This window comes from Bacillus sp. FSL L8-0199 (assembly GCF_038005705.1).
GTDB classification, from domain to species: Bacteria; Bacillota; Bacilli; order Bacillales; family Bacillaceae_G; genus Bacillus_A; species Bacillus_A cereus.
The window spans coordinates 109,744-167,414 of sequence record NZ_JBBOTS010000005.1 but is presented as its reverse complement, the minus strand read 5'-3'; the positions used below and the strand labels follow the sequence as shown (position 1 = coordinate 167,414).

Sequence of the window (57,671 nt, the reverse complement as noted above, 5' to 3'; positions counted from 1 at the left end):
TTCAGTTACCATTATTGAATGGTTTTTGTACTTACGTCCAAAGATGGAGATATTGTATGCACCATATAAATATGAAATCTTATTAACTGCCTTCCAACTTTTCTTTAATTCCTCATCATTATTAATAGCATTATCTTTATCCTTTGATAGTGCTTGCAACTTTAAGAGCATTGGATTTTTATAATCACCCATCCTTATAGCTTCCATTGCACGTTTAGCACTTTCTAGCACTCCACTTTCATTGACACTAAGAGCCCATTCTTTAAGCTTTTCCAAGTAAACAGACCATCCTGTAATCTCATTCTTTTTATCAAATTCCGCAATGGTTTCATTCGGATTTTTATAATCAGGTATCAATTGTTCTGAAGAGGATAATTTTCTCCATAGCTGCATGTTTTGTGCTTCATCTTTGTTGACGATAAAATTCTCACTTACATAGTTTTCTTGCCGTAGTAATATTTTAATTTTGGACACATCAACTGATGGAAACTGAAATGTCATAAGATTTACTGACTTTTTGTTTCGTTGCATGGGGTTGATATGATTCGGAGAAATTAACTCGTACATTTTTCCATTCATATCTTCTGTTTCATAACCATAGATGCTAACAATCTCTAATGGGTATGCACAAAATGGTTCAAAATGAATATCCGAGACAGTAGTAACGCCATTCAAAGTTATCTCTAACTCACATAACGCTCCGTCCTTAGGGACTTCTTCATAGTCATTTTTCCATAAGTCATTAATATTTTGTTTAATTGGTTGATCTACTAAAATACTTTCTGCCCAATATGTATTTAGTGAGCCATCTATAGCTTGGTCAATTGTATGATTCGGATTTTCACTAGGATACCCTGTTCTATTTAGAACATTTATATGAGCAAGTTTACGGCCATAGTTTGTTCTTAGCTGGTCAATGGTTTCTACTCCAGCTAACTGCAAAGCATCACCAACATTTTCAGCAAGAAATGTTGAGTCTAAATATTTATCAAAACGGTCTTTTCTTAGACTTTGTAATACTGTTTCATTGGTTTCTATATACTCTGGTGCCTTAAATTGCTCATGGATTCCATCAACGAAGCCATCAGTATTTTTCATAATTAACTTGTAGCGATTTACTTTTGTCTGTAATGCATAGACGTTTTTTCGGATACTTGCTAATAATGACTTAGATAACAATTTGTTATCAGCAATAAGCCTATCGATGGTTGAAGAAGCTTCAAATAATGTAGCTAAGTCAAATGCGATTTCGTCCATATTTGCGTTATATGCTTTTGAATTTGTTTGCTTAGACTGTGTCCTTGCCTTGAAAGTAGGACCATTACTTTTTCCATCAAGCTCTGATAATAACTTTTCAAGTTCAGCCTGTAATTCATAATTTGTTTTGATCTTACCTTCTTTTTGCTGAAGCTCTAATAACTCAATTAGTTTTTTTCGTTGAGTAGTAGGCATAGTAATTAAAAAATCATCTAGAAACTTACTCATATACTACATCCCTTCTTTAGTTTATAAAGTAAACAAGACAGCCGAAGCTGTCTATTTACTCACAATACCTTGCTTCCCGTCAAATGGAACATAGGCTTTTTTTGTTTCGTCCCATTTCTCTACGACAAAGTGACTTAAATAAGGATGATCAGCATAAGAAAAAGTAACATTAGCCATTCCATCTTTTACTTGTACTTGCAGTCCCTTAGGGGTAATGCCTTCCTTAACTACATCTTGATGATTTCTCATAATTGAGAAGTCTGCTGTCCAGTTGGCACCTTTCATTGACTGCATATCTTCTTGAACAGATTTTACGCCGTCCTCTAAATCGAATAAAATCTGTGTGATTTTACTATTTTTTTGAACCATTTGCTGCAAGAAGATATACAAGAAGTCTTCAGGTATATCTTTGAATTGCATTTTGACTGGAAAATATAATACCCAATCTGTATGAGCTACTGCACTTAAAGATACAACACCTTTTTCTGTAATTGTACCTGTAACAAAACGGTTGTACTCATCACGGGCTGGCATTCCACTTGAAGTTAACACACTAACATCACCATCAATAAACTTCACACCATTTGGCTGAATCACAGTAAAGCTCTCAGCTTCTATATCTACATTATATTTATGTGGAACAAATAACTCTTTATTGATTCTCTCCACGTTAGCAAGTGCCATTTCTTGAAGTTGTCTTAATCTATAATCTAACTTTAAGCCCTCTTCAATATTTACATCGACAGAGGCTACAGCATTATTTAGCTCTTCAAAGAATACTCCTTTTGTTAGCTCACCACCACCGCTATTTCCAGTGTTATTTCCAGTATTTGAAGCGATTTTATAAATCTCTTCTTTTAATTGTCTTAATGTGTCTTCTAATCGCTTACCTCGGCCGGCAGTACTTTCAAAACAAGCTGTTGATATTTCAGTTAGTGCTTCATCTGCACGAATAAGAGCAGTTAAAGCATTATTAGATGTGGTGTCAAACTTAGATGACAGGTTTAAGATTTTGTATTTTTCTCTCTCCCAGTCACTCAGACTTTGATTCATCTCACCGATTTTTTCCTCCAGCAAGTTCACAAATGCGATTAAATCTTTGGAATTATGTATAGGCATTTCTAATACCTCCCTTTCATTATCTTATCATGAAATGCATTACATCAACTACTAAATTTCATGAATTTCTGTTGTATCTTCTAACAACGATGGCGATACATTCAATTTTACATAATCAATTAGAATAGATCCTTTTCTTACTTCTTTTGATTTGTTTAATATAATACTCATTTTATGCACATTGGCTTGTAATTTTATAGATTGTTTATAAACCATCCATTGAGATTGGTTAATTGATACCAATGGAATCTCTTCTTTTTTGCCATTATCATATATTATTTCTATTCTACCTAAGCTGCGTTTTGTGGCTGTTTGCTCTTTTATTGCTTTAATCTCTAAACCATATTGTTTTGAAGATATTAAATGCCCAGGTAAAGTAATTCCGTATTCAGCTTCACCGCTTACTCGTAGTGCATAGTTATCGCCAGTTCCTAAGAATGTATTGATAACTTCATAGTCACCTTTGCTTATAGAGCTATCATAATAACCAATATGCTGATTATATAGAAACTCATGATTTGGAAGAATATTAAAGTTATCTTCCTGTTCGCTTTCATTATAAAACTCAATAATAGGAAGTGTTCCATACGACTTATGCTTTGCGACAGCTTGCTGTATTTCAGACTCACTAAATCCATTTGGATTATCATTTGACCTTAAAATACTTCTTGGCAGTCTGATAATGATAACACCATTCTCTTGATAAGCTTCTCCATCAAAGTAACCAATGTCCCAATGATATAGTGATTCTTTATTTACTTGTTTAATAATTTCCCTTGATAAGGATTCGTCTAGTCCCCCGCCTTTTGTTCTTGTATCAAGAATAGTTATGTTGTCTTTTGATGTGCTATTAGACTGTAGCATTACTTTTCCTAATCGAAGCAAGGTTGGATTATATTTTCGATCTTTTGGATTAAACCAAAACTCTTCATCTGTATGGAAAAGGACCTTCTTACGAACTGATCCTGTTACAAGTTTGCCATGTAAACTAGGGTTAGTTAAATCAACTAATCTAACTGCAGAAGGGCATATATACACATGAATTTGTTTCACTAGCAATTCTAGATTACTAGTTCCTTCTTTTTTTACTTTAAACGGCTCTGTATCACTTTCAATAGGAATCCATCTATGGAAACCATTTTCAGCTACTGTGTGACGATGTCCTGGTGTTGGGTTTAAATCTAAATGGAAGAATGATTCATTCTTTTCAAAGCCTCGATATGTATACCATTCTTCTTTGTATGCGTATTTTATATATACCTCATCTTGCTCTCCTATGCGATCTAATAAATAAATAATTCCCTTCATTGCGTCTACATCAGCTACTCGGAGATTTCGTTTATGATTCCCTCTAATTGAATAGACTTCTAGATAACTAGTTTTTTTGGGTGAGCTTAATAGAATTGGAGTATATCTTGTTTGTATGGAATACTCATTTAATATCATTGGCCGTTCTTTATCCACTAGTATAGTGGCATTATTGTAGAATTCTTGATTCGTATATTCTGGAAGACTATACTCCAAATCCACCTCTACGATATCATTTGGCGATTTTACCATTCCCAATAGCTGCGGATACGCAATGTATATTTCAGGCGGTCTTTCTATTGAATTTAACTCATGATAAGGTAATCGCAACCGCTTCAAAAATCTTCCGCTTTTCACTCGAACATACCAGTTTTCTTGTTCTATATTTTGTTGTTCAATTCTAGGTTTTTCAATCTCAATTTTCCTCTGCTCTTCTACTTTGATAGCGAATAAAGGAACTGCTGATAATTGTTGAAAAGTTGTCCAAGCTACTACATCCACATGAATAGAAGGATTTAGCTTCCCTTTATCAGTTAATATGCTTTTTAACCGAAGACGATTAACACCTATCTGATCTTGAAACTGATCCACCGGTAATCGAATAAATCCATTTTTAGTACATCTAAATCTGTAATTAACTCGATACTCTGCATTCTCTACAGAAGCAGTTCCATCGGCTGATATTCCGTTTACTTTCCCACGTTCAATTCGCAAACAGATTTCATCTAGTGGAATATCTTTAGGTATTTCAAGAAATTGATAAACGCCTATGTCACCAAATATCTCTACAATGCTTTTCAAGCCATCTGATTTTAATATCTCATTATCCTCTAATGTATAAGGCGTCCCTATTACTCGTATGGGAGGAACTTTTGGTATAACCTTTAATTTGTTTGGCTGCTCTAGCTGGATAGAAACATTCTCTCCAGTTAATAAAACTGGTTCATTCCATGTGAAGTCTTTTACAGTTGATGGTATCTGCTCAGTAGGAAGCACACTTGGAACAGTGGAAATTGTATAATGTCCATCTGCATGATACTCTATAAAGCCTGTTCCTTTTATTGTTAGACCATTTTGTTTAGTTGTCCATTTGGATCTGACTACATTACCTGTAATGGGGTCATTAGAACGCCCATACACGAAGTGTGTCCTAGGGTCTATGCTAATAGTAAATTCACCATCTGATTTCCCGTAATATGTGAAGACTTCATAAGTCGCATCACCTAATTGTTTAGCCTTACTTTTAATTGATGCAGCCATCAAGTCTTCCACTGCATAATTAGAAAGCTTTTTGTCCTTCGTATCTGTTAATAAGATATCTTTTTTCTCTGTGCAAATTGTATCTACAATCACGTCAGCCATTTTAAAGTCGTACCATAGTGTATTTCTTTGAGAAGCAGAAAAAATACCATATGAGCCTTTTTGATGCGTACTATCTTTCGCTTGGCAAACTAATTGTCCTAGTTCGTCTGATTCAGGATTATCAGAAATGAAAATACGGAACCAATCACCAGTTACAACTACGGTTAATTTATAATCTTTTCCATGCTCCCAGCCCTTACTAACATATGATTCAGACGTATTTGTTATATCTTTAAATGAACAGTTCGTTTTATCGGTAGGATATCTACTTCCACTATTCCATGAATCTTGATTCGGAGATGGTGGTAAAGCACTTGGCAAAGCTTTTAGAATTCGTTTATGATTTCTTCCAAATCCACTACTTAAATAAGCTTCCCTACTATTGGTTGTATTCCACGTATTATTATTAACCGGACTAAAGGTTTTCATAGTAAAGCCATATTCGTTAAGAATAACACGATCACATGGTTGTATTTTGCCAGCAACATCCTTGCCGTGCTCTTTTGTATAAGTTTTTTCTGTTGTTGATTTTTCATCTTTCTCCCAAACAAACATGTAATAATTTTGTGCATCTTGTACACGGAACATAAGTCCAATACAATCATCATCAATGGAATCATCCATTTTCACTTTTACAGAAAATTGATAATCTGTTTTCTCCATCAGATTAATTGTTTTACCATTAATCATTTCATTTCTTTGATAGAATCCACAAACATCATTTTGATTTTCTAAATACTGAATTACATTCTTTTTCATAGATGCAATATAAGAATACTGCCACTTACTTAAATCATTAGAAATCCCTATCGTAGACCATTTGTTTTTATCTAGCACATCTAATACTTTAGTTTCTCTTTCTTTTTTAAAGGCAACATCTGCACATACTTGCCAGTTTGTTTTATAATCCATTTTCTTTTCAGTGAAGCCTTGTCCGTTCGCTTCCCATGTAAATCCCCATTTTGTTTTTTGGCGCTCTGGGATAATGGTACAGCGATGAAGGATTGGTTCATCTTTAATCTTCACATTATCTTGAAGGGCATTCTTCCAGGGCTTCACATTCAATTGCTTTACTTTTGCTTCTGCAGCATGCGACATAACCTCATTGATCTGACTTTCAACTTCATTATTATCTACAATGGTTGTTATGTTATATAGAAGATTCCCTTGTCCGTCTTCTATGAAGTATTTTGCATCCATTGGAACACTTGGCGTACCCATTGGTAAAGATAACTCAATCATATCTTTTGCATTTATTTTCCCACCATCTAAAGACAATCCAATATTCTTCCATTCGCCAGTGTATTCTTCTTTTTCATTTGCAAGCAATGCATCGTAATTCATTACCCAATCTGTGATATGCCCAACACTTACTTGCATTTCTTTTCCATCGTCATTTTTATATTTTGCAACAATTCGATGTGAAAATATTTTAGGTGTTCTAGGATCGGATTCAGACCTTTGAGCAACAATCACCTTATGACCTTCCCCATTACTATGGGGGACTACCGCAAAGATTTCTTTATCTGGATTATCTACAGATGCTTGGCGAACCTCTTCTTCAGTTTTTTGGTCAAATGCACTTATGCCATTGATAATTCGTAGTTTCCCACCTTCAAGCATTTGTCTAGATAGCTTATCCACTTGAATCTCATTATTTTTATCTGTATAAAACTCTATGCTTTTTTCTACAGCTTGTATACTTGAATCTTTTACGATCTTATCTATGTGATTATAGCGAATTTTAATGGTATTATTCTTGTCTGTATTCTTATGAAGATAGACTTGTATACTATAAATTCTTGGATTTTCTTTATGTGGTATTACATAGATATCATACTTGTAAGAATCATCTAACAGATTTCCGTTCTCATCTGTTAATTCTATTTGCTGCCCTGTATATTTTTCTTTTTTAAATACACCATTTTCATTTGCAATGGCAGTTTTACTATCATAATGAAAATCTATTTCGAACTTATAATAAAGAGCACTTTCAGTTTTATACTCATTCTTTTTGAACTTCCGAGTAACATTAATCTTATTGCTTGGAAAGACTCCTTTAGGTGGCCGAGGTTTTATTTCGTCCTCATTAACAATATCAACGTACTCCAATTCCCCTGCTTCATTTGCAACTACAATTGATTCTAATTGATCTTTTGTGATTACATTATCGGCTGTATATGAAGTATCAATTAATGATAAATTCTCTTCAATCTGTACCTTTGGCACATGAATATAAGCTAGATTAACATCGCCTTCTGGCACTTCTTTTCCTAAGCGCATAGAATAGGTATTATTAGAGAGCTTGCTCTTATAGTCATGCAAATCTAACCCCTGTTTTTCTCTTTCAAGAGACATGAAAGAACCTCCTTTTATATGAGAAAAAGCCAAAGGGGAATTTATCCCCCAATGACTTTTATATATACATAGCTTGCTGCTTGCTCAAAGCCCATATCATATGAGACTTTAATCATAATTTCACCATGCTTTTCTTTTAATCCACTTAATATGAACTCAGCTTGTCCAAAATCATTTGTTATGACCTCTTTTTTACGTGCATTTCCATGCGTATCTCTATATTCAATATTTATTTTTTTATCTTTCATAACAGGATTCCAACTAGAATCTCTTAGTGTCATTTTAATAGTCGCATAGTCGTCTACACCTGATAAGATAGCCAATTTAGGAGCAACTACATCGATATAGAATCTTTCTTTTTTATTTTCTGCATAATAGTTTAATAACAACTCTTTTTGCAGATCATTACATTCTATACGGTATATACTAATCAAGCCTTTTGGTGGAGCTGGTGTATCGTAAATGTATACCTCACCTGCTTCATTCGTAATAAACTCCGCATCTATTGGCTTATCGTCTCGATAAATTTTCACTATTTTATTCGGGCAAGGGTTATTGTATTTATCTAAAATACTAACAGTTACAAGAACCTTTTCCTTCCCTGAATTAGAGATTGTCTTATCTGATAAGTGAGCTTGTATTACTTTTGCATCTTGCTCTCCTGTTTCAGATAGATATAAGAATCCAGTGTGGTTATGAGTTAACAAAGGATTTAAAATAATTTCTTTCGCACGATAGAAAGGTGTCTCTTTTGCTGACTCATAAATGACTTTCATATTTTTCATCTTATTTTCTTCATAGTTATTGTGTAAAATAATTTGAGCTGAATCGGTTTCTAGGTTTGCATTTATATCAAGAATGTAGCTATATAATAAAATGTAACGCACTTCTATTATATCAGTTACATTAATTTCTTTCATAAATTCAATAGCTGAAACTTCCTCATGAAAAATCAAATCATTCGCTTCAATAAGACTTCCATTTAGATAAACCTTTAACGTTTCTTTATCAATGCCTTTGTAGTTTAAATAATATTTTGCATATCCATTTCCATGAAAGACCTCTTTATTTTCTAACGTTAAATTCCAGTTATCATCATAAAATGTTACCTTCCTCAAAGTATTACCTTGATTATCCTGCACGATGATTGGACAACCTTGCTGTGGTCTTGGTTGAATCACAATACTATTGTTTTTATCAGGAGTTACTATATATTCTTTTTTCTCTGCATATAAGTAATGCTCCCTTTCTTGATGATAATAATATCCATTGTGCACAAGCGGATGCCAAGGCAGCGGTCTAGCTTTTTTCACTTGAGCAAATAGTTTATATCCAAGATAAGGTGTTAAGTATTTAGGATGAATACGTTCAAAGTCTTTACCCGGCCTAGACCAGTGCAAACGAATAACAGCTTGCCCTACATTATCAAAGAAATTCGCCCTAATTGGATACCATTTACCACCTTCCATATATACAGAAGCTTCATAAGAAGGGAAGAAGTCTTCAGCTGAAGTAATATGCCATTCATTGATAAGCAACTTATCAGCAATCCATAATCTAAAACCGTCGTTTACTTGCGCTTTAAAACGATAATATCCTGTTTGCGGTGCATAAATATATCCATTCCAACTTACAGTAAATCCGTCATTTGGATCTGACTCTGTTGGTGGCTGAAGAACCGGAACCGTTGGTTCATTCTTAGAAGGATATTTATTTTGATTTGGATCAGGTATAGGTGGATTCTGTCCCCTTACTGTTGCAAATAATCTTGATTGACCATATGCAGTCATCTTTGGTTTTTCAGATGGCTTCCACTGCGCAATTCTACACATTAAGTTAACCCATATTTTCATTTCATTATCACTCAATTGTTGTCTAAAACGCCCATCACAATAATAAGTGCTATCTCCAGCTTCTGAGTAATATACGTTATCAATATAGCTTAACCATGGTCGATTTTCATGGGCAAATTTATAGATAGGTATCCCATTCAAACATTGGTTCCAGTGACTCACACTTACGTCAATTGTTCCTGTAAGTGGGTATGGATAATTGAATGACGGATCAATCAAAGTAATCTTATCACCACGTGTATATGGTTCATAATTAGCTTTTTTAAATCCAAACTCTTCAAGTAGTTTGACTGTATTTTTAATGTTACCAGATATCGTATCATGACTAAATATGATTACTTTATTAGATGATGCTTTAAACTTACGAACAAAATCAATCATGTCATCTGAGAAATCTGTCCCTGCATTACAATCCGCAGGAGTAAATGTAAGCACATCAAAATCCTCGACCTTATATTTATTCCAGTTTTGGTACACATCTTGCACTATCTCGATGTTTTTTGATATATCAAAGTAGCCATACCTTTTAACAGCTTCTTGAATAGATGTATGGCCGAGAGGATTTGCTTCCAGAACAGATGGAGACAATTCTAGAACTCTAATTTTTTGAAACTCCTTAAAGTAAACTTCGTAATCACTCGCATCATTTCTTATATAGTATTCTGTTGATACGACAAAACGTGGCTCTAATTTGACTGACTGACAGAAGTTCAAATATTCCTTCTCGAATTTTTCTTTCATGACTTCTTCATCTAATTCAATTTCATAGAAAGCTTCTTCTCCCTCAATTACTTTGCGCTTTTTTGTAAACTGAAGGTGTTTTCTAAATCCTGGTCTTTCTTTTGGTGTCACTCTCTTATAAGTCTGCAACCAAAAATCCCAGAAATACGTATCCGGATTTGAATAAGTAATCGGCCCCCATGCGCCTGATTTGTAGGTGTTATCTTTATCAATAACTTCCAGCTTCAATTTACCATCAACATAAACTTGAAACTTATTTCCGATTACACTAACTTTTACATCATGTGTATAAAACTTACGATTAGGAATGGTCTTATTATCTGAACCATCTGGGTCCCACCATTCTGGATCATGAGCCAATCGTACTTTACTGAAATTCAAGTGCCCTTTTCCTACTTGGTCAGGATTTTTACAAGTTAGTTTATAAATAGCCATACCATTTATCCCCGCTCCGCCTGCGTCCCATTCAAAGGAATAGCCTGAGCATGTTTCAGGATTAAAACGAAATACACAGCCATAAAGGTCATCATCCCACAATGTTCTAGATTCTACTTTAAATGAAAAAGCATAATCTTTTAATTCCACATGTTTTGGGTTATACCAACCAGAATAGTATCCTTGGTTAATTAAATTAATTACTTTATCATATCCAGCTTCAGGTGGGCCATGCCAGTCACCAGGTCCATCTATATGATTTCCCTTTGTATCAAATACTTTATCAGGATGCTGATCCCATTGTTTCCATTCACCTGTAAAGTTTGATATATCAACCGCATTTCCAACTGGATACACGACTTCCATGTCTACATCCACATCAAATTGAATATCTTCAGGCAAGAACATAGACATAGCGCTAAAGGACTCATCTGCATGAAGCTTCTTAGGTGAACGATATCCCCAGTTAAAGCATAAAGAACCTTCATAGAATGGATCATTGTAATTTGGGTTTTCTTTCTTCATTGGAATATCTTCTTGAAAATCTAATTGAGTGTACTTTTTCTCCCCTAAATAATTGCGCTTAGTAGGATCATGAAGCTCATCTATGTGATATGACTGGAAATGAACCCAATCATATAGATTTAATATATCTTTATTAATCGTAAGAGTATGGTCTTTTATTTCATACTTTTTACTATCTAATAGAATTCCATTCAAATAGATTTCCTTATAACTACCCAGCTCATTAATTTGAAATACATTATGTATAGACCCTGTTGCATATTTGATATTAATCGTACCGGGACGTATTCCGCTGCCGTGTAGTATTACAACATCATCTTCTAATGTCCATCCATTATTCTTATCTTGTGAGATAAGGGTATTACCTACTTTTACATGAAGTATTTTAAATGCCCCACTTGCTTGAACTGGAATTTCGATTTTATCCATATATGATTTAATTTCATAGGATTGTGTCCATTCTTGATAATCACCTTGCACTTGCCATTTTTGTTCATAGGTTTGTGAAGTTAATGGGAATCTGTAATACGAACCAAATAAGCCATCTTCTTTCCCTTTCTTCTCTTCAATCCAAACCTTTATAAACTCATTATTACTTGTTACTTCAATTCGCTCTATGAATGTATTATCAGGGTCATAATCCTTTGCGACATTAGAATCATATGGATTCAGTTCTAATGGATTTTCTACAACAGTGATATCACTCATATTAGCTTGTAACGTTTCTTTCGATTCCACCCAATTAGAGTACCAATCTGTATACCAGTTGTATGCATCCGTATGATTTGAGAAGAAATCTACCTTTGTTCCTTTTGGATTCAACTTATATTTCACCCTAGGATTATTAGGAAACTCTTTGTCGTATATGTCAATAAACGGACCTTTTAATGTCTCCATATCTAAATTATCAGGGAAGAATACAACTTCTGTAGAGACATTCACCATATCAGCTTTTCCTGATCCATCTCCAAAGAACGGGCGCTTTCCGTTTACTTTTCCATATCCAATATACTTACCGGAAGACCAAGGAACCCAGCGTGGATTCTCCTTACAATGGATAACAATATTATCATTCTCATTGGAGGTTAATACAATTGGCATGCCAGATTTCCCCTCTTGTGCAAGAGATTCTGGTCGTTTATCTGCTGATTCTGTTGTTAATGTTGGATTGCTTTCATACCACATTACAACATCAGCGCTATTGGAAAACGCATCAAGTAAGAAGTGAATAACTTCAAAAGTATCAGGCATCCTGTCTTCTTTATCAGTAGGATGATAGAAATGTTCAGGACATGGTGGTATATGTGAAATTAAATCTTTATCACTTGTTATAATGCCAGAGTTTTTTATATCTGCTGGGAAAATAGCTTTATACCATTCTGTTGTTTTTGCAATGACTTTTGTTCCTACTGGAATCCTATCGAAATCATCTCTGTTTGCCCATTTCACTTTATCGTACTTAGGGTTTATTGTAGCTTCAATTGGTGTCATTTTATAATATGTCCACTTGTTTGGCTTAAAGGATGCTAGTGGATTAAATGTTACCCATCCGTTATACGCAAACACTTTTTCTTCAAAAGTCTTCTTCAACTTTTCAATCGGGAACGTACAGCTCCACATGACTAATCTGATTCCATCGAAATCAAAATCATCCCAACATTCATCAATAATTTCATCAGGTGGTTTAACTACCGGATCATCAATTCTACATCCGCCATCCGATTCTTCAGGCTCCACATCTGGCGGAACAGGTTTAGGTTTCTTAACTGGCTTAACTAATTCATATTTCTCTTTCTTGTTAATGTAGTCCTCTCGATTAAAGAATTCATTATAATCATCTCTAAATACTTTTTTAATGTCATCGAACACTACTAGAGCTGTATTGAAATCTCTATGATCAGGAGTTACTTCTACTATTCCACATCGCACGTAACATTTTGCATATTTTTTACCTGCATCAGGTGGATTGTTATTTCGTGCTATAATTTGTCCAGTTTTCCCTGTAATGATTAACGTCCCTGTTTTAGGGTCTACTACCTGTCCACTTATATCATCCATAATAAATCCGGGTAGGTTCATCTTTTCGCTAACATAATCCTGTGCATTATTTGCAAGAATTTGATCGCCTATCCCATTGAACTCAAAGTATTCACTATAGTTCTGAGGGAATCTACCACTATAATCTTTCCATGTAGTGTAGTCTTTAGCATGTACTGTGATTGGTCCATTCCTGCCCGCAACATCTATTGTTCCATTTTCAGCAACACGGGTATAACCATGTATATAAAAGATATCTACTTCTCCATAGCCGACATGAGCTGCGTCACATTTTCGCCTGAATCCAACATCATTATCTACATACCATGCTGCTACATCTGCTATCCTTTTATTTGGCTCATCAGTTGTATTCCATCCAGATTCAGGAATACGTCCCTCAATAATCTTATATTCTGTAACTTTAACACCATGGAATTCAACAGCTTGTGACACGTTAAGCATCCCAAAACTACCGTGTCCCCATTCAGTATTAAAATCATAGCATTTTACATAAGATGCTCCTCTGTTTTGCCTAACAAATATTTGCACATTACTACCATTGGTTTTAATTTTAATACCATGCATATTAAACATAGTCCAACCAAATCCGTTGCTTAAATCATCTATCCATACTCTTCGCATAACACCGTTTGTTACCTTATAGATGCGCTTGTGCTGTTTCCCCCATCCCATGTTATCACAATAATGGGACCAGCTATTGTTTCCTTTAATAACAGACCTATCTATATAGGTATCTTTATCGTTGAAAATATCAATACCATCTAAGTCATTTGCAGCACGAGAAGACTTATGTATACGTTCTTCTGCTTCCCAAAGCATCATATAAAAGTTCTTAGGATCTTTAGCTTGGAAGATTAGTCCAACAACATCATCATCCCAACAAGGGGCACTATAAAAATTCCCTGTACTCCAGTCATATCTTAATGTTTGTCCGAAAATGCCTGCTCCATCATTCTTAATACATTTAAAATCAAATTCTGTTTCATATGCATTCCATGACATCATGTTTCTTGAAATGACACCTGAGAAAAATGGACGGTTTAGACCATCTAATACATAACTCCCATCACCAGATAGATGCCAAGTTGTTTGATTGTCATTATATCCAATATAAATACCTTTATCAGACGTAAATAAGTCTTTTACATCTCCATAGTCTTCGAGTTTATACATACCTTTCCAATCAACTGCATATTCAGCTGTTCGTTTATCTCGAATCCCTGTATGACCTTTCCAGTTAAAGGAGTACTGCATGTTTAATCGCCACACTTCGGCTTCAAAGCAGGCCTTAGCTTCCCAAAGTCTTTTTACTGGTAGCTCTTTTGTTTCTTCTATTTCATAAGCAAGAGTCTTTTCAGGATGTGCATTCACTTCAAACTGATAGGGCTTTTCATTATATTTTTCTAACAGTCTTCCGTCATAGCTAATTCCATATTCAAAAGGAATTTCTGGGTAAATCATTGTCTCGTGTTTTTTCTTTCCACGTAAACGGGCAGCGTATTGAAAATCTTCTACAACATCTTCTTTCTGAGGGCTTTTTGTAAATAGATCATCATTATCTCCAATACCTGAATGTATGGCATTTCTTTTATGTTTTGCTTTTGACACTCCTAAACCCCCTTTATATATTAGAGTCCAACTGGTAATCTTTCCATATATCGATGTTAGAATCCCAGATGTTTGGTATGTATCCTAATCCTGTTAACTGCTTATCAATTGTGTCCCAATAGCCTTCATCCCATTTGAAATGGTCCCACATAACTGGAGCAACTGTGTTAATATACTCAACCCAATTTAATAAGGTTGGTGTCGCTTGCCCATCTGATTCAAATAATATCTTGTGAAATTCTTCATCATTTTTATCATATAACTGATACTTTTTAATTCCATAGATAAAACTTATCTCGTGTTCTTTTCCAGTATTCAAAGCGAAAATTCTTATGTTTGAGTATTCATCCATATGAAATTGCTTTGACTGAAGCGGTTGATTATCTATACGTAACGTACGAGTATCTATATGTTTGCCGGATTTATTTTTTAACAAGAAATCTTTAGAATCATCTTTCCATATTAATTTCTTATTGGAGCGATCTTTTCTTTGTATAAGATTTAACTCTCTTGCAATTCCATTTGTTAACCCTATATCATGTGAACCCGCTGGATACCTAAATACATCTAAGATTCTTTCCTTAAAGTCTGCATTTTTTTCTAGATGCATCCTTTGAACACCTAGTAGTAAGCCGAATTCATCAAAGGTATTCCAAATATGATAGTCAATAGGTGTTATAACAATTTCTGTACTATTATCACCCTGAGTGACTTGTAAAAGAATATCGCCATATTTTTGTACCGTATATAGATTCATTTCCCTGTAGTCGATGATGCCACCTTGATTTCTATCATTATAGAAAAACTCTTTTAAGGTTTCGAGAACAGGAATTTCGATATGATTATTCTTTGTTACTAGTTTTATATTATCACTTGGTTTGATGTTAGGAATCTTATATAACTGGACCCAATCTAACGTGTGTATATCGGCCGTACTGATATATTTTTGTTCTTGAACCCAATCTAAATAATCTTTTATATCCTCTAATTCCATTCCGAAAAAATTCAAGAACTGCTGTCCGGTACTTTCAGAATCTTGTCGGATTTTACTCCATAAAGGGTATTCATCAGCAAGCCTTTGTGTAAATGTAGAGTACCAGTAATGATTCACAAAAACACAATATGATCCAGTTGATTGTAATGAGACATTGATTGTTTTGCTTTCCTTATCAATGTTGTGTTTTATAGTGTGCCATTCTTTTTTCTTTTCATCATACTTGCAAACCTTACAGTATCTAACCTGTGCTCTTGTAAGACGGTTTGCATATTTTATTTTCATATTAATAGATTGAAGAGTAGTTTCAGAGCTTAAATGAAACTGTAAATAAGTTGGTTGATAGTCGCTATACATAGGTTGATTGATAGCAAGGTCACTATAATTATATTCTCTATTATATTTTTGCACCCAACTTAAAGGCTCTGTACTTTCAATCCAGACATCTTCATGTTGAATTGTATACATAAAGAATATCCTCCTTTACTGAAAGGCATTACAGACCTTAAACATAAGAACAGTATAACATAAAAAAAGGACACACCATATACAGGCATATCCTTTTTTCTATTAAAGAGTATTATCGTAAGACGTGATAACGTAATAGTATTTTGTACTATTTTCAACAGTTGAATCTTCAAATGTTGTTTCAGTTATACCAGCTGTACCGATTTTTGTATATTCTGTTCCATCTTTTGTAGAACGATAAACATTATAACCTGCAAGGTTTTCGTTAAGCTCTGCATCAGATTCATTTTTGATAGACTGCCAATCAAGTCGGATTTTACCATCAAATCCTGTTGCAGTAAGGCCTGTTGGAACAGAAGGAATTGTTTTCACTTCTAATTCAGCTGATTTTTCACCTTCTTGTGGTAATGCTTCATCATCAAATGCAGCAACAGCATAAATGTAAGTTGCTCCATCTTTCATACCAGTATCAGTATATGTAGTTGTTGAAGCATTAACAGAACCAACTAATGCAAAAGCTCCACCTGATGTTTTCTTTCTAAAGATACGATAACCTTGTAAATCATCAATTACAGTATCATCAGCATTCTTTGTAACAGCAGACCAAGTTAGATTTACTTTACCTTGGTTTACGGTATAAGCTAATCCTGTTACTTTACCTGGAGCAACACTATCACCAGCTGTAGCAAAGGCTTGTACAGAATATAAGGATTCTAAAGCACTCATTACTTCCACCCCTTATTTATATTTTATATATGTTAAGCCGCTTGTTTGCAGCTAAACAGCTTTGTTAAGTATGGTGATGCAGCCAATTGCCCAGGCGTTACATCGCCATCTTCACAATTCGGAACAAGATCAATACCAATATCGTTATAAATGTTATCAACAATTTCAGAACACACAACTTTATTTGCTTCTTCAAAAACTGTTGAAGTCCGAAATACCTTTTGCAATGCAAATGAAATGATATGTCTCCAATCATAACCCTTATTAAGTTTTGCTCTTCGAATTGATTGTTTAATAATCTTTGTTCTTTGCTCGCTAGTAAGCCCCTTTGTATAACGATAAATATCATATACTTCATGTTTCATTGGACGTATAGCTAAGTCTTTATTAATATCAATTTCTAGTATTAGATCATCTGCTATTATCATTCCGACATGTGTATAGTCTGAACTTGTAACCCATCTTATTAATCTAGAAATAATAGGTGTATTGCCTTTCACTAAAACAATATCTCCTGTTTGTAGCTTCACAGAATAACCTCCCTCCTGCGATTCTAATAAATTATATACTGATTAAACTCTACATACAAAATGCATAGGAAGCCGTTGTCAGACAGTTCCCATGATATTTTGCTTCCTAGCTATATGTTCTTTTCTGTTTTCTAATATTTCTTTCGCTTTTGCTTCTGCATATCCCATATAATCAAATAACCAATCAGATTTAGCTAAAGATGTGTCTGTAATTTGATGCATCTTTGCAATATGCTCTAAATTCTCTTCAATTTCTTTATCATCTGCTGAAAGACTCAACCCATTTACTTTCTTGTTCATGATTCTCATAAAGCCAAACAATACAAACTCTAGCGTGGATGATCCAATATTAGGATTTATTTTATCTGAAGCCATATTGAATAAAATCTGATTTACTTTCAATTGTTCTTCTTCAGATAGATTCTTGAAGTTGTTTGCATTAATTTCTCCTGACAGAATCTTAGATTCTAGTGTTTCCTCTTTTTTTACATCATCTGATACAAATGAAATACGTTCTCTAGCCATATTTAATCTCTCCTTTATTTTATACCCATGTTAGTGAATAATTTTGTAAAACTACATTTGGTGGTAACTCTATTTTTAATTTTAGATTACTCCCTTTCGGATGGATTTTATCATCAAAAAGGAATAGCTCTTCTGGAATAATCCTAACCCATGTATCCCCATTATCACGAGAAATGTAGTATTTAGCTGATTCAACATTAAAGTTATCACTGCCCATTGTCACTTCATAAATATTAGGATATCCACTCCATAAGAGTTTTGTGCAGTATATCCTATAATATAAAAAGTTCTCATTATTCACAAAAGAAAATTCTTTCTTTTCATTCTCATTAAATTTTTCGTTTAATACAGTATGTAAATTCTCATAAACTTCTCCATCATTGCTTCCTTGAAATATCCAACTCTGTGGATGCGCTACACTTGCGCTCCCCCCCACAAAAATAGAATACTTGTTGATATTGGTTTTATTTTCAAATTTATATCCAACCCAACAAGGAGGCCCACCTACGCTATTTCCACCCCAAGAACTGTTAAGGTTTTTATCAAATACAAAATAAGCTAATCTTGAACCTGTGTCAGAGATACCTTGCGGATTACTGGCGAATGCTTCACCATAAGGTGTTGTATTTGAAGTCATAGCCGGGATTAGATTGTCAGATATCCCCTTGTTTTTTTGTAAATCAGTAATCAACATGACCTGAGAAGGCGTATTATTTAATGTTTCAGTTATTGTTTCAATAACACTTTCTTCAATTGTTGTAAGTGTTCCGTTCTGAGCATCATGCACATAACCTGTACTCTTTTCAACATCAATACCACTTAAATCTAAAAGATCATCGAAAATCATATTCTGCATATTATATTTTGTTGTTTTAGCAATGCTATTTAATTTAGCATGTGCCTTCATAATGTTTACAGCATCATGAATAATGAGTTGATTTGCTCGTAATGATAACCCCTCTAAATATTTTTCCAAGTTATCAATACGCTCTTTTACATTTATAAAATTACCTTCTACACCAGCAGATAATGTTTGATTACGTAAGCTAGATTCTGCATCTTTGGTTTTATTCGCAATACCATAACTAATAGTATCCATTTTGCACCATCCTTTCTATAACCATGAGTATGAAATTGCATGAAGCTCTTTTCCATTTTTTAGAACGACCTTAACAAGCAATTCTTTGCCCTCTGGAAGTTTATCTAAACTAACAAGCTTATTTTTTTCAATTCTCATCCATGATTCATTATTACGAGATACATAATATTCTAAACTATCTTCTGCGTTATCTTCAGTAACTGAGGATAATAGAAACAATGTAGGAACAGCCTCTACAGGCTCAACAGTTGTAATCAGTATAGCTGCCTGTGCCTTGTCCTTTGGCGTTACTTTATGATTTTGCTGATCATGAAGAATATTCTTTGAGTTTATCAAATCAATACCGGAGCTATCACCAAAATCATCTATAATCATATCTTTCATGTTATAGCGCTTTTTATCTAAAAGAGAATTTACTCTTAAATTATGCTTATTGAGATTTATATGGATACTTGTTTCTAAGTCTGATACACGATTAGGCAATGGACGGATTTTGTATTTAATTTTAATAGAATCAATAGTTGGAAGAACTTCTCCATTTTTAAACTGCACTTTTAATGTCAGCTTCTTTCCATTCCTTGATTTAATATTCTTCCCATCCAATTCAATAAAATCAGAATCACTATTAGTCTTAGTTGAAACTTTAATATTTCCTGTCCCTACAACTTCAATACCAGACAGTTCTAGGAAGTCATCTCCTAAATCCACCTCATTAGAAATCCACTCTCCTTGTTCAGCGTATACTAATGAACCGCCAACCATTTTTAGCTCTCCAATTTCTAAAGATTTATCTCCATTTGTAGCCAAAACACTTAGCTGATAATATTGGTATGCATTTTGATTCTGGAACGAGAATCGTTTTGGCACTCCACCTAGCCAGTCAGTAACTCCAATACGTGCATCTAGCTCCACGTATTGCCCTCCTTCGTTTTTACCAAATAACTTAAAGTCTTTTGGTGACCGTGATACTTCTAGTCCATTGTCATTAACTACAGGATATATTTCATATGACGAGATTGCAATTGGAGTATCAAACTTATACATCAGCCATGTTCCTACTACGAAGGTTTCTACAAACCATCTGTCTTCCCAAGAATTCGTGGTACCATTGAATGCTCGATATGCAGGCCCATTTGAAAGCGATTCTGCACTTGCACTTACTACTCCACTTGGAGTTGTATTACTTGTCATAACTGGGATCAAATTAACGTTAGACTCTCCGCCGCTTTCTGCTTTATTTAATGCAAGTACACCTGTATCTGCATTTAGGCCAATAAAAGTTCCTTTTGCAAAATCCTCTTTTGTGTTAATGAAAATTTCTTTATCTATCAATCCTTGCCGCTTCTTTTCTAATTCATCTAGACGAGCTTTAACATTAGCAAAAGTTCCTTTTACATCTTTGTCTCCATTTTTGTAGTCACCTACACCTAGACGCTTATTCAGTGTATCTAGATTCTTCCTTCCTTGCATTGCTTTAGAATAACTTACAATATCCATTGTTTCACTCCTTTCTTTTTGTTAAGCCCAAGCATAAGAGATTGCTGTTAAGGTTGCTGAATCTGTTGGCAAATTAATGCGGATTTTAAGTTGCTTACCAGATTGTTTTGAGACATCTATTACATCCCCTGATTGAAAGGCATTCCAAGTACTTCCGTTATCTAAAGAATATTGGAATGTACATTCTTGATGATCTGCTGTTATAACAAGTGTTTTGCGATATGCAGGTAACTCTTCTGTATCCGTCTCTATCATACCAGTTCCACGATATAATTTATCTTCTGAATTATAGAGATAATGCTGTGAAATGTTTGCTGTAAATTGTTTTTCGGTTTCTGTATAAGCTAATATCTTAGAATTACTCGGGAGTGCTTTCCACTGTTCTTCTGTAATGCTATTTAATGAAAACATACCATGGTCTTTAAACATTTCGTATGTAACTGGTGCTGTGCCTACATCTTCCCATGTGCTATTAATTTTTTTGATTATATTTTCAGATTGAATGAGAAACATTTGGATATTAGGTATTTTCACGTCATTATATAATCCGACTGGATCATTTGATACATCTGCGAATTTAGAATCAATATTATTAATCTTGAACCCTGTTATTCCAAGTTCAGTAAATCTAACTTCACCACGTCCTGACCCAATACTAATTCCCCCATTATCTTTAAAGTAATAGCGAATACCATTACAAAATATCCAACAGTCAATAGGACCATAAATCATTCTAACTTTGTCCTCATTGTTGTTTTCTACTCGTTTCCATTGATTTGTATCTGTATCACGGTATTCGACATAGGTAATAAAATCCTCCTTCCCAAGACCCTCATCAGGCAATCCATATGGTTTAATTTTTGTAATAAGAACAGGAAAATCAAACTCAATTCCCATCCAAGCAGAAGTTGCTTCTTTTGCAAACCAATAAGAACGATCAGAATTACTTTTGTTCCCATCATTTAATGAAGACGGATTATAACTGCTGCTTGTACCCCATGGTGGTGATGCTTTTGCTATGCCTATTGTTTGCAAGTTATCATCATATATTTCCTTGTCATTAAAATCAATACGTGGCATCTATTTCACCTCTACTGTCTTTATATTTGTTATCGATGCAAGACTTAGTTCAGATACCTTTCCTGATCCTAATTCTACTGTATTAGAAAACGCAACTTCTTGCCGTGTTTCTCCCGCACCTGAGGAAGAAATAATTTTCATATTATCAGATTCACATGTATCTATTACCATGTCATGCATTTTATATTTTTCTGATTTAAGTAATGCATTACTTTTAAAGTTGAGTTTCGCCATATTAATTGCATTGATTCGTTCTAGCTCTTTTAAACGTCCTTCAATTGTTAAGCTATTTGTTTCAATTTTGATGCTGTGTAATTTTGGTGAGTTGCTTACAACTGGCACTGTCTCATATGCTAATTTATCAATTAATAACGTATCTGTAACTGCATTTAAATCTAAATAATATGCTAATCGTAACTTCATTTCAGATAAAAAGGGCTTCCATGCTACTTGTGTAATACCATTAAAGGTAGCAATATCCATCCCTTTTGACTTTACATCATCTAGGTCATTTATATCAACAGAACTCCAAGAGACTCCATTAAATGCTTTCCATGTTGTGCCACTGTCATTAGACGCAATAATCTTGAGGACACTTTCATTTTGTACAGTACCCGTTAATGTAAAAGACTTAATAGGCTTCTCAAATATCATGTCTGTTTCTTGCATAATCAATTGTCGCTTTGGTATAGCAGTTACATTTACGGATGCACTATTAATGCTTGTATCTTTCGTGAGAACTAGTATTTTAATATTATCTGATTCTAATTGATTCCATGCTGATTCAGGAATTACACTCAAATCTGTCATACCATGTTGCTTAAATTCATCTACTGTAGGCATGTTATTCCTCCGTTCTATATAGTTTGCCAGTTACCATTCTGGTATGTTTTTATTATATCACCATCTTGCACTAAGAAGAGATTTGGATTATCTTCACTTTCAATTGGCAATTGTCCGATGGCATTTGCCTTCCATAAATTAAAACCAGCGGCAGGGGCAGTTCTAATAGATATGCCCGCAGATTGAGAGTAACTTATCACACTAGTCCAATAGGGAGAGATTATTATATTTCCTGATTCTCTTTTATATGGACTATTAATGCCGACATTATCAACTCTATAGCTATCTAGTGATCCTGCAAAACTAAGTACAACATTTGATTGTTTGCTCTCAAATGTAAAATAATTATTAAGTCCCTGTCTTGCAGATGACAAAATAATTGGTTTTGCTCCACGTATAACATGTGCAGTTCCATTAAGATAAGGAACATCACCACGCCCTAATCCCCTAAATCTTAGAATCCCTGAACCTTGCATCTTTTTTAAATACAAATCAATATTAATATTAAGTTGATATTTTAAAAAACCATCTATATTAACTGTTCTTTGAGGGTTATTGTTATCCAACCATAGAAACACTACAATTTGATCTCCGTCTTCATATGCCACCTCAAAGTCAATCCAGTTATTTTCTCGTTTTCCACTCCAACTATACGGGCTCACTGATTGTACTATTTTCGCCCCCACTATTTCTCCCCCTTTCTAAATACCTATCCATGTTCCTTTTGTATAAGTCTTCATGATTTCTCCATCTTGAATAAGTAATAATTGTTTTCGCACAGTAAAGGCAGCACTCTCCTGATATGCAGATGCAGCTGTATTAGTATCTACTGCTCTTACTCTTATTTTCGCATTTGTAATATTTAATCCATCTGGAAGTTTATATTCAACTGATACATCTGTTGTCTTTGAAGCAATAGGCATCCAAGAAGAATCGTTGTAGAAATCTACATCATATGTGATGGCATCCCCTTCTGGATCCGTAGATGCATCCCATGATACTGTGATGGTTTCACCTGTTAGGTATACACTATTTGTGCTTGCTGTTATCCTTAGATTAGTTGGTACTGTTGGCGGCATACTTCCTAATTCAACAAGTTGAATTGTTACATATCCATGTCCGGTATTTCCTATTCTTCCATATGTATTTTCCCCAGACACATAAGAGCCACCACCGCCACCTCCATATCTATCATTGTAACCACATGCACCTCCGGAGTAACCACCGCCACCACCGCCAGAATAGTGACCATTACCTCCGCCACCACCAAATCCACCGTCAGCACCTTTTGCATAAGTTACAGCATATCCACCAGTTCCACCGAGAGCAAAGCTTCTTCCTCCCTGTGCATAGGTGTTTGAGCCATTAGGTGTATCCCAACTTACAATTTTTTGTGTTGCATATTCAATAGATTGTCCGTCACTATAAAAGCCACCACCTGCTCCAGCTGGATACGTACCAGAAGGAATAGATTTACCACCTTGTCCCGATGAACCTCCATATGGAGTGGAAGAACTGGTAGATGATGTTCCGGATGGTCCTGTATTTGCATTTGTTCCGTATGCTCTTGAAGCATTTTCAGCTGATGATCCTCCACCACCGCCACCGACAATTAGAGGGATAGCTGAAGAAAGTATATCTCCTTTGGCGACAAAACTACCACCGCCACCACCACCGCCATTAGTATAAGCTCCTCCTTGCTGTCCAACTAGGACGTGAATAACCTCCCCTTTTCTTAATTCTACAGTACCATACACAATTGCTCCGCTACCTGGTGAGGCTGTATAGCTTGTTCCCCTCCCCCCTTGTGCACCTGCTGCTGTAATTTTATATTTTCCGTTCATAGGGACTATCCACTTCATGATTGTCCCTGAACGACCAGTAGACGTTGGATTGAAATGAAGAGTATCATTTAATGCTAGTGCTTCTGGATATTTAGTTACACCAGAATATGAAGTATTAACTGTATGTGTTGTCATATCTCTTTCTCCTTTTAAATAGACTTCCAGTTTCCATTTTGGTATGTCTTAATTGTATTATTATCTTGAACTAGGATGAATTGCTTCTGAATACAAAATACATTACTTATTAAGAAATCTGATTTTGCACCTTTACTATCAATGGCTGATATTCTTATTTGTGCATTATCTGTATTAATAATTGGTAGCATAAAATCATAAAATGATTGTGACAAGTCAGATAAAATAGTTTGCCAGTCTGTTCCATTGTAAAATTCTACTGTATATATAATTGTATCTCTATCCTCATCAGTAGAAGGAGTCCATGACAAATGAATGATTTCGCTTGAAAGGTTCTTACTATTTGTCTCGGGTTGTATTAAAAAAGACTCTGGCTTGGTTGGAGGATTATTATCATCTTCAATTGTAATAGTGACATAGCCGGTATATACACTAGTATTTCCACCACGAATATTAGACTGATTTTCTCCTGCATTAAAAGAACCTCCGCCATGTCCTTGTTGCTTTACTGAGACATTATCATATCGACCTCCATTGCCTCCAGTATATCCGCCACCTCCACCACCAGAACCATTATTTCTTCCGCCAGAGCCACCTCCACCAAATCCGCCCACACTAGCGTATTTTTGATCTGTGCTATTAGTAGTATTTACAGGATCTCCACCAAAAGGTGTTTCACCTTTAAGTCTTATCCCACCTCTTGATGTACTGAGGATTTTACCTGAATCTGTATCTCCACTGAAAGACCAACTTGCACCACCACCACCATAATGAGAAGGAGAGTTACCATTGTAGCCTATTCCACTATAACCAGGCATATCCCCTTTATTCGTGCTGTCACCTGGCTCTGGCGAAAAAGCTATGTTGTTCGTAGAAGCACCACCGCCACCTCCTGCAACAATCATTGGAGAATCTGCATCTTTTATGCTAACAACAGAGGCGCCGCCACCTCCAGCTGCAAAAGCACCAGTTCCGCCATCTGTTCCTTTCTGCCCAACAATAATACGGAGAACTTGTCCTGCATTTAAGTGGAAACTACCTTTAATCCTTGCACCAAATCCACCCATTGGTGTAGTCGTACCCGGATTCGTCCCACCCCTTCCTCCACCTGCTTCAATGTCATACATACCTGTTAGTGGAACTGTCCAATATTGAACTCCATTAGAACTTGATACTTTTCCTTCTAAATTTGTCCCTTTATATGCAGCTTCTATTTGATCCTGCGTAGGTCCTCTATTTCCGTAAGCACCTGCTGTTGTAAATGAATATATTTTAAGTGTCATAGTAATTGCCACGCTCCATTTTTATAACTCTTATTTATCTCTCCATCTTTAACTATATAAATTTGCTTTGCTACAGTAAAAACATTACTCATTGTGTATTGAGATGCATTACTTTCACCATCTATTGCTCTTATTCTGAATTGCGCCTTATCTGTATCGCAAGATGGAAGCATACAGATATGATTAGTGTCTATAATCTTTGATGCAATATTTATCCATGTAGAACCGTTATAGAAATCTATTTCATATGTAATAGCATTTCCTTCTGGGTCAGTTGATGCCATCCACTCTAAAGCAATAGATTCTCCTGAAAGATTTACACTGTCAGTTACTGGCTGTTTTACAAATAATTCTGGTTTTGTAGGAGGATTATTAGGATCTTTTGCTTCTAATATTGTAAGTATAACTTGTCCATGTCCTTCTCGAATGCCTGTCTTATAGGAATGTGAATCCAGTAAAGGCGACACATAAGAAGAGCCACCACCCCCTTCACCGGAATGTCCCTGGCCATGATCCTGTGTGCTACAACCGCCACCGCCGCCATAGTAACCACCACCGCCACCACCACCGCCGTAAGCGTTATACCAGTGTGAACCATTACCACCAACACCTAGAGCTCCATCTTGTGCTCCACGATATCCTCCTCCCATTCCTCCTGAAGTTTGTGTTCCCCCTTTTCCTCCTCGACCTGGAGAACCTGTAACACCACCAGCTATACCATTATATCCACCATGACTTTGACCATTAAGTCCACTAACAGCACCACCAGCACCACCACCTACAATAATACGATTTGATAGTCCGCTTCCCCCAACCCTAACATCGGATGCACCACCGCCGGCACCTGCATTTCCTGATTTATAGGAAGAAGAATCTCGACCACCACCACCGCCACCATTCCAACCCCCTTGAGCCCTAGATGAAGAAGAGGGATTACTACTTCCATCTTCTCCTTTTCCTCCAACATATACGTTAAATGTTGTATTTGCTGGAACGGTATATACGCCAGTTGCTAATCCTCCTTTAGCAGCTGTATTTGTTCCAGAGCCATTTTTCCCGCCAGCCGCCCCATATGCCATAATATTAACTTTCTTAATTTCAGAGCGAGAAAAAGATTGAACATCTCCTGTGTAATTGAATATAATAGCGTCATTTTCATTAAGAACACCAGGGATATTTGGATATTCATATGTTCGTGTTACTTTGTAATCAAAACGAATTTCAGGAAAATTATTCCCAGTTGAAATGCCAAACATTCTTTTCGTATCTTGCAATACCGATAAGTGTTCATTTGACTCCTCACTAAATGGAGTCGTATCGCCCCATACTCCATAGTCTGTATTACCGGATTTAGCAGTAATCGTAGTTATATTTAATCTATAGGTTCTTCCAGAATACATTGCTACATCTTTGAAGCTTTTCCATATTTGATTCCCGACTGTTAAATTGCTGTTACTTGTATTAATCTCGCTGTCTTCAATATCACAAACTATTTGTTTTTTTGACTCATCACGAATCCTAAGACGATATTGAATACTTCCTGAATCACCATTATAAGTTTGGATATAAATTTTATTCATAATAATATTAACAATAGGTTTGATTAATATATCAGAGGAGGGCCCCCAGTTAGCATCATTTCTTTTTATCAGTAATGAAGACATTTATTTTCTCCTTTCATATAAAAAAGGCGACCATTCAAAGAATGAATCGCCTATACTACTTCTATTTTTGTAATGGACTTATACTTCGTTCGGTCAACTGGTATTTCAAATAATACTCCATCTGTGTAATTATCATTTTTAATACCATCTATTTTATAGACAGTATTTACTTTTACGTCAGAACCTACAGACGATAAGAATTCATTTAATACTAGTTTTGTTTCTGGATTTGTCTGGTCGAATTCAAATACCTTCTTATCCCCAACTTGTGCACCGCCACTAATTGTTGCACGGAACTTCAAAAATCTTTTTTGTGGAAGACTATTTGGATCAAGGAATGTATATGGAGAAAATGTAATACCATCATCAGAAGCGCTCACTTCTATTTTGGTATAAGCTAAGTTATCATTATATGAACTTCCTAGCTTTTTAATTGGTGTTGGTGGAGTTGGAACTACACCATTGTTATAAAATTTTGCCGCTTTTAATACTGTCGGCATATCAAGTGTCGTATAAAAGATACCAATTATAGTTCCACCGTAAGTTATGTTATCCCAATAGTCCATAACGTTTCTTGCAATTAACTCTGTGTCCTTGTATAAGTCATTGGAAACTGTTAGATATATAGATCCACTTCCTAATTTTTTGACTGACTTTACACCATACGAAATTCTACTAAAATTAGAATTTGGTGATGTACTCCCATATAAAGTCCCACTAGCATCAATATACATATATCCTTTGCTGCTGCCATTTGCACCAGCTACAGCAACATCTTGCACAACTCCTATATCAACAAAACCTGCATTAGGACTTGAACCCCAACTTGTATATGTTGAAAAATACCCTCGTCCATCTAACGATTTATATGCAATTTGATTATTTGCGGATACAGCATAATCCACATTTGATGCTATCTGTCTTTTATAAGGACCAGTTGTATCTACTATCCAAAGTGTATTGTCATTTTTAACATAGACCAACTTGCTTTCCTCAGATGAATCCGCCTGTTTTACATTTGTATCTATAAGGATTGGCGTTTTACTTGCTCTCCAAATATATAAATTATCATACATATCAATATATCCATCACAGGCATTGTTATAATCCTCATTACTAATGACAGCACTCTTTACATTTGAAGCAGCTTTTGTCCATTGGTTCTGTGGAAATGTATGCGAAGTATCACTGGAGGAATTACCAGCAATTACATACATATCATTGTTTACATCTACATACCCAAAGAAAAAAGACATATGATTACCCCTTTCTTATTTAATTTTCATTTCAATGTTTGTTATTTTTTGCATACCACTTCCTAAGTCTATTGCTTCAGACTCCCATACTCCTGACCCCACAAATGCTTGTGGTCCAATTTGACGAAGTTGAATGCTACCGTCTTTGAACTCTGCATCATTAAATTGACCCTTATTTAAATCTACTTCATATATTTCTTTTGCTTGTAGGTTTGATGCTTGTGCTTCTATCCAATCTAGCCTTTCATCAACAGAGTTAAATCGACCTTCTGCTCCTTTTCCTACCACCATTTCATTGAGCTGCTTAATATCCTGAAAGACTTTGCTTGCTTTGCTGAAAGAAATAATCTCCATCTTATTCCCTCCTATAGTACAATCACTGTAATAGATGTACCAACAGATTCATTTTTACTTGTATCTACTGCTTTAAGTGTAAATGTATGTTCTCCATTTGAAATGCCATTCAATACAATGGATGCACGTTTTGTGGTATCTAGTGGTGTCTTAATATTATCGATATAAACATTAATCTTATCTAAGTCAGCATCTACAGGATTCACCCACTCCAGATTTACAACTCCTTGAGATGGAGAACTGCTAACTAACCCTTTTATATCTGCAGGTGCCGTTACGTCTACCTCTGTTCTAGTTTTAATACCTGTGATATTTCCTTTAGGATCATAAGAGTAAGTTTTTGTTACAGTAACTTTCTGTCCTTTATTATTTGCAAATGTTTGAATTGATTTACTTAGTTCACCCGCTGCTAAATCTCGATAAGAATATTCTACTATCATTTCTTTATCGCCTGTTGTAGTGTGACGTATAATGTTTCCATATTGATCATCATACTCAAATTTCTCATCATAGTTTCCAGAGTCTGTAGTGCCTTTCAAAATTGCAGCTTCTAAATCTCGTTTCAAGTTCTCAATACGTTGAATTGTTAATATCCCACTGTTTTCATAACCACGGATTAAATCATCCACAACAGCTTTTGTATTATCATCAAATAAATCACTATTGATATGCGTAAATCGATCAAAGACAGTATCATAGACACCCATTAATTTAATAATGTCATTAATAATTTCTATTAAACTATCTTCTAAATCATACTTTTGTATTTTTGTTGATATTTTATTCAAAATTCTTCCTCCTCATCTACTATAGAGTTCATATTTTTATGATAGCATATGCATTTGTTCAAGTCGTTTAAGGTCTAGTCTAAATAGCTTTTATGTTTTGAGGTATGATTCGTTCATCTTCTAGAATCTTATGATTTGTTAAAAGAACCGGCTCATTGTTTAGATATAGTTTTAATATCTCGAAATCAACTATTTTATCATTTATGTTCATGATTTCTTGCACTAAATCGTTATATATAAAACCCTGTCCCATTTCAAATTTACCAAAGTATTCTTGAAGTTTATTCTGTGTTTCAAAAGATATATATGATTTTTGTTGGGCGCTTGTTGAATCATGAAAAGCGAGTTGTACCGTTATATCTATTGGAATTTCAAGTGGTGTAATAATATTAGGACGATTACCAAAAGCTTTTACTTTCAATATTTGTTCTTCCACATTGTGAAGCACTTCTTCTTTTTCATATCCATACTCAGGTATCACAATGAAACTAAAACTTCCCGTTCCATGGGTATATTCTTTACCAATTACATCTCTTACGCCATTCACTGTTAAGCAAGCCAATCTAAGCGCTGTATGATTTGCAGTAGCTGATGCAGGAACGATTTGTATTAATTCAGCACGATACATATCATCATCAATTAATTTTTCCGTTAATACTCCGTCTGACCCACGTACTTGATGGATTCTTCTTTTATAACTAAATAATCCTCCAATTAAATCTAAATGTTCATTTACAGCTTTACTAATAACCCCTTGGTCTAACACATCTTGAGCAAAATCATATAACGATACTCTTTTCGGATCATCACCTGGGCCAATCTCAGGAGCAATTGCTTCTGTAATAGAGCGGGCAATACTTCCTGCTGAGAAATTAGTAATAGGTGTATTCTCAGATATAGAAACACAAGCATCTCTTATAATTTCTTGCGCACTACGTTTTAATAACATAATGAAAACCTCCTATAATTCTAGTGGCTGCTTAACAACTACTTTTCCTTTTTTATCTGTACTTAATATGGCAAAGAACTCTATTGCTTCTATGCTAGTAGGAACAGCTCTAACATCTATATCTGCAACCTGAAATCGACCATCGGCCGTTAATGTTTGATAAATTTGCTCTACACCTCTCAAGCCTGTTTCTCTGGTGTTTGGCTCTCCTTCTAGCAGTTCTAAATCGGCACCTATCCATTTATGAGATCGCCATTCTCCTTTTTGGGAATGCATACGATTCGTAATGTCCTGTCTAGCAGATTCATATTGTTCTGTAAGTGCGAAATCACCTGATTCATTAACCATGTAATCTCCTTCGATTTCATTTTTAGTATCATAAAAACGAATATCAGATTCATTATAGTTCCTCATCTCTAACTCCTGCTTTCGATTTTATTGTTTGGCTGTAATAAATCATGCACATCTTTTAGTTCATCTTTTAGATATGAATTTGCTTTCATGTCAGTATGCTTTTGGAGGTTTTGTGTAAAAACGTGCACGCTTGGAGCAAACACCATAAGTGCCTGCTTTTTTCTACTAAAACGGAATCCCAATCCATAATCGGCATATCCCTCTAAATCTCCATTTTCTCTAGCCAATATGCCAGCACCACTAATAGAATTAATTACACCCACATCATTCTCTTTCGCTTCCGTTGCTGTTTCTGTGAGAAAATCAATATCTTCCGTTACTCTTAGATCTAGATTTGTTAGCTTTTGTTTCCAACTCACATTAACCCACCCCCTGGTAATAAGTCATCAAAAAAGCCTGCAACACGTATTTTTAAATTGTTCCAAAATAATTCTAATTGGTCTGGCTCTCTATAATAGGCTGTAGCTATTGGCATGCTTGGATCACCATTAATGAATTGGATCCATACTCGGTCATTCTTTACAAACCCTTTGTCAATAACTCCCTGTGAATAAACAAAACAAGGGACGGCACACAAATGTTGAATTTTATTTCCTTGCAAGACATCTACATCAACTGTATGTCGCTCCCATACTTCTATTTTTCCACCCTTATGTCTACTACAATTACAAACACCTCCCTCTGTTTTTGTACCTGTATTAGGGTGATAATCAGTCACTTTCCCAATAAGACCATAAGAGCGTCGTTCTGACGCTCTATCTGCTCCTTCATCTTGTAAATCTTTTCTTATCTGGCTTGATTCTACCCCCACAACAAATACCTCCTTTTATTTTCTGCACAATGGATATGAGCAATGCAAGTGATTCCAATGCCCTTTAGGGTCATATTGCATTGCACCGTCTCCGTATTTACCATTCATTTCTTGAATAATGTCCCAATCACCAAACACTAACCCTCTAAAGCCAGCTTTCAAACAACACTCTACAAGCTTTCTAGCCTTTTCTTTATCAGTTCCATTTGGGAATCTCATTTTCCCATTAATAACTCTCATTGTATTTGGAGTATCAATATCAGCAGCCCAGCCAGTACCGTGCCACTGATTATCACCTGGTCGCCATCCACTCGTAATATTAAAACTATCTCCTGTGGCAGCTTTGTATAATTTAGCAACTTCAATTAATAGCTCTGCTGTTCCCTTTCGAACTTTACTAGTACCGCCACCGCCAACAATTGTTAAACCAAAATTACGACCAGCTAATCCATGTAAATCAATCAAATCAGGAGCGCCACCACTGCCTATGTGATATTTACTTTTCCCTTCTCTTCCTGTTGCAACTGGACATGAACTTGCACCACCAGAGCCTTCTCCAACTGCTCCGCCACCTTTACATGCACCAGCAGGTAAATTACCATCATAGTAACGTAAAACTCGTTCTACATATTTAGAATCACCGTATCCTGGTGGAATCCTTGAAATTCTACCTACTTTTTTAACCATAGATTCTGAGAAACTATAGGCTAATTCATATGTGTATTTTCCACCTCTGCTCATACAGTAATCAATAAATCCACCGCCGAAGTTGTAAGATTGTAACACTAGTTTGATATCACCTTTTGCTCTTGCAAGTTGATTCTTGAAATGCGTTACACCTTGTTTAATACTAGCATCTACATCTTTAATATATCCAATCGGTTTTCCCATTGATTCGGAGGATTGCATTACATCAGGTAGTTTGTGATAATTACCGCCTGATTCCTGCATAGTTAAAGATTTTAATATCTCTGCATATGATCCGATCCCTTGTGCTTTTGCTTCAGCTTCAATCTTAGGACCAATTACGTCAAAGTACTTTGAAAGACCTTTTGCTTTACCGTCTGTTGGCACATCACCTTCAGGAACACAAGTGCCATCATCTTTGTTTCCAAAGAAGGATGTAACTTTGTCCCACAGGTCTTTAAACCAACCAGTTATCTTATTCTTTATTTTATTTTTCCAATCTTCCCAAGTTGTCTTTTCTTCTTCATAAGCTGCTTTTGTTTCTCTTTTTCCTAATAACTCTAATCTCTTATTAATTTGCTCTAAAGCTGCTTTACGATCTTTGTCATAAAGCTCAGCAATCTTTTCAAGAGTGGGTATTTGTTTTCTAAATGCATTATAAAAACTACTTGCCATTTTATTTAAATCAATGGGCTGTTCTGTAGGACCATCCGACTTCATTCCCATTTGATCCTCAATGTCATCATTTCTAAATTGCCAAGCGTCCACGCCAATAAATCCTAGAATGAATGCAGAAACATCATTTGTCATAAGTCTCTTCCAGATATCAGGCGCATCTCCAACAACAGAACCCTTATGTCCATTTATACCTGCAGTATACTCTAATCCGCTCTTATGCAGTGGAGATATTAAACATGCTTGTCTCATAAATAGCCATCTCTCAATAAATTCTCCTATTGTTGAAGAAATAATATGAACTCCTAATGCTTCTATGGCTAATCCTAACCAACCGACTGGTCCAGCCATTATATGAGCACCTGTCCAAAGAGCAGTTACTACACCACGACCACCCTTTAATACCTTACCTATAGATTTAGAACCTTTTGCAATTAGAGCACTTCCTTTGGCTTTCATTTTTACATTTTTAAAACTGTTATAACCAAACTCTTTAGAATTCTGGAATATATTCTTTAGATTATTTGTGCCTTCTTCTCCTGTTAACTTAGCAAGTTGTTCAAGTAATCCATTCTTAGACCACCTTGCAATATCTTTGGAGGATATGCCACCTTTTCTTAATTCATCAGCGGCAGCTATCTCTTTACCATTTGGTGCTTTGCCACCAGTTACCTTATCCTGAAACTTTTGACCTAGCTTGCTCGTATTAAATCGCTCTTTCATTTTGTCGAATCGATTTTTTGTGGAAGACCATAAAGCATTCATAATTGGTAAATGTCCTGCATATTTAGATGTTCTTAATTTTTTACGTAATGTATGTGTGATTAATGCACTTCCCGCTAATGCTTGTGCGCTTGCGAGTAATGTCATGGCACGACGATCTGTATTTACAACTACTACATCTGGTTTGATTAAAGTAACATAACCTTGCTCATGATTCATGATTTGAGTCACTTCTTTTACTTCTGCTGGTCCAGCCATAGAATTAAATTCATCATTAATCCACATTTGATCAAATGGCTTTACAGACGGATCACCCATAACTGTTAAATAACCATCATACATATCTTTTACGTAATCTCTTAAACCTGCTGCTGTTATTTTTACAGCAACACCTTCATCGTAATACCACTTAGGCAGCTTATTTAGTAACCCACCAATTAGAGGGATATTTTGTATCATGCGAACCCCTTGCGCATTCATTGTTGTATCAATGTTTACAACTCTTTGTTTTTCAGGCCAAATATTTGTATCAACAAACACTGGAGAGGTAGTATCCATCTCCCCTTCATTCATATATACACCAACAGCTACTGTATACATATTATCTTCAGTAGTCTCAATTGAATTATCAATAATACTTGTTGCACTATCATAAACATGGAATTGTCTAAATGGTTTTAGTGCTGTCCCTTTTACTTCTTCACCATCTACAACATAATCATAATGCAATGGGAAGTACGGTTTTCCGGAGAATATAGTATTTCTAAAACCGAATGGATGAACAGCTACGATATGATCATCACCAACAGCTGCACATATATTTAATACGTCCCAGACGGTCTTATCGAATAATCCAATATTAATGCCAGGCTCATCTGCTTGTCCGATGCCAAATGCATCCTTAACTTTATTCCACCAACCATCATGCTCTTCGTTTGTTAATCCTGTAGTTTGATAGATATTCATATTAATTTCCCCAACAGTTCGGCTATCTTTACCAAACGTTGCTCCGCCAATAAATCCTCCGGCAACACCGCCGATAGCCGCTCCAATTGGTCCTCCAATTAGAAAACCTCCAGATGCCCCTACTGCTGCTCCACCAAAGAATCCTCCAAGTTCGCCCCATCCTTGTGGAGCTTGCTGATGTCCAAAATGCATGATGCCTAAACTATGCTCTTGGAATTCATCATTAGATAATCCAGCCCAAAGATTAGCGAAAAATCCTTTTGAATCGGTTAATAATTCATCTACAATTTCTGTTGGTTCTTGCTTAGAGAATAAAAATCCTCCATCCGTAGTTTCATTCACATCTGCTCTAATTTTATTAGTTAATTCAATTCCATCGTCCTGAGCAATCACGGTAAGAGAAATCCCATTATTTTGAATAGATGTTATTGTTCCATTCATGATTGTAGGCATACTCATAGGGTTTGATCCGTATCCCATTCTAAAATGAATACGTGTTCCAGTGCGTAACATAATACTTTTATAATAGTTTGCGTTCCTATGTCTTGAGCGCTCCGCTTCTTTAGCAACCGCACCAGGCATTGTTAGCATCTTAAAGACTTCACCCATACCTGTATTTGTTAAGTCCATATCTTTTTCAGCATCATCTAATGTTCCGTAAATATTACACATCTCTATCGCTAATGTACTGGACGCTTCTTTTCTGCTATTGGTATAAGTAATATCCATAACAGCTTGATAGTTAAAGAATTGATCAGACATTTTAACAGTCCCCATATATTTACCTTCATCAATAAATGTAAGGAAAAATGTTGGGAACGCTCTTACTAAACGTCCACGCATATCATATTTCACCATGTCATGTAACATACCTGTATGTATGCGATTATCGTCTGTGAAATCACTTTCTTTCATATTTTGTTCTGGTCTTTTTGCATTTGGGCCTGTGGTTTTAAAATCTTTCACAGGTAAACCTTTTGTTTTTTCTTTAATGGTTTGATTAGACCACTCTTGATTATTAGAAGATGAATTTAACACTTTATTAATAATGTCGATAACTTCTCTAGGTGGTTGCTTATTATCTTTTAATAAGTCTACATATTCTCGATCATAACCAAGATATAGCATAACTACCCCAGCAAAGCGTGCCTTTTGTTGATCCCAATTATTATTGGCATTCAATCCAAAACAAGAATATACATTTTCTTCGTGGTACACTTTTTTATCACTCGTATTTGATTTAGCAAGCATTTGAGTTAGTTCCGTGTAGTATTGAGACATCTTACGTACACCTTGTTCAACATTATATTCAATATTTTTACCAAGTAAATTTACATTGGAACCATACATCTTTCTGACTTTCATTATTCCAATGTATTCTCCATCTATAGAGCCGTCGTTATTTACATAGTATTTAAAGTTTTTATTCATCATAGTAGGAGAACTTGTTTTGCTATTTACAACCTTATCTTGCTTTGTATTTGTTCCCACATCATAGAATTGTTTTAATTCAGAATCCAGAGCTTTAGCAAATGCAACTGTAAGGTTTTGATTAATATTAAACTGTTGTGATTTTTCTCTAATAAGAGCTTCTGCTTGAGCCACAGAAAGGTTATTTTTATCAATAAGCTCTTCTGGAATAGCACTATAACTAACTTTATTTTTACCTACTGCATCCTCATAGTCTTTTCTGCTATTCTTTAATTCTTCAGATGTAATGTCATTTATATTCTCAATATTACCACCGTTAATGCTTGCTTCTCCGCCTTTACCATCCCTCAATACTGTTTGATAATTTTGTTGCGCTGCATTAACCAAGTCCTCAAAGAATAATGTTCCCTTTTTGTATTTAATAAAAAAGTCAGGATCAACAAATACACCATTATTATAGTTTTCCACTTTAAAGCCAGCTTCCTCAACTTCACCATAAGTAGGGAGTTCTAAGTCAGGATATACTTCCGCCGCTGCAAAGAACTTTCGTATGCCTTCCTCATAGACCGCTTGTTTTACTGCATCTGCTTGAATATTAGAGCCACCAAGGAAGGATTTTAATCCAGTCCATGCTTCTTTCAGTGCTGGTCTATCACCAATAAATTGAGCCCATCTGTTTAATGGATTATCACCTATTCCGTCTTCAAACATAGTAGCTGGATTTAAGCTTGTTAAAAGACTCAAGGCTCCTTGATTTTCATACTGATTGATATCCCATTTTGCAGTTTCGGACAGCCATTTAACTTCATTCATTTTACGTTCTGCTCGGTTATATGCAATCATTGTTAAAGTTACTTCAAATGCTCCTGGCATGCCTTGAACAGTATTTGTTTGCATATCTTCAATTGTTACATTTTTTATACCAAACAATCTTGCGAGTTGACTATCAAACTCTAGAAAGCCATTTGCCATTTGCTTATGATATGTACGAATTAGATAAGAGGATCTTCGTATTAATGACTCTAAACTTGCTATAGACTCCATATCGTGAGTAGTAAACCTTGCCATGATTATTGTATCTTGAGAACCCATATACTGATGAGTGGGAGATTCATCATGTTGTAATTGAACTGAAGTAATTGTATTTTCAAACCCTACAGATAAATCCGTTAGTGTTAAGTTAGGGATATCCCACTCTTCATAGCCCACATCATATTCAAACATAGCTTTTTCATAAGTAGCATCCAAATCTTTGTTGAATTGCTTCTCTAGTTCTTCTGCACCCCAAAAATCTTCTTTCTTTCCTTCAACATATTTTTTAAGCATCTTTTTCTTATCAGTGCTCCATTTTTTCATATAAACTAAATCATCTTCAGCAGCTATTCTAAATTTAAAATTATGATCTAATTCTTTATATAATGGCTCATAATAAGTACGAAATGACTTGGCATTTTGAGGATTTAAGTTCCTTTGGTAATGCCATCTAAATAGTGGCCAGTCAAACATTTCATCATATGTTCTATCCTCATCATCTGCGATATATGAATAAGGCTCAAATGAATATAGTTGTAATTGAGCTTGTAAAGTCTGCGGAAAACCTGGTGTTGTTTGTACTGTCACGCCAGATACAGTAACAGCATCGACTTTATGAATATCATTTAAGTAAGTGTTCTCTATCGGTAAAAATGGACACTTTTTTATTTGAGATAATAATGGTCTAAGTTCTTCGTTCATATTATCTTTATCAGGGAAAAACAGAGTGATTTCTATCACTCTGTCAAAATACCCTGACTCTTTAGGTAAGCTATTTCTAGCACGCAGAATCTTTACACGTTCATTTTTCATTTGACGATGTATACTAATTGCGGTAGGTGGTACAAAGAATGCTGTATCTCCTATACGCAAATGATGTTCAAGCAATCCTCCATAAGGAGTTCTTGGCGCAACTGGCATAATCGTTCCTCCTAAACATTTTGTTGTACTTTATCTCTATACCAAATACGGTTTAAATTTTGCGTATTATCTTTATGATTCACTGTGATTCGTGTTGGTCCAGCGCTCATGCCTGTATCCCTCATGCCTTGCGCAACCATATGGGACATTTGCTCTTTGTCCATATTACTTCCTGATGCTTGGATACTAATAGATGCATTTTGACTTGAATAACTGTCATTTGGCATTGATATTGCTGGTACAGGCTCCTGTTTTCTTGATTCAGATTCTTTAGGTTCCGAATCCTTGTAATGCATTACAGGTTTTTCGCTACTAAGAATATTGTACGATGTTATGCCACCTAGAGCAAGTGCGCCGCCCATGAACATTGCCTTCTTAGGACTCATATTTTTCACTTTATCAAGTAAGCCACTAACCTTCTCTGAAGCTTGTGTTACAGCACCAGAAACTCCTTCACTAGCCACATTTCGTACCTTGCTGACAAAGGATTTACTACTCTCATTTCTTTGTTGCATTGGAGTTCGATGTAACTCTGAAACATCTGTCATACCTGCTTGAGCACTATCTGGTAGTTCTATGTTTTGATGTTTATAAAACATACCAAGTCCAGAATTAGAAGTAATCAATTCATCTGAATCTACGCTGCCATGCATAATATCTAAAAGTTTTTGGATACCCATATCAGAAGATAAACCTGTGCTAGTACCAAACTTAAATCCATCCGATTTCAGCCCTTTTCTTAGGTTGCTTAATGCCAACGGAAGTTCTTCTGCTACTTCGTTCAAGAAGAAATTCTTAGCAAACATTCCAACACTTTCTCCGTCTTTTCTAAAGAATTTGTAATCAATGTCTTTCGCTAAATCCCAATTATTATTATAAATTGCATCTATCATTTCAAGTCCAGCTGGTTTTGCTCCGTGCTTTGCATCGATTAGCTTTTGCTCTAGACCACGACCAAATTCTTTTATCTTTTCATTAATAGGTGCATTATGACTAAACTCTTGATCTGCAACCTGTCGGAGGAATAAGTTTAAGTTAGATGCTCGTCCAATTGTCATTTTACCAATCTTTGAAGCTGTTTCCTCAGATGTATTAACAAGGGGTTTTCCGATATGTCCTGTTCCATCATCGGCTACACTTTGCAAACTAGGACCACTATATTGACGCTCTGACACTGGATTATTAAGTCTTTCTCTTTCAGAAGCTATCCTATCTTTTTCCTTTCTTTCATGCTCACTCCATCTTCTTCCAAATTCAGTTTCTACCCGATTATGTGCCTGCTCCCATTCTTTTTGTACAGCTTTATCATCTATAACTGCAATATGAGAATAGTCACCATCGGAGTCTGCATTTTGTAGCATAGAAGAAAATGAAGTTGTATGGATTTCGCCAGGTTTTACATCATCGCTCATAATTAGTTTTGTAAATTGCATAGCTCCATCATGGAATGTTGGGTAACGGACGTTAGCAGTATACATATGCTTACCTGCCTCCAGCCTTCCTTCTAGTCCCATTTTTTGAGCCATGTCTCTTGAAATTACAGTATATTGCCCTTCGCCATAGGTTTCTTGCAGTTTCATTGTTGTGTTTAAATCCATTAATTTAAACAGACCAGAAGCAGAGGTGCTCATATTTGCTTTATACACTCCATCAAATAACATACCTTTGGAGGAAGTTAACTCTTTAAAAGAATGATCTACATATCGACTTACTGCTCCTTGCAACTGACCATGAAATTGTTTCGCTTCTTCTATTGATGTAGCTTTTGTAACAGCATCTGCTTTTTTATAAATATTTGCGATATGATTTTGTAATTCTCGTAAATGCACATTACCATTCGTAGCATCTAAATTTGTAAATGGAATGAATATCTTATCAATCTCTTCCGGTGGTTTTTTGCCATTAAGATTAACGGTAACTTTTTGCTCCTTACCATCATTTCTTTTAACTGAAGGAAGTTCCAACCAATATCCATGCTTATTCTTTAGTTCTGGATTCCCATATCTTTCAGCTAAGCTTTCTACTTTGTTTTGACTAAATATTGTACCTCCATATAAAGCTTTGTCTTTGTATTGTTCTGGTAAAGAGTCGAATTCATTTGCTGATATCCCTTTAAAAGATAACTGATTTTCTTTTCCAAGTTGTTCTAAAGAATGGATTAAATTCTGAGATTCAGTTAATTTACCTTCATTCTTCATCATCTCTTGATAGACATGCTCAAATGTTTTTTCCATCCCTCGACCTTTTAAAACGCCCATTTCTCGATGGCCCCACTTAACACCATCATATGAACCGTGAATTGGCTGATTATGCTCATCAAACCCTAATACTACCCTTCCAGAAGAATCTGTAGATTTGCTGTAGTTCTCTACTTTTGACATGATTCCTTCTAAGATGCCAACTCGAACACCTTCACGATTATGTAATCCATATCGATTATCCTGCATGCTAGTTACATTTTTTACGCTAAATCCTTTTGATTGTAAATCTGAAAAAACCTTCTCAAAGGCATTTGTTTCTATTTTTGCATTTGAGCTGTTATCAATAAAGGCATTAATTTGATCATCCCAAGTAAGACCGATATTTCCGCTCTCAATAATATTAATCGCACTTTTTCTTTGGTTATTTTTCTTCATACCGCCAACGTAATCTGATAATATCCTTGCTTCCCCTGACATCAACATACCAAAGTCTTTATGTTTTGCAACATCTGGATTAATAATTGCTACAATATCTTTAGAACCTGTTACAGCTTCAATAAGTCTTCTATCAGCATTTGTATCGGTCATTTTTTCCCCAGATAACATAAGCTTAAATGCGTTTGTTTTATGCTGAAGAATAATATCCTTATCACCTTGAATTCCATCAACAATCCTAGCATCATGAGTCCCCTCATAACGAATAGCTTCTCGATATCCATTATCATGTATGCGATAACCCAATGTATCTCCTGGCTTTACGGTTTGGTTTAACTCAGCGTTTTGAAAATCAGTATGCCATTCGAATTGCTTGCCTTTTTCAAAGCGCTTTTCTCCATTCACCTTTAAAACTTCTGCGACATCTTCAGCTAATATTCCTTGCTGTTCATACAGACGTGGAAGTTTTAAATAGTTAATTGTGCCATCAGGGTTTATATAACCAAGCTCTTTTAATAGCTTATTTCCTTGCTTATTTTCAAACATTTCCTGAATACGACCCATGAAGTCTTCTTGTGTCATATAAGCCGTTTTCATATTGATACTTACCTTATTTGTGTTGTTTAGATTATACTCGTACTCCCTTTGTCTTGGAGTTAGTAAAAGTCTCCTACGATCTACTCCTTTATATTTGCCTGATGCAAGATGGCCTTCTAGTTCTTCATCAACCAAATGAGCATTCATTGCTTGTACAGAGTTACCACGACCATGATTGAAAAAGTGACCATATGGTGTTACTTCACGGATATCTTGTAAAGATAATATCCCTTTTTCTACATGTGAATCTTTTAATCCAGATGTATATAAATTTACCCCAAGTTTTTCTTGTGACCATTGTGGCATAAGTTGTAGCATTTCATAAGTTTTCGCCATTTTAATATCATCAAAGGATACGCCTGAACGGAGAATCTTTTCCCCTCTAGCATTTGTAGTAAATACATCTTCATAGAAATCATCATCGTTTAATTTTATTAGATTCTTACCATTTTGATATCCATTATGATAAAGGTCCTCAATCATAGCATTTGCCATTTTTACGTGTGATTGCTTTAAGTTATCTGATTGATTATTTGCAAAAACGTATGTATCATTCGCACCTAAGTCCATGCTTCTTGAGATACCTGACATGCTTTCAGTTTCATTTCTCAGGGTTCGCTTAGCTCTTTTATTGGCTTCTTCATAATTACCATCGTTAGCCGCATCCATAATATGAGCCATCTTTTTAGCATAGCCTTGAGCAATTTTTTCAGCACTAGATATCATTTTGACATTCTTTCCATCCAATACTGCATAACTATGAGCGTTTAATGTTAATCCATCTATTTTGTGGGTTCCGTTGTCACTAATTAATGGCATTGTAAGTTCTAGCGCATTTGTCGGTTTAACCCCTCGATGTAATTGATTTTGTACACTTGTACTATGCGTATTATCATATACAAACAGTTTCATTACCTGATTTGGATCCATAGCCATAGTAATACTCTTTGTTGGGTCATTCTTTTTTACACTAGAAATAATCGTTTCTAAAGCTTGCAAATTATTTGGACGCAACCTAGAAAATCGCTCTCTATCAAGTATTTCTATAGATTTTGCAAGTTGCTCGCTTAATTCTAATTTCTTCCCTTTTATGGCCTTATCATGAAATGTTAGGACTACATTTTCAGTATCCTGAATTGCTTGCTTAATAATTTCATTATTTTCTAATAAACTAAGCTTCTTTATATTTTCATTTCCGTTCATTGAGGGAACTGTCATTTCTTGTTCGTATTTTCCATAGTTTCTTTTACGCATATCTATTGCTATTTCACCAGCAGTCGCCCATGGAGAACCAGAACCTGTAATCAACTTTTTATAAGCACTACTTTGATTTGTGTCTATTTTCCCTTGAGACTCCAAATTGTTTACTAAGTTAACTAACCGTTCTTTAATTAAGGCTTGTCTATTATCACCTTCTCCTACTCCCCTTTTAGCATAGCCATAAATGTTGCTACGTGCAGAATCGACAGTTTCAAAATTTATAGAACGGTTATCACTTACTTCTGCATCATAAAACGATAGTTTATGCATCTCAAAATCTTTTAGTTTTCTGGTTTCTTCTGGTGAGCCTACTCTATCAGAAATCAGTTGTTGATACGTCATTAACGCCCGATCTCTTTTTTGATTTATTCCTTTTAAGGCAGCTTGCCTGTCTCTCATGTTTGTCTTATTCGCTGCACGCTGTATATCAGAAGCAAATGCTTCATCGATTTTTTGTACAGTTTCATCTAAGTATGGCATTTCATCTATTAATCTCTTATACATTTTAAAGAAAGCATCTTTTTCAGACTCATTGAATACATATTTCTTTTTTTCGTCATCCCATAAACTATAAAAATCCATTTTATTTATAAGGTTATCTGTTGTAATAGTTCTTGATAATTCTTTTTTAGCTTGATTTCTGCTATACCCCTGCTTCACTAATGCTTCTATTTTTTCAGAACGGTTCTTACCCGCTCCTTCTAAATACTCTTGCATGATCTTTGCATTTTCAAGCATTCGCTTTAATCCAGAAAAGCCCTTTGTTCCTCTTTCTGATATTTCACCATTAATAATATTCAAGCCTTTACCTGCTCCATCTAAGCTGAAAAAGCTATCGTATTTTCTACGAGCACGATCAGACATAATATGATGTTTGATTTCCCTCTGTTGTTCAGCATTAATATTATCCCAAGCATAAAATCGACTTTGAACAAAATCTTGGAGTTCAGAAAAAGCATTTTCTCCTTTTCTTACAACATAGGAATATTCATTTTTTTCTGGTTCAAAGAATCGGAAGGCTAATTTTTTCTCATTCTCATCACTCATATCATGCACACCTGCAAATTGATAGAAGGATTTCGAATTGATTACAGTCTTATTAAATCCACTTGATTTACTAACTACATTTCCTTCTTCATCAAACTTAACTTTAAATGATTCATCACCATCTCGGTAAGCTTGCACACCACCTGATGTAAATAGAATCTGTCCGTTTCTTAACTCCGCATCATTCCATGTCATTCTAGTTTCATGGAATTTAAATCCTTGACCTGATAAAGAATGAGCAGATTCAAATTCATTAAGAATATGGTTTCTAGATTTGGCAATTAATTCAGCAGTAGAATCTGTATCAACTGTGGCATTATGCGCTGAATCCTGCGAATTGCTTCCCAACACATGTCGATAGGCTGCTAATTTGTCTTTTCCATATGGGTTTGATTCAGGGTTATATTCTGGATTCATTTGTTTTTTTAAATCATTTGAATCCATGTAAGCTGTACGAATTACATTAAGATAATCTAAATGCTTAACGTCTTTTGGTATCTCTAAATTTAACTTTTGTGCATATGCTCTCATAACTGGCATATCAAACGTATTACCGTTGTAACTAACAAAATATTTTTCCTTATTATCATTCATTATTTTTATGATTGCTTGCATTGCTTCTTTAGGAGAATGACCCACTTTAGTCATATTATTTAATCCACTTTCCATATAAGGCATGTACTGATCCATATGCTTTACAACTTTAGCATGGTCAACTTGGTCTTTATAATCAAATACGGATGTGATTATAGAATGGTGCTTAATTTCTCCGTTTGCATATGAAAATGGAATATCATCTCCCGTCGCATAAGAAGAATAGCGCATTAAATCCACTAGCGAACGTTTTTCCCACTCACTTAAAGAGTTATAGATGTATTTATCGTGTTTCATTCCCTTTATCTTATCCTGAAGGTAATCTATTACATCACTATTTTGATGGACAATACCGTTGAATCCAGTCCCTTTTATAAGATTTCCGTTTTTATCATATTCATTGAGAGAAATCTCAGATATACCATAAGGCTTTATACGATCTTGACTATCACCATACGTTTCAATATCAAACACATAATGATTAGATGTTTTTGCAAAGTTCCGGAATTGCTCTAAGTTTTCTTGTCCTCTACTTAATGATGTAGCATGAAAAAGCTTCATAACCCTTTGCCCATCATATATTACGGGCTCTTTCTTGCGGATTAACTCTTCTATCTCTTCTTTCATTGAACCCTTATCACGGTTTAATACAGCAATATGATTTGCTATCCTTTTTTCATAATCACGATCAACTTTATGAGATGAATATAATGCATTACTTGTAGCAACAATTTTAAAATCTTTTTGTTTCGGGAGAGCAACACTTGCCCTTAAATCTGCGGGCAAGCTTGCATCAAATTGATTCATATCCATAAAAAACACATCCTTCTATACATAACGATTGGTATACTTTTTCAAATGATTTTCTATTTCATCTCTTCTATCTTCAGTGTAGGAAAAGTCTACATATGTTTCCGAGCCATTCGAAGGAGAAACGTTAACTTGAACATTTCTTAAACCAGAACCTTGTAAAATATTAACGATATTTTGTTTCAAAATATTAAATCCTTGGAAATTAGATGCTGCACCTTCTCCAGAAATCGTATTTGAACCATCTTCGTGTAAATCTGGGACATAGCGAGATGCCTCTACATTGTCATCCCAGAAATTAAAATCACTTTTATCTATTCCAGCTTCCTCAACGGTTTTTACTTTAATATCATTTAAATCATATTCTGGGCGCCATCCTTCCCATGTCCAATCTGGAATATCATATTTTTGCATGTAATATTCCAATGGCTTCTGTTCTTCTACTCCATATCCCCAAATTGCTTTATAAATCCGCTTTTGGTTTTCAGGAATCAGTTTTAGTATTTCTTCTTGTTCTTTTAAATTCGCTTCTGCAAAGTCTGTAAAGAACCACTTATCTTTATAAGGGAATGCTTTCATAACTTGCATACGATCACCTAAAGGATCAATGCCATATAAAGTCGTATCACGCTCTTCTTTATATTGAAGTGCTTGTAAAAACGCATCCGGTAGGTACATTTCATTTTTATTTTCCGAAATCGTTTCTAACTCTGCATTTATTTCTTTTCTTCTATCTTCCCATCCTTTTGGTTGTTCTAAATAGAGTTGTTTTTTCTCTTCCTCAAGTTCTTTTCTTTTTTGCTTTGTTAAGTCTTTTTGCTCATTAATTACTTGAACAATATCTTCTACATCATATCCAGTTTGATGAGCTATTTCTTCTCTTGCATTTTGATATAATCCTTCATATTTAAGGTATTTTAGTATATCGAAATACTCATTGATATCATTCTCGATACGTCTTCGTTCTGGTATCCATTTCTCGCCATGTTCTTTTTCATAGTTTTTATAAAACATATTGGAGCCTAAACCAAATAATCCACCTGCAATAGACATAAGTTTAGTTGGTCGGCCACCTTTTAAGAATAGGCGTCCAAGCGCAAGGCCTGTTGTAGCACCCGCTGCCATTGACCATAATGGACTATCGAATCTTCCTATACCTTGTAATGTAGGCACAATATAATCATTCAGCATAAAATTATCCCATGTCGCCCAATCTTTTCCGTATATTTGGTCACGTTCATACTCTTCAGCAGCTGTGCGCACTTGTAAAAACTTAGTGTTTAAAGGAGTACTAGCATGAGCAATATTTTCCCAACGTTCCCCTCGTTTGATTTCTTGAGGTGTAAATCTTGCATGAACTCCTGTTGCTGAAAAGTCATTTTGATTCTCTACCATTTCACCACGTCTGATAATATCCATATTGATATTACCTATTTCATTAAACACAACAGCTCTCATTGTTCCGTATGTATCTTTCGAAATTCGCTGAGTAGGATCTTCAGAGATACCTATTTCAACTTTATCACCAACACTGAAGTATTGCTGCAATACACCTGTAGCTTTTTTTCTATATTCCATACCAGCCATACGGATTGGCTGATCACCATATTCTTTTGTTAAAAATGTGTAATCATCTAAGAATTTTGTCACGGTAACTTCATCTGTGACAATATCATTTCCTTTGAATCGATATGGTGTAAATTCAAACTTCTTTTTACGTTTTGAAACCTGTTTTCGTATTTGAGTAGCTTCTTTTCGTAAGTCCTCATCCTCTAAGTTGTCCATAAGATACTGACTCCAAAATTTATATTCATCGGACCACGGGGCAGCATCAGACAGGATTTTAAATTTATCAAAAGCTCCATATCTACCTGTTTCATCTGAATGCAATTCATTTAGGGATTCATAAGCTTCACCAGGAAGACGATATTCTCCATTTGGAAGTTTGCTATAAGGATCACCCACTTGGAAATTAATAAAGTAATCTGAACCGGGCATCCAATCAGGCATTGTATTGCGTATAGGATTATATGTATCTAACTGACCACTATCTCTTCTAATAAAACGACGACCAATCTCAGATAAACTTCCCCCTAATGAACCTAGCTCTGACTCCCAAAAACGATTAGAGGCATTATAGGCGGTATCAGCCATTTGTATAACTGTTTTCCCTCCATATGGGTCACGCCCTAGCATTTCATCATTCGCAAGCCACTTATATACACCTAATGGTTCTGACCAGTTTTCTATTGCTTCTTGGGTTAACCAACTAGCTGATCTTGGGTCTTCTATATTCTGCATTTTGCGATACATAATATCCTGCTTATATGCATATTCTTCATCCATCATTGCTCTTGGCTTTGTGCTAACTTGGACATTATAACTTGGATTTTCACTAGATAAGATAGCTCCTTTCATTTCACTTCCCTGAGGGGCGTCTGTACTAGCGATTTCGAACATCTTGCCTATAGGGATATTTTCTTTAGCGATATTTGCTGGAACATACATCGCTTGCCCTGTATCTGTATCTTGTGCAACATAAGCTCCTGTGGGACTCCCTTTTCCATCTAACTCATCACTTACAAAGTATCTAGCAGGATAAGAATCTCCAGTGGCATCTACTGAAGAAGACCCGCCATATTGTTCTGTTGTTGCTAATACGTCATTTTTAACTCGTCCCGCTGGCGATACAACAGTACGAATAGGAGAATCAGGTCTACTTCCTAGTTTGCTTGTTTCGTTATCATAGATAAGAGTAGGATTACCCCAATATTCCGGGTGCATCTCTTGTGTGGGTTTTACTAACTTGCCTATTGTAGCATTACCAATATCACCAAGAACCATTGTATTAGGGTTGAACAGTTGCCCTGTTAACATATAAGGACGGTCATAGTAATGCTTTTTTTCCCACCAATAGGGATCACGATTACCTAATAAGAATGAAAGTCCACCTAATGGATTTTCTAACGTAGGAAGCAAACTATTACTCCAATATTCTTCGCCAGTTGCATTTGTATTTGTCCATTCATAATCACTATGTGCTTTACGGAAACTATTTGGAGCAAATTCCATAATACGATCCCCACGATATGCAGATTTAGAACCCATAAACCACCATCTAGATTTACGAACTTCTTCTACACCATTATAGATGTCATCTAAGGTTTCATCATAATCCATTGTATCTTCTTCACGAATGGATGCTTTTCCTAAGAAAGGCGCAAATACGTTATTTACAACATCACCTAATCCAATCGGACCAACACCAGGAAGATGCATACTTGGCATAGCTGCCCAATGGTCTATACCGGGCTTTAGCATTCTTTCACGCTTGATATTATAAATATCTTCCGGCGTTCTTGCTGCTGCTCTATCTAAACGATCATTCGCCTTATAATTTTCCCATCGTTCATCAAGTCCTTCACCAGTCCATTGGTCTGTTTTCCAATCTGCATATTTTACTGCTTCTACTCCAGCGTATATAGGGAAGATACGTTTCCACATCAAATTGTTAAATATTTGAAAAGCACTACCCATAGATTTATCTGAAAATCCTAATCCTGCATTTCCAAGTGAATCTTGTAAACGGAACATTGGATAATAAGTACCAAATAAACCAAAAGTCGTTACGTCCTCCATATTATTACGACCAGTAAATGGACTGATTTGTGTCCAAATATCTCCCACTGATTGAGCTCTTTCTTTAATACTTGAATTTAAGCCAAAGATTGTACTCAAATGGTTAGCCATTCCAGATTTATTTATTGCGACATGTTCATCTTCTACTTGGTTAATTGGGCGTGTCGCTGAATACCGCTCCCACACTGGATTTGTTTTGCGATACATCTCACGCATACTATCTTGAAAATCTTTATTTTCTTGAAACAAACGACTTGTACGATTTAGTACAGCGTTAGTATTCTTTTGAACGTCAAACATTTGAGAACGGAATATACTATAATTCAATAAAAACTCTGCATTTTGTAAATCATCTTTAAGTATTTTACCGTTGTCGTATAACCCTTTTAATTCACCTCGAAAATCCTCTGCTAAATTAGTATATGACTTCATTTCAGGGCGTCTCATTAATCTTTCTCTCATAAGATACATGCTGGTTTGTTGATGAATAACATCATAACCTGTTTGTAGCTGTGTATGATGACCTAGTATAGGATTACTCTCCCCGATAGGTGTCTTTTTATTGAGAACCTTATCTGGATTTCTTTCAAATTGCTTATATAAATTAACGAACTCCGTGTGAGCTGTTGTGCTACTATTTACTTCTTTTTCTCCTATATGACGAAACAGCTTTATGATATCATCCTCTTCTGAGAAATTAATGTTTTTATCCTTTATAAATTCTCTAATATCTGAAGGTAAGTCATCTTTCAGCTGATTTAAGACCCTTGGATTGAAGCCTTTTGTATTTAATTTAAAGTACTTATTCATTTGATATAAAGATGAAGCATCCTCAAATCCATCTGTAAAAAGATTCTTAATTCGATTTCGATCCCAATCTTTGTTTAAAAACTTAGTAAACACACTAAATCCTTGGTTATAAAATGAATCTGTATCTTGTCTTCCAATATCAAAAAAACTAGCGATAGGATTTCTAGGAGTTTCGTTATCCGTCATAATACCAGAAATATGTCTTTGCATTTTTCCTAATGTACCAAATTGAGAAGATGTGAGATACATATCCCGTTTCGGGTTTAAAATATTTAGTGCTGTATTATTATTAATAGCGTCATAATCATATAGACTTACAAATTTACCATTTACATAGACAACCTCTTGATTCAAGGCTTCTGTTGACTCTATCCCTCTATGTCCATTTAAACTAGACTGAATACTTCCACGTTGGAATATCTTAAAGCTTGCTTGCTCTCTAGCTGTCTTTATATTCATTATATCTCTTAGATGAGCTAGTCCACCCGGTAATGTATTAGCCCACCACTCTGCCTGATTACGTTTCATATTACTAAAAACTTTATAATCCATTAAACTTTCTACTTCACCGTTTTTTGTAACAAGATATAAATTTTCATCAAAAACAGTCTCTTTAAAACTCTTATTATATTGAAGTACATCATCGATTTGAGCCTTTAAACCTGCATTCATTTTGATTTTCCCAGCATCATGTAGGCCAAGTACATCTCCGACTGTAGCCTGTTTATGACCAATAACTGCACGTTTAAGGATATTATCTTTCTTTGTAATGTCTTGCATTTGTTGAGCAGTAAATTCACGGAGCTTTTGTTGCATTCCTTCTACAAGCCTTTTAGCATCTGTATTGGTTTGGATGAAATCATGGCGCTGATATCTTTCTCTGGTTTGCTTTAATACACTCCATACTTCTGAATGATCTACACCTTTTCCGTGATTTTTTAATAATAATTTTAGTTGCTCATCTGACCCGAAATCCAGCACTCCTAACTTTCCTTTAGACAACGCTTTGTCTAACTCATCCATTAAAGACTGGTTCCCTTTAAATGACTGATGCTTTCTCATGTCATCCATAACTGCTGCAAAACGAAATCCTTCCTGTATATGAAATGGAACTTCACCTTTATAATTACCAGGACCATCTATACGACCAATCAAATTATCTTTATGTCGTAAGTAGCGTTCTATATCCATTTCACGGCTATTAATAACGTCAGCTTGCTTCTTTTTTTGCTCACCTAAAATTTCTTTTCTTCTCTTAACAAAGTTATTTTTCAATACCTTCATTCGATCAACAGTTAATTTATCTTCACCTACAACTAATCTTCCTTGGTTATCTAATGTTTCTTTTGCAGCACGGTAAACCGCTTTTCCTTCAGTATTAAGAAATTGACTTATTTTACGAAACGCACCAGTTCTATGCCCCACTGATAATGCACCCAATGTTGCAGCGACACCTATTCCAAGCTTTCCGATAAAAGGCATTTCATCTCTTTCTTCAGGTTTCTTATAGAATCGTTCTGTCTCTCGTGGTTTGTTTTTATATTCTTCAAAGCGTAACTCTTGCATGAATATCAAACTCTCTTCCTTCAAGGATTTCAAACGTTCTTATAAAAAGTATAGCTAGACATTCTTGTATAGCCCATTGCATACATCCGTAATGCCTATTCAAATTACGATCATATTGAATAAGACCTACACATTCCCATAATTTAAACATTAATCAAACTCCCCTTTTAGTTCATCATGATGCTTAAACCATCCTAACTCAGGATGTACCTCTTCAAAATTTGTTGCTGGGGTTGTGACCTTTGCACCTGATTCAGCAAGCATAGCTAATACTGCTGCTTCGCTATTCATATCTGCCTCTGATAATGTTTTTTTACTATTTTGTGGAGGAGTCTGTTGATGTGTGGATTGATCCTCATACTGTGCATTTTGTTGTGGCATCTCTCTTTGCATCTGTTGATTATATTGCCCCTGCTGCTGTTGTGCATCATTCATCATTGTTTCATCAATTGACTCAATTCGAACCCCTTTTAAATTTTGTAGTATCCACTCAGCTCTAGATAAATAGTACATTGTTTTTCTCACTGGCCAAGATGCAATTACTTCTATTGGATATTCAGGAAATGCTTCATGAATCATGCAATCCACTTGATAATCGTAATTCAGCATTTCTTCCCTATATTGGTCTAATAGCTCTTTTGCTTGCTGTAAGTGCAATCCTGAAACATCTAATATGCCATCTGATAATATTTCAGCGATTCCAGCAACTCCAACTGAATAATCGTAATCGTAAGGATAGATAACTACCTGCGAGCAGATAACTTCTTGAAATTCACCTAAGTCTAGATCTAAAAGAACTATCTCTTTATACTCTTCCCTTCCAAGTGCCCGAAAAATATAAGTTTGCTCCAAAATATCTAGTTGATAAATATCACCAAATTGTTGCTTCCATTCGATTAAATTATTTATTGTTAGCTCTTCATTCATTTTAAGTATTCACCCTCTTATAACAAAGATAGCAGAACATAGTGTCCTGCTATAACTTAAAGCTTTATTGGTGCACTTTGTGCAACGAAACCTGATTTATCCATAATCATTTCAGATAATAGACTTGGAATCCCTGCTCTGCTTTTTAACATCTTTTCAATAGTAAAGTTTCTTGGGAATAAAACGCATTTCTCTGTAAACATTTCTTCACGATCAAGGGCTGTTAATGTCTGATCTCTAATAATTTCACGATACTCAGGGCGTGATAATGTTCTCCATACAAATGGTTCACCTTCAAATGGAGTAAAGTAAATACCACCATATCGCTCTTTCCATTCCTCTACTTCCATGCGAGTAGGACCATTTTTAACAACTGGCGCATGCCATTCCTCTTCAGAGTATTCAGTTCCATCTACACCAGTAAAAACAGGCTGCGGCTTATTTTCAATATGTTCTTCATTTATTTCATGTTTTTCAACTATATCTGCTTGTTTATTAGTATCTTCCTGTATTGTATTCTCTTTTTTGGCTTTTTCCATCTTTATTCCTCCTAGTGTAATGCATTACATTACAATTATAATATCTTTATCCAAGTAAAAAAAGCTGTTTTATTCAATTGTTCCATATTGCATTGGACGATATATAGTTTCAATAGATTGCTCTTTATTTTCATTATTACTTCCCTGAGACATGCTCGCTAATGATCTACCGTTTAAATCTCTAGCAATAAATGAATATTGCTCTTGTATTGGCGCCCCTTGGTCAGCTGTTGAAATAGATTTAGACATGCCTGAAAGCTGTACACCATTAATCACATCCACTGTCATGCTAGGCTTATTAAATCTTTTAGACTCGTACATTTGATTACTTATGTATCCGCTCGATTCTGATATAGCTCCATACTGAACTCTTATATCAAACCCGAATTGTGAATTATAAAAATAAGGAGCATCATCATAACTCATATAATGACCATTATCCTTTTGGGCACCCCATATAGCATTTTCATATTCATCAGCAATTTGATCAAAAGAACTTTTACCTAGTCGTGTTAAAATCTCTTCTAATTTAAGATTTTGATAGTACTGCGGCTTAATTTTCCCTTCTTTTTCCCCATTCGAAACAGCATGAAAAATAGCATTAGCATTCTGAACAACTTGCTGTAAGTAACCAACAGAAGTAAAGTTTATCGAAAAAGCTCCTTGTATTAATCGCTTTCCCCTTGCTACTGCATCCATTGTATAAGAATGGTATCCGTATATAGGTAAAACTTCTTCAGATAATTGAAAAGCGATACTTGTAATGTCATCCACCCATATGTCACCAAAATATAACTTCACATCAGCATTGGAGAAATATTCAGAGTTAAATATTTGATATTCGACCCTTGTATCTTGGCGAGCATACATATCTTGTCGGGGTGTTAATGTACTTTGTAGTGACTGTCTGTTCCCGTAATATCCTTTATTTGTTACCATGTTTAACACTCCTATAAAGACTGTAATTTTATTGAACTAGCTAAATTTGTACGTTGCATTGGGTCGATATCTAATGCATAAAACTCATATACGTTCTGAGTGAAAATGTCATCAATACTCAAGACCATTCCTTCTGTATATGTACTAACACCGTATAAACTCATAGAAGATTGCGCACCAAATTCGTTGGCCATTGATAAAGTAATATCAAACAAAGGCATTTCATCCATCAGCATTCTGTAGCCAGCTTCTTTTATTTCTCTCATGCATCTATAAACGATACTTTCATCAAATACAGTAAAACCTAGCACTCCGGAAATTGTTCGCATTCCTCTTGTAAATCCCTTCATACTTACACGTCCTAATGCACGAACAGGATATTTTTCTCTAAATATTGAGTATGATAAACTAGATAATTCACCAAAAACAACAGGACCTCTTCCAGGCACATTAATACTACAAACCATATCTGCGCCAGTATATGAATTAAAATTCTTTTGATAAGCATCTGGAGCGCTCTTTGCAGGGATATTAGGAATATCTTTCTTTTTTCTTCTTTCTTTATCATCTAATTCTTTTGTAAGCATTTGATTTTTTCTAATATCTTGAATGGTGGACTCTATGAGCCGTATAGCCATTTCTTGCTCGTTTCCTTTAAGTAACTTCATAGCAAGTGAAATAAAGTTCCTCAACACTAGTAATGCACTTTCTGAATCTAACCTTTGATTAATTTCAGTTGAAGCTATTCTTACAAACAGAATAGGATCTTTAAATTGTACACCTGTGCTCCCCATCCATTGGATCAAGTCATACGCACCATTTGGAGAAGCCGACATTACTTTTGGATTTCTAATATACGGTATTAAGTTCTTAATTAATAAATTAATAGATTCCATATGTTTCTCCTTTTTATTCTAAAATAGGACAGCAATTCTGCTGTCCTATTACTTATTAAAATCCGCTTGCAAGCGTATCGCCAGAAGCGACATTACCAGAAGCTCCACCTTCTTGACGAAGATTATCTTTTGCTTGAACACCTTTAAGTTTACGAGCAACGAAAGAATAAGCTTTTGCAGTAATTACGTCATCCACTGAGAATCCAGATGCTTCATTTAACAATTGAATTCCGTAGAGTTCCATACCTGCACGTTGTCCGTATTCGTTCGCCATAGAAATCGTAATATTGAAAGGCATTAACTGATCGGCATACTCTGGAACGAAGAAGTCTGTTAAATTGTCTGTGTTGAATCCGCCGCTTTGAGAACCATCTGTACGAGCGTATCCTAAACGAGTCATTTGTTCATCCCAAGTATTAATACCATATGTATTTGCACCATTTGGAGATATAGATTTCAATCCGCTTAGAATTTCATCTTCAAGACCCATTCGTCCAGAACGAGCGCCTTGTCCATTTACGTTCGCAATATATTGTTGGAAACGCATAGGAGATGGAGCACCTTTGTATTCTTTTTTCATCTCTTCAAGTAATGCATCTCGATCAAATTGAACAAAGACTAAAGAACCTTGAATGCCACGTTTACCACGAGAGAAAGAACGAGCATCTGGGCTACCCATTGTATAAACAGGAGCAACTTCACGTGCAACTGAATAAGAAATCGCCTGTAATTCTCCAATTACACGACCATTAAATGTTGCTGCAATATCCGCACCAGAAAATGTAGAAAAGGTACGAGTGTATTCTTCTTGATTAAACATAACTATTTCACCCCTTGTGAAATTTATTTATTATACACATGCAAAGGGTTACTCACCCCTTGCACGTTACTTTTATAAGCTTGCACGCAATGCTACGCTAGTGTAGATTTTACGTGTTTCGTATGCAGGAACTAATTCAAGTTGAATATATGCGTTGCCTAACACACGGTCTTTAGCTGAAGTGTAGATAGAGAATTTGAAGTTTGTTAATACTCCAAGATCTTTTAACTTATCTAAACCAGCTTGTATTTCTGTTGCTAAACTATTACGCTGAGCAATACCATTTGGCAGACCGATAAATTTATCTGCTAGTTTTCGAATTAATTGAACAGTAGTATGAGTGATACGTACCGTAGATAAACGTTGATAGTCACTCATTACTCCAGCAGCCGTCACACCATCTTTTACAACAATAGAACGATTACCATTGATGCTCACTTTGTTTTCAAATGTAACGTAATGTCCACCAGCTAATTGGTTATGTTGAGCTTCAGATAAGTTATATCGTAGCCCTGACACAGCAATAGGTTTATTTGTAGTAGAAACTTCTGGTCGCAATTGTGAAATTAACGCTGAGTAAATACCAGAACCACTTGCGATATATGGGCCAAGTTTTTCATTGGCTAGTCCAGTTTCAGGACCGAATACAACGTTAGTGTATCGACCGATATCGATTGGCTCTCCCTCGTCGTTAAAGATTTGTTCATTTGTTGCAAGGTTATACATGTTGTGAATGTTTTGGTAGTTAGGATTAATACCACGAGAAATCCAATACTGAGCAGATTCTTCATCAACACTGATACCTTTTGTTAACAGATCAATATATTGTTGAATTTCACGTAAACCAATTTCAGGAGCAGCTGCCACACCAATTACACTAATTGTTTCAAATGTTTTCGCACTAACCATTGCACAATGTTGCGCCAATTGAGTTGCGAAGTTTCGTGTATTATCAACATGAACTGAGCCATCGTCAGATACAGCACCAATTGCTGTATTAGCAAATGCATCACAAAGCCAGATAAGATCAACTGAGTAGTTTTCTAGTTTGCTATAAATACCTTGTTCTACTAAATCATATTCATCCAAAGTACCTGGAACTAGTTCATATCTGCCGCCAAGAACATCATATAATTCTTTCATTTCTAACAAGCTTGCTGTGTTATAGAATCCATTACCACCTAACCATGGGAAGCGGCTTTCATCATTTTCAGCTTTGTCGTCATCAACAAATAATGTATATTTAAGTTCTTCATCACTATATTTTTCACCAAGATTAATTGGACGATAATCATAGCGGCCATCAATTGGACTAACTGTATAGTCAGTTACCATTAATCCTGTTACAGCAACATCACCAGTATTTACAGGGACTTCTAATCGAACAATATTATTTTGCGGTAGGCTATTTACATAGTTCGCAAATTCACGAATTGTACGAATACCACGCATTTCTTTTGTTCTAAAGCGGATTTCAGTATCATTTGATGTTAATTTTTTATCAGAAGGTTTAATGAAACGCACTACACGATTATCCATGTCAAGAGTTCCATTTTCATTCACTTCATATTCAACAGTAAATTTAACACCATATAAGCTTTCAAAATCACGATAGTCTTGAATGCCACCATAGACTTTACCACCATTTTTACCTAATACAGTGATTTTTGCTCCCTGAGTCGCACCCTCACCTGTCTTATAGTGTGCAAATAATTTAGCACCAACAGGACCAACACCAGATTTAATCATTACTTTAATTCTGTCTTTTCCATCAGGATAAATAACAGTGTAATGCTCGGTAGCTTTTAAAGAAACACGTTTACCATTTAACTCGTAATACACTTCAAGAGAGTCTGTTACAGGTGTATATTTAAGTAAAGTTTCTTTTTCAGAACCTGGAATTACATATTCTTCTGACTTTTGAATTTCTAAGTCATTGTAATAGAAATAGTCTGCTGATACAGTTAATGCTGCTGTTAATGCAGGATATGTACCTTTTGCAACTTCTTGTTGATATGCTTCAGTAAAGCGTATACCACCTTGC

At 35.3% G+C, this 57,671-nt stretch carries 33 protein-coding genes (2 of these 33 only partly in view); all 33 read right to left on the bottom strand.

Features of this window, described 5'->3' with window-relative positions; all coding sequences use genetic code 11:
* A protein-coding gene (locus tag NST86_RS34035; protein ID WP_340935656.1) for a hypothetical protein crosses the window boundary here: on the bottom strand, positions 1-1,485 show its 5' portion. It extends 981 nt beyond the left edge of the window; only the first 1,485 of its 2,466 coding nucleotides appear in the window; it begins with the start codon at positions 1,483-1,485; its stop codon lies beyond the left edge, outside the window.
* A 51-nt stretch (positions 1,486-1,536) separates the two neighbouring features.
* The gene (locus tag NST86_RS34030) at positions 1,537-2,604 is read right to left on the bottom strand and encodes a hypothetical protein (protein WP_340935654.1); all 1,068 of its coding nucleotides are present in this window, start codon (positions 2,602-2,604) and stop codon (positions 1,537-1,539) included.
* Between the two features lie 51 nt (positions 2,605-2,655).
* Positions 2,656-7,632, bottom strand: a complete 4,977-nt coding sequence (locus NST86_RS34025; RefSeq protein WP_098685532.1) for a hypothetical protein — start codon at positions 7,630-7,632, stop codon at positions 2,656-2,658.
* 41 nt (positions 7,633-7,673) lie between these two features.
* Entirely contained in the window at positions 7,674-14,852 is a 7,179-nt protein-coding gene (locus tag NST86_RS34020) for a PA14 domain-containing protein (protein WP_340935650.1), read from the bottom strand.
* 13 nt (positions 14,853-14,865) lie between these two features.
* Positions 14,866-16,314: a low copy number virion structural protein gene (locus tag NST86_RS34015; RefSeq protein WP_340935648.1), complete on the bottom strand. Its 1,449-nt coding sequence runs from the start codon at positions 16,312-16,314 to the stop codon at positions 14,866-14,868.
* 102 nt (positions 16,315-16,416) lie between these two features.
* Positions 16,417-17,040 carry a hypothetical protein gene (locus NST86_RS34010; RefSeq protein ID WP_098687520.1) on the bottom strand — a complete coding sequence of 208 codons (624 nt, stop codon included), beginning with the start codon at positions 17,038-17,040 and terminating at the stop codon, positions 16,417-16,419.
* A gap of 32 nt (positions 17,041-17,072) precedes the next feature.
* Positions 17,073-17,570 carry a YiiX/YebB-like N1pC/P60 family cysteine hydrolase gene (locus NST86_RS34005; RefSeq protein WP_340935647.1) on the bottom strand — a complete coding sequence of 166 codons (498 nt, stop codon included), beginning with the start codon at positions 17,568-17,570 and terminating at the stop codon, positions 17,073-17,075.
* 78 nt (positions 17,571-17,648) lie between these two features.
* Positions 17,649-18,095 (bottom strand): hypothetical protein, encoded by a 447-nt coding sequence (locus NST86_RS34000; RefSeq protein ID WP_340935646.1) that lies wholly within the window; start codon positions 18,093-18,095, stop codon positions 17,649-17,651.
* 19 nt (positions 18,096-18,114) lie between these two features.
* Complete coding sequence (locus NST86_RS33995; RefSeq protein WP_340935645.1) at positions 18,115-19,194, bottom strand: discoidin domain-containing protein; 1,080 nt, start codon at positions 19,192-19,194, stop codon at positions 18,115-18,117.
* 15 nt (positions 19,195-19,209) lie between these two features.
* Positions 19,210-20,691: a hypothetical protein gene (locus NST86_RS33990; RefSeq protein ID WP_340935643.1), complete on the bottom strand. Its 1,482-nt coding sequence runs from the start codon at positions 20,689-20,691 to the stop codon at positions 19,210-19,212.
* A gap of 21 nt (positions 20,692-20,712) precedes the next feature.
* The gene (locus tag NST86_RS33985; protein WP_340935642.1) at positions 20,713-21,771 is read right to left on the bottom strand and encodes a hypothetical protein; all 1,059 of its coding nucleotides are present in this window, start codon (positions 21,769-21,771) and stop codon (positions 20,713-20,715) included.
* Positions 21,772-22,614 (bottom strand): hypothetical protein, encoded by an 843-nt coding sequence (locus NST86_RS33980; RefSeq protein ID WP_340935640.1) that lies wholly within the window; start codon positions 22,612-22,614, stop codon positions 21,772-21,774. It abuts the gene before it with no gap.
* Between the two features lie 14 nt (positions 22,615-22,628).
* Entirely contained in the window at positions 22,629-23,300 is a 672-nt protein-coding gene (locus tag NST86_RS33975) for a hypothetical protein (RefSeq protein ID WP_340935638.1), read from the bottom strand.
* Between the two features lie 15 nt (positions 23,301-23,315).
* Positions 23,316-24,593: a fibronectin type III domain-containing protein gene (locus tag NST86_RS33970; protein WP_340935637.1), complete on the bottom strand. Its 1,278-nt coding sequence runs from the start codon at positions 24,591-24,593 to the stop codon at positions 23,316-23,318.
* 14 nt (positions 24,594-24,607) lie between these two features.
* Complete coding sequence (locus NST86_RS33965; protein WP_340935635.1) at positions 24,608-25,876, bottom strand: glycine-rich protein; 1,269 nt, start codon at positions 25,874-25,876, stop codon at positions 24,608-24,610.
* Positions 25,873-27,540 (bottom strand): glycine-rich protein, encoded by a 1,668-nt coding sequence (locus NST86_RS33960; protein WP_340935633.1) that lies wholly within the window; start codon positions 27,538-27,540, stop codon positions 25,873-25,875. Before NST86_RS33960 ends, NST86_RS33965 begins: the two co-directional genes overlap by 4 nt.
* A 50-nt stretch (positions 27,541-27,590) precedes the next feature.
* The gene (locus tag NST86_RS33955) at positions 27,591-28,796 is read right to left on the bottom strand and encodes a hypothetical protein (protein ID WP_340935632.1); all 1,206 of its coding nucleotides are present in this window, start codon (positions 28,794-28,796) and stop codon (positions 27,591-27,593) included.
* A 15-nt stretch (positions 28,797-28,811) separates the two neighbouring features.
* Complete coding sequence (locus tag NST86_RS33950) at positions 28,812-29,150, bottom strand: hypothetical protein (RefSeq protein ID WP_340935630.1); 339 nt, start codon at positions 29,148-29,150, stop codon at positions 28,812-28,814.
* Positions 29,151-29,161: 11 nt separating this feature from the next.
* Positions 29,162-29,938, bottom strand: coding sequence for a hypothetical protein (locus NST86_RS33945; protein ID WP_340935628.1), 777 nt, complete (start codon positions 29,936-29,938; stop codon positions 29,162-29,164).
* Positions 29,939-30,017: 79 nt separating this feature from the next.
* Positions 30,018-30,887, bottom strand: coding sequence for a baseplate J/gp47 family protein (locus tag NST86_RS33940; protein WP_340935627.1), 870 nt, complete (start codon positions 30,885-30,887; stop codon positions 30,018-30,020).
* 12 nt (positions 30,888-30,899) lie between these two features.
* On the bottom strand, positions 30,900-31,301 hold the full coding sequence (locus NST86_RS33935; protein ID WP_098687532.1) for a hypothetical protein: 402 nt from the start codon (positions 31,299-31,301) through the stop codon (positions 30,900-30,902).
* A 2-nt stretch (positions 31,302-31,303) separates the two neighbouring features.
* Positions 31,304-31,660 (bottom strand): hypothetical protein, encoded by a 357-nt coding sequence (locus NST86_RS33930; RefSeq protein WP_098205230.1) that lies wholly within the window; start codon positions 31,658-31,660, stop codon positions 31,304-31,306.
* Positions 31,657-32,112 carry a hypothetical protein gene (locus NST86_RS33925; protein ID WP_098205229.1) on the bottom strand — a complete coding sequence of 152 codons (456 nt, stop codon included), beginning with the start codon at positions 32,110-32,112 and terminating at the stop codon, positions 31,657-31,659. Before NST86_RS33925 ends, NST86_RS33930 begins: the two co-directional genes overlap by 4 nt.
* Positions 32,113-32,127: 15 nt before the next feature.
* Positions 32,128-38,547 (bottom strand): lysozyme family protein, encoded by a 6,420-nt coding sequence (locus tag NST86_RS33920; RefSeq protein ID WP_340935624.1) that lies wholly within the window; start codon positions 38,545-38,547, stop codon positions 32,128-32,130.
* A gap of 11 nt (positions 38,548-38,558) precedes the next feature.
* The gene (locus tag NST86_RS33915) at positions 38,559-45,494 is read right to left on the bottom strand and encodes a hypothetical protein (RefSeq protein ID WP_340935622.1); all 6,936 of its coding nucleotides are present in this window, start codon (positions 45,492-45,494) and stop codon (positions 38,559-38,561) included.
* Positions 45,495-45,509: 15 nt separating this feature from the next.
* Positions 45,510-51,506 carry a hypothetical protein gene (locus NST86_RS33910; RefSeq protein ID WP_340935621.1) on the bottom strand — a complete coding sequence of 1,999 codons (5,997 nt, stop codon included), beginning with the start codon at positions 51,504-51,506 and terminating at the stop codon, positions 45,510-45,512.
* Positions 51,487-51,657 (bottom strand): hypothetical protein, encoded by a 171-nt coding sequence (locus NST86_RS33905; protein WP_340935619.1) that lies wholly within the window; start codon positions 51,655-51,657, stop codon positions 51,487-51,489. Before NST86_RS33905 ends, NST86_RS33910 begins: the two co-directional genes overlap by 20 nt.
* Complete coding sequence (locus tag NST86_RS33900; RefSeq protein WP_340935617.1) at positions 51,657-52,433, bottom strand: hypothetical protein; 777 nt, start codon at positions 52,431-52,433, stop codon at positions 51,657-51,659. Before NST86_RS33900 ends, NST86_RS33905 begins: the two co-directional genes overlap by 1 nt.
* A 56-nt stretch (positions 52,434-52,489) precedes the next feature.
* Positions 52,490-52,972 (bottom strand): hypothetical protein, encoded by a 483-nt coding sequence (locus NST86_RS33895; protein WP_340935616.1) that lies wholly within the window; start codon positions 52,970-52,972, stop codon positions 52,490-52,492.
* 69 nt (positions 52,973-53,041) lie between these two features.
* The gene (locus tag NST86_RS33890) at positions 53,042-53,911 is read right to left on the bottom strand and encodes a hypothetical protein (protein WP_098205223.1); all 870 of its coding nucleotides are present in this window, start codon (positions 53,909-53,911) and stop codon (positions 53,042-53,044) included.
* An 11-nt stretch (positions 53,912-53,922) separates the two neighbouring features.
* Positions 53,923-54,807: a hypothetical protein gene (locus NST86_RS33885; protein ID WP_340935615.1), complete on the bottom strand. Its 885-nt coding sequence runs from the start codon at positions 54,805-54,807 to the stop codon at positions 53,923-53,925.
* A 55-nt stretch (positions 54,808-54,862) separates the two neighbouring features.
* The gene (locus NST86_RS33880; protein WP_072190787.1) at positions 54,863-55,627 is read right to left on the bottom strand and encodes a hypothetical protein; all 765 of its coding nucleotides are present in this window, start codon (positions 55,625-55,627) and stop codon (positions 54,863-54,865) included.
* Between the two features lie 72 nt (positions 55,628-55,699).
* Positions 55,700-57,671, bottom strand: partial view of a hypothetical protein gene (locus NST86_RS33875; RefSeq protein ID WP_340935613.1) — the 3' portion only. Its footprint extends 950 nt past the window's final position; the window shows 1,972 of its 2,922 coding nt (coding positions 951-2,922); the start codon falls outside the window, past its right edge; its stop codon occupies positions 55,700-55,702.

Excerpts from the sequence above, each read along its gene's own strand:
- NST86_RS34030 (WP_340935654.1), bottom strand. The coding sequence starts at position 2,604 with ATGCCTATACATAATTCCAAAGATTTAATCGCATTTGTGAACTTGCTG.
- NST86_RS34025 (WP_098685532.1), bottom strand. The coding sequence starts at position 7,632 with ATGTCTCTTGAAAGAGAAAAACAGGGGTTAGATTTGCATGACTATAAG.
- NST86_RS34015 (WP_340935648.1), bottom strand. The coding sequence starts at position 16,314 with ATGTATACAATTCAACATGAAGATGTCTGGATTGAAAGTACAGAGCCT.
- NST86_RS34010 (WP_098687520.1), bottom strand. The coding sequence starts at position 17,040 with ATGAGTGCTTTAGAATCCTTATATTCTGTACAAGCCTTTGCTACAGCT.
- NST86_RS34000 (WP_340935646.1), bottom strand. The coding sequence starts at position 18,095 with ATGGCTAGAGAACGTATTTCATTTGTATCAGATGATGTAAAAAAAGAG.
- NST86_RS33995 (WP_340935645.1), bottom strand. The coding sequence starts at position 19,194 with ATGGATACTATTAGTTATGGTATTGCGAATAAAACCAAAGATGCAGAA.
- NST86_RS33990 (WP_340935643.1), bottom strand. The coding sequence starts at position 20,691 with ATGGATATTGTAAGTTATTCTAAAGCAATGCAAGGAAGGAAGAATCTA.
- NST86_RS33985 (WP_340935642.1), bottom strand. The coding sequence starts at position 21,771 with ATGCCACGTATTGATTTTAATGACAAGGAAATATATGATGATAACTTG.
- NST86_RS33980 (WP_340935640.1), bottom strand. The coding sequence starts at position 22,614 with ATGCCTACAGTAGATGAATTTAAGCAACATGGTATGACAGATTTGAGT.
- NST86_RS33970 (WP_340935637.1), bottom strand. The coding sequence starts at position 24,593 with ATGACAACACATACAGTTAATACTTCATATTCTGGTGTAACTAAATAT.
- NST86_RS33965 (WP_340935635.1), bottom strand. The coding sequence starts at position 25,876 with ATGACACTTAAAATATATTCATTTACAACAGCAGGTGCTTACGGAAAT.
- NST86_RS33960 (WP_340935633.1), bottom strand. The coding sequence starts at position 27,540 with ATGTCTTCATTACTGATAAAAAGAAATGATGCTAACTGGGGGCCCTCC.
- NST86_RS33955 (WP_340935632.1), bottom strand. The coding sequence starts at position 28,796 with ATGTCTTTTTTCTTTGGGTATGTAGATGTAAACAATGATATGTATGTA.
- NST86_RS33950 (WP_340935630.1), bottom strand. The coding sequence starts at position 29,150 with ATGGAGATTATTTCTTTCAGCAAAGCAAGCAAAGTCTTTCAGGATATT.
- NST86_RS33940 (WP_340935627.1), bottom strand. The coding sequence starts at position 30,887 with ATGTTATTAAAACGTAGTGCGCAAGAAATTATAAGAGATGCTTGTGTT.
- NST86_RS33935 (WP_098687532.1), bottom strand. The coding sequence starts at position 31,301 with ATGAGGAACTATAATGAATCTGATATTCGTTTTTATGATACTAAAAAT.
- NST86_RS33920 (WP_340935624.1), bottom strand. The coding sequence starts at position 38,547 with ATGCCAGTTGCGCCAAGAACTCCTTATGGAGGATTGCTTGAACATCAT.
- NST86_RS33915 (WP_340935622.1), bottom strand. The coding sequence starts at position 45,494 with ATGGATATGAATCAATTTGATGCAAGCTTGCCCGCAGATTTAAGGGCA.
- NST86_RS33910 (WP_340935621.1), bottom strand. The coding sequence starts at position 51,506 with ATGCAAGAGTTACGCTTTGAAGAATATAAAAACAAACCACGAGAGACA.
- NST86_RS33905 (WP_340935619.1), bottom strand. The coding sequence starts at position 51,657 with ATGTTTAAATTATGGGAATGTGTAGGTCTTATTCAATATGATCGTAAT.
- NST86_RS33900 (WP_340935617.1), bottom strand. The coding sequence starts at position 52,433 with ATGAATGAAGAGCTAACAATAAATAATTTAATCGAATGGAAGCAACAA.
- NST86_RS33895 (WP_340935616.1), bottom strand. The coding sequence starts at position 52,972 with ATGGAAAAAGCCAAAAAAGAGAATACAATACAGGAAGATACTAATAAA.
- NST86_RS33890 (WP_098205223.1), bottom strand. The coding sequence starts at position 53,911 with ATGGTAACAAATAAAGGATATTACGGGAACAGACAGTCACTACAAAGT.
- NST86_RS33885 (WP_340935615.1), bottom strand. The coding sequence starts at position 54,807 with ATGGAATCTATTAATTTATTAATTAAGAACTTAATACCGTATATTAGA.
- NST86_RS33880 (WP_072190787.1), bottom strand. The coding sequence starts at position 55,627 with ATGTTTAATCAAGAAGAATACACTCGTACCTTTTCTACATTTTCTGGT.